The following is a 57,671-nucleotide window of genomic DNA, read 5'->3' on the forward strand; positions in this document are numbered from 1 at the left end:
GCTGGCCTTCCGCTTCGACGTGACGGAGGCGGCGGACGTGGGCACGGAGGTGTGCGCGTACGGGACCGCGGTGGTCGTGGCCCGGGAGTGACCCGACCGTGGTGAGGCCGGACCGCCCGGGAGTGAACGGCTCACTCCCGGGCGGCGGCGTCACGAGGTGTGCCGGGAGGCGTTCGCCGCGATCGCGTCCCGCAGATGCTCGGCCAGGCCCGGGCGCATGGTGTCGTAGAACGCCTTGAAGCGCTCGTCCGAGACGTACATCTCGCCCAGGCCCCGGTGCATGTCGTACGGGCACTCGTAGAACCATGTGCAGATGTGCTGCCGGTGCTCCTCGGCCATGCTCATGGCGGCCTCGCCGTCGGGCCGCCCGCCCGCGGCCATCAGGGCGTCGTAGCGCTCGCCCCAGTCGGCCACCTCGGCCCGCATGCGCTTCCAGTCCTCCTTGGTGTAGCGCGCGGTGCGGCGCTGCGACTCGGCGTAGGCCTCGGTGCCGCCCCAGCGCTGCTCCGCCTCCTCGGCGTACTGCTCGGGGTCCTTGTCGCCGAACACCTCGAACCTCTCCTCGGGCGTGAGACTGATCCCCATCGTGCGTGCCTCCATGGCGTGCTCCACGGCCGCCGCCATCCTGCGCAGCTTCTCGATCCGGGCGGTCAGCAGCTCGTGCTGCCGGCGCAGATGTGCGCGCGGGTCCGCGTCCGGGTCGTCGAGCAGGGCGGCGACCTCGTCGAGGGGGAAGCCGAGCTCCCGGTAGAACAGGATCTGCTGAAGCCGCTCGAGGTCGCCGTCGGTGTAGCGCCGGTGACCGGCGTGACTGCGCTCGCCCGGGGCGAGCAGGCCGATGGCGTCGTAGTGGTGCAGCGTGCGCACCGTGACCCCGGCGAAGTCGGCGACCTGTCCCACGGAGTAGCTCACCTTCCGCTCCTTTCTCGGTACGCCCTCCACGGTCGGGCCTCACGCGACGTGAGGTGCAAGACGGATTCTGCCGCTGGTCGGTGCCGGGCGTCGCGACGCGCGGAGATCCGTCAGAAGGGCCCTAGGTCCTGTCGTCGGACTCCCGTCGTCGCCCGGAGGGCGGCCCCGCGGCGTCAGGTGCGTGCTCTGGGGGTCCCCCTCCGGGGGAGTGCCGGGTGCAAGCCCTCGTACCGGACGTACTCGGGCTGGTGCCCGGTGCGGCGAGTGGGGGCACCTCCCACGAAGTGGGGGAGCGTGCACGGCGTCGCGGGGCAGGCGGGAGTTCTACGACAGGGCCTAGCGGCTCAGCCGCCCGAACCGCCTCACCGCCAGCGGGAAGAACACCGCCAGCAGGCCGAGCGGCCAGGCCACGGCCGACCACACGTCGGCCGTGTCGACCGGGTCGGCGGCGAAGAGGTCGCGTACGGCGGTGGCCGTGTGGGACAGGGGGTTCCAGTCGACGACCGTGCCCAGCCAGTCCGGCATGGAGGCCGGGGTGGCCAGGGCGTTGGAGAGGAAGCCGACGGGCCAGACAAGGATCTGGACCGCCTGGACCATCTCGGGGCGGCCGGCCACCAGGGCCAGGTGGATGCCGATCCAGAGCATGGCGAAGCGGAAGAGCAGGAGCAGGCCCATCGCGGCGAGGAAGGCGGCCGGGCCGCCGTGGGTCCGCCAGCCGAGGGCGAGGCCCACGCCCGTGAGGGCGGCGAGCACCAGCACCGACTGGAGCATGTCGGCGACGGACCGGCCGACCAGCACCGCCCCGTCGGCCATCGGCATGGAGCGGAAGCGGTCGACGACGCCCTTGGTGAGGTCCTGGGTGACGGCGATCATGGTGCCCTCCAGGCCGAAGGCCATGGTGAGGGCGAGCATGCCGGGGATCAGGTAGTCGAGGTACTCCCCCTGGACGCCGCGCCCGCCTCCGATGAGGTAGCCGAACATCAGCATCAGCATCACGGGGAAGACCAGGGCGACCACGACCTGCACCGGCTGTCGTGCCCAGTGGGCCAGCTCGCGGCGGGTCATGGTCCAGGAGTCGGTCAGCGCGTAGGTGGTCACACGGTCTCCTTCACTCGGTGCCCGTCGCCCGTCAGGTGCAGGAACACCTCGTCCAGGGTGGGCCGCCGCAGGGCGATGTCCTGGGCCTCGATCCCGGCCTCCCGCAGCGCCTGTACGACCTCGGCGAGCGCGGTCATGCGGTCGGTGACCGGGGCGCTGAGCAGCCGCCGGTCGGGGTCGACGGAGACGGTGTCCCTGGGCAGCGGCAGCAGGGCCACGGCCGCGCCGAGCTGGCCGGCGTCGCGCAGCACGACCTCGACGCGGTCGCCGCCGAGCGCGGACTTGAGCTCGTCCGGGCTCCCCTCGGCGACGATCCGGCCGGAGTCGACCACCGAGATCCGGTCGGCGAGCTGGTCGGCCTCCTCCAGGTACTGGGTGGTGAGCAGGACCGTCGTGCCGCCGCCGACCAGGGAGCGGACCGCGTCCCACACCTCGGCGCGGCCGCGCGGGTCGAGGCCCGTGGTGGGCTCGTCCAGGAAGAGCACCTCCGGGTCGGTGATCAGGGACGCGGCGAGGTCGAGGCGGCGCCGCATGCCGCCGCTGTACTGCCTGACGGCCTTGCGGCCGGTGTCGGCCAGGCCGAAGCGTTCCAGGAGCTCGTCGGCGCGCGCGCCCGCGCGGCGGGCCCCCAGGTGGTACAGGCGGCCGAACATCTCCAGGTTCTGGCGGCCGCCCAGTTCCTCGTCCAGGGCCGCGTGCTGACCGAGCAGGCCGATGCGCAGGCGGACCTCACGGGCCCGGGTGAGGACGTCATGCCCTGCCACCTCGACGCGGCCCGCGTCCGGCCGCAGCAGGGTGGACAGGATCCGCACCAGGGTCGTCTTCCCGGCGCCGTTGGGGCCCAGCACGCCCTGGACCGTGCCGCTCGGGACGGTCAGGTCGAGTCCGTCCAGGGCGTTCTTGTCTCCGTATGTCTTGCGTGCGCCTTCCACGGCGATCGCCGTACCGGTCACGAGCCACCCGCTCCCCTCGCTAGTCAAACTTGACTACAGACTCACGGTAATACCCGGGAGGCTGGTGGTCAAACTTGATTAGCTCAGATGCGTGTCAGCGGGCGTCGCCCGGGTGCCGCTCCCCCGTCGCCCAGGGGTTCTCCTGGCCCTCGGCGAGGACGCCGACGAACGGGTCGCCCTCGCCCGCGAAGACGTACGCCCCGCCCTCGACGCGCTCGATGAGGCCCCGGGTCCACTCGGCCTCGGCGTCGGCCGTGTGGATCCAGAGGTTCATGATCTCGCCGATGTGGCCGAGCTGGCCGGGGCCCTGCTCGGGCACGTAGTGCTCGGTGACGGCCCCGCGCCATTCCTCGATGCGGCGGATGCGCTCCTTGAGCAGCGCCACCGCCTCGGCCCGCGGCAGATCGACCATGAAGCCGATCGCCGCGGACTTCATGTCCGTCTTCTGGTCGTAGTTGGTCAGCGCCTCGCGGACCAGGCCGAGGTACTCGGCCGTGCCCAGGTCGGTGATCTCGTACTCGGTGCGGGGCGGGCCGCCGGCCGTGGAGGGCGCGATCTCGTGCGCGTGCAGCAGGCCCTGCTTCGCCATCTGCTTCAGGGCGTGATAGATCGAGCCGGGCTTGGCGTTGGACCACTCGTGCGCGCCCCAGTACTCCAGGTCGTTGCGCACCTGGTAGCCGTGGGCCCGCCCGTGCTGGCGCACGGCACCGAGCACGAGGAGACGGATCGCTGACATGGGGCCAGCGTAGAGCCCCGCCTCCGCGCCCCGTTCACCCCCAGGAGCCGCCCTGCTCCTCGGCGACGAGCTCGAAGGCGGTCCTGCCGTCCAGGGACTCGCGGACGATGTCGGCGTGACCGGCGTGCCGGGCGGTCTCGCGGATCAGGTGCAGCACCAGCCAGCGCATGGAGACACGCTCGTCCGGCGGGAACCAGGGCTCGTCCGGCAGCGCGAAGGTGTCGTCCATGCTGGGCACCGACCGGACGAACGCCTCCGTCTCGGCGGCGACCTTCTCCCACAGGTCCAGCTGCCCCTGGAGCGTCTCGTCGCCGGTCAGACGGAAGTTCTCGTGCCAGTTGGTCTCGTCCCGCCGTACGGCCGGCTGCTCGCCCTTGGCGCGCGCCACCCAGCCCTGCTCGACCTCGGCGACATGCTTGACCAGCCCCGCCAGGCTCAGTTCGCTCGCGCTCGGCCGCGAGGACGCCTGCTCGTCGGTCAGCCCGAGCACCGAGCGCCGGATGCCGCCGCGCTGCTCGGCGAGGAAGGAGAGCAGCGCTCCCCGCTCGTCGCCCGGCTGCTCCGCTCGCACATGAGTGACCATTCCCGTCGCCTTTCGCCGTGTTCGCCGTCGTTCTCTCCGACACCGGGAAAACTACAGGCCCTTGCGGTCAGGTTCTGTCCGCAAGGGCCCGGGTGGCGAAAGTGGCGCGGGAAAAACGGGTTCTCCGCGGGGCGTCGCCCAGAAGGAGAACCGGCTCCGCGGGGCGGCCGGTCAGAAGGGGAAGCGGCTCCGGCCGTGCTGTACGGAGATCCACTTCATGGTGGTGAAGGCGTCGAGGGTGCTCTCGCCGTTGAGGCGGCCGACGCCGGAGTTCTTCTCGCCGCCGAAGGGGACGAGCGGCTCGTCGTGCGTCGTGCCGTCGTTGACGTGGAACATCCCGGTGTCGATGCGCTGGGCGAACCGCACGCCGCGCTCGACGTCCGCCGTGTGCACGGCCCCGCTCAGGCCGTACGGCGTGTCGTTGACGAGGGTCACGGCCTCCTCCTCACCGTCGAACGGGACGAGGAAGGCGACCGGGCCGAACACCTCCTGCCGCAGCAGGGGGGAGCCGGCCGGGACGTCGGTGAGGACGGTCGGCTCGACGAGGTTGTCGCGGGTGGCGCCGCGCACCAGGGCGGTGGCGCCTTCGGCGACGGCCTGCTCGACGATGCCCGAGACGGCCTCCGCCTGGGAGGAGTTGATCAGCGGGCCGATCACGGTCTCGGGGTCACGCGGGTCGCCCGCCTTCAGGGACTTCACCTTGGCGACGAACTTCTCGGTGAACTCCTCGGCCACCGAGCGGTCCACCAGCACCCGGTTGGCGGCCATGCAGACCTGGCCCTGGTGGACGTAGCGGCTGAAGACCGCGGCGTCGACGGCGTAGTCGAGGTCGGCGTCGTCCAGCACCACCAGGGCGCTGTTGCCGCCCAGTTCGAGGATGGTGCGCTTGAAGTGCGCGGCGCAGACGGTGGCCACGTGGCGGCCGACCTTGTCGGAGCCGGTGAACGAGATGACCTTGGGCACCGGGTGCTCGATGAAGGCGTCGCCTATCTCGGCGATGTCCGTGACGACGACGTTGAGCAGACCGGCCGGCAGGCCCGCGTCCTCGAAGATCTTGGCGATCAGGGTGCCGCCGACGACCGGGGTGTCCTGGTGCGGCTTGAGGACGACGCCGTTGCCGAGCGCGAGCGCCGGGGCGACCGACTTCAGCGACAGCAGGAAGGGGAAGTTGAAGGGGCTGATCACGCCGACCACGCCCACGGGGACGCGGTAGAGGCGGTTCTCCTTGTTCTCGTCCGGCGAGGCGATGATCCGGCCCTCGGGCCGGGTGGCCATGCCGATCGCCTCGCGCAGGAACTCCTTGGCCAGGTGCAGCTCGAAGGCGGCCTTCATCCGGGTGCCGCCCAGCTCGGCGACGATCGCCTCACCGATCTCCGGCTCGCGCTCCTCGACCAGCCGCAGCGCCTTGTCCAGCACCGCGCGGCGGGCGAAGGCGCCCGTCTCGGCCCACTGACGCTGCACCCGCGCGGAGGCGCGGTAGGCCTCGTCGATCTCCTCGGCGGTGGCGATGGTGATCGAGGCCAGCTTCTCGCCGTCGTACGGGTTGAAGTCGATGATGTCCCAGGAACCGGAGCCCGGACGCCACTCGCCGTCGATGTACTGCTGTGCCAGGTCGGTGAAGTAGGACGACATTCGCTCCCTCAATCCCCTGCCGGAGAAGCAGACGAAGCGGTCGAGCGGTCACGGCGGGAAGTACCGGCCCCCGAACGGCTTCACGGTCCGATCAAGCGTCATCGTACTTGTGTTTCAAGACAGTTGAAGGAGACCTCGGAGAAGATCCCGGCTCTCGTCGGGTCCCGGGCTGTCGTTCTGGAGCTCCTTCAGGGCGGCCTCGTACTGCGTGACGTCCTCGGTCTTGTCGAGGTACAGCGCGCTGGTCAGCTGTTCCAGGTAGACGACGTCCGACAGGTCGGACTCGGGGAAGCTGAGGATGGTGAACGCGCCGCTCTCCCCGGAGTGCCCGCCGAAGCCGAACGGCATCACCTGGAGGCGGACGTTGGGCCGCTCGGAGATGTCGATCAGATGCTGGAGCTGGCCGCGCATCACCTCGCGGTCGCCGTAGGGGCGGCGCAGGGACGCCTCGTCCAGGACGATGTGGAAGTCCGGGGCGTTCTCGTCGACGAGGTGCTTCTGCCGCTCCAGGCGCAGCGCCACCCGCCGCTCGACGTCGGCCTCGCTCGCGCCCTTCATACCGCGCCGCACGACCGCGCGGGCGTAGCCCTCGGTCTGGAGCAGGCCGTGCACGAACTGGACCTCGTACGCACGGATCAGGGAGGCTGCGCCCTCCAATCCGACGTAGGTGGGGAACCAGTTGGGCAGCACGTCGGAGTAACTGTGCCACCAGCCCGCCACGTTGGCCTCCCGGGCGAGGGAGACCAGTGCGTTGCGCTCCGTCTCGTCGGTCACGCCGTACAGCGTCAGCAGATCCTCGACGTCTCTCGTCTTGAAGCTCACCCGGCCCAGCTCCATCCGGCTGATCTTCGACTCGGAGGCACGGATGGAGTACCCGGCCGCCTCACGGGTGATCCCGCGCGCCTCGCGCAGTCGCCTGAGTTGCGAGCCGAGCAGCATGCGCCGCACCACCGATCCGGGCTCTCCCGCGCTCACGTTCGCCAGCCTCCCCAAGTCTTCAGGGCCCGCAGTCTGCCACTAAAACACTTCGAGCAGTACTCGCCCGATTACAGAGACGGAAAGTAGCCAAAGATTCAACAGAGAACCAGTGCGGCGGCAGACCGGTCGGGGGGTCGAAGATGGCAGAAAAAATGGCTAAGAAGCGGTACGGGAGCGACCAATTCGGTCACGTGCACGTGCATCTGCCCTTGCATCTGCTCTACGCATCCGAAACCATGGTGCCGCGCCACCGCTGCATCGCAACGACCGCGAATTCCCGGGAGTGCCTCGCATGGGGACGAATGGATCGACCATGCTCAAGCCGTTACGGCAGGGCCTTCCGCCGCTCGACCCCGCGGCCGTGTCCAGCGCCGCCTCCTGCGCCCTCCCCGCTCGCTACGAAGCCGTCCGCGACGCACGGCAGTTCACCCGCAGAACCCTTGAGCAGTGGGACCTCGACGAGCGGTTCGACGACGTCGGCCTCGTGGTGTCGGAACTGGTGACCAACGCGCTGCGGCACGCGCTGCCGGAGGGCGGGGCGGCCGGGGTGCGGGTGCCGCAGCAGGAGCCGTCCGTACGGCTTCACCTGATGCGGTGGACCGAGCGGCTGATGTGCGCGGTGCGCGATCCCAGCAACGACAGTCCCGTCGCGCGCGATTCCGACGACTTCTCCGCGGAATCGGGACGGGGTCTGTTCCTGGTGGACTCCTTCAGCGACAGCTGGGGATGGCATCCGCTGGCCGGCACGCTCAGCGGAAAGGTCGTCTGGGCGCTGTTCCGGCTTCCGTCGGACGGGTGACGGAACGCGGCACGTCCCGTCGCCCGGACTCTACGCGCGTCACACGGTAACGCGGGCCGTTCCGCCGCCCGTTGGCTCGTGCCACCGCGGTCAGCCCGCTATCAGATGGTCGAACTCCCCGTCCTTGATGCCCAGGAGCATCGCCTCGATCTCGGCGCGCGTGTAGACCAGCGCCGGGCCGTCGGGAAAATTCGAGTTGCGCACGGCTACGCGGCCGCCCGGAAGACGGGCGAATTCCACGCAAGAACCCTGCGAGTTGCTGTGGCGGCTCTTCTGCCAGGCCACGTCCCGCAGCTTCGTCGCGGCCATGCCGTTGTACACGTCGTGGTCCACAGGTCGCTCCCCGGTGGTGCACTGGCTGGTGTGGCCATTGATGCATTGGTCAACTGTGCCGGATCATAACGTTGTTCATGTGCAGATGCATGGGTAGATGCACGTGCACGCGGGGTGGTCCTGTGGTTACAGCCGCGCATACGCCCTGGTAGGCGGGCTGCCAAGGACTACCGCGGCGATCACCTGACACACGACCGCCTGCCCCTGTTCATGATCTTCCCTGCCGTACGCCGTGTCGTGCGGTTTTACCGCGCCGGGCGCCGCCCCGCCGATCGTCCGGATCAGTTCCTCCGTACACCAGGTATGGACGCTCCGAAGGGCGATCCTGTTCCACCCCCGGGCCGGGCGGGAGGGGAATCCCGGCCTCCTGATTGTCCGGATCCCGGCCTTCCGTATAGCGCTTCTTCCTGCGTTCGCGTTTCCCGGTTCACGGATTTCCGCATCGGGTGCCGGGTTTCCCGTACGGGGCGGGCGACTCGTCCCCGCGGGGGTGCCGGATCTCACAGGCTCCGGCGGGGTTACGGGCTGGTAGCGTCCGAGCGTTTCGTCCGGCAGTACAGATCCGTCACACCCTGGGGGCTCGCAGTGCATTCGGCGACGTACGCGCGCTTGGCGCGCAGGCGGCTGCGGGGCGCGGCGGTGGCCGCGGGGCTGACGGGCGTGCTCGTCCTGAGCGGCTGCACCGACGACGGCCAGGGGAACGGCGAACCGACGCCCGGCGCCACGTCGCCCTCCGCGAGCGCGACCCCGGACGGCGGCGCCACGCCGGCGGCCGGCGACACGCTGGAGGGCACCTGGCTCACCACCTCCGAGGGCAGCGCCGTCGGCCTGGTCGTCACGGGGGAGCAGGCCGCGCTGTTCGGCTCCAAGGGCATGGTGTGCAGCGGCAGCGCGAGCGCCGGGTCGATCCGGCTGACCTGCACCACCGGCGGCGACGACCGGGCCCTGGGCACCGTGGACTCCGTCGACGGCACGACCCTGAAGGTCACCTGGGAAGGGCGGCTCGGGCAGGAGACGTACCAGCGCGCCGAGGGCGGGAAGCTGCCCTCCGGGTTCCCGACGGGCGGGCTGGGCTGACCGGTCCGCGCCGGCTGCCCGGGCGGGCTGTGGGCGCGCGCCGAACCGGCCGGCGCTCGGCGGGGCGCCGGATTCCGCGGACCGTTCGGTGCGCGGGCCGCCTGGAAAGCGCGGAACGCCGAACTCGCCGCCGCCTCCGGGCCCAGCGTCCACAGACACAGCCCGATGGTGATCCCGAGCCCTGCGGCCGCGCGCAACGCGATCAGCGGCTCCAGGTGCCTGCGCTCCACCGCCAGGCCCGAACGCGAGGTCTCCTTCAGCGCCCGGAACCAGGTCTTTTTGTCAATGTACGGGACCTTTCGACGGGGTCCTCGGCGAGGGCGGGGCGGCTCCGGGGCCTCCCGTACGGCCGGGGCGGTGCGGGGGGTGGTCGCGGACGTCGGGGCCGGCGAGCGGTGGATGGTCGCGTGCCCGGCAGCCGGTGAACGGCGGTCGGTCGCGGGCGTCGGGGCCGGTGAGTGGTGGGGGTCGCGGGCGGCGGGCAGTCGCGGACGTCGGGGCCGGCGAGCGGTGGATGGTCACATGCCTGGCAGCCGGTGAACGGCGGTCGGTCGCGGGCGTCGGGGCCGGCGAGTAATGAGGGTCGCGGGCGGCGGGCAGTCGCGGACGTCGGGGCCGGCGAGCGGTGGATGGTCGCGGGCGCCGGAGTCGGCGGGCCGCGGGCGGTCGCGTAGGCCGAGGCCGGTGGACGGTCGGGCCGCGGGGTCGGCGCGCGGTGGGCGGCCGGGTGCGGCATGATCCTTGGGCATCCACCCGAGCCACCGAGGACCAGCCCATGCGTGCCGTTCGCATCACCGTCGCCGCCCTTGCCGCGAGTCTCGCGCTGACCGCCTGTGGCGGCGGGGGCTCGGACGACTCCGACCCCAAGCCGCGGGCCGGCGGCGCCTGCGCGGTCGGGAACGTGAAGGTGGAGGCCGGGCCCGCCAACGCCGCGCCCGCCGCCGGGGACACCGGGAACCTGCCCGTCACGGTCACCAACAACGGCCCCGAGTGCACCCTGAAGGGCTTCCCCGGGATCGAACTGCGCACGGCCGACACCGCCGCGGCCGTCGCGCCGGACCCGGCCGCGAACGCCACCACCCTGACCCTCGCGGAGGGCGCGTCCACCTCCGTCACCCTGACCTACGTCAGGGGGGAGGCGGGCACCGGCTCCCTGGACGTGCAGACCCTGCGGTTCACCCTGCCGGGAGCCTCCGAGAGCCAGGACTTCCCGTGGTCGTACGGCCCGGTGGCCGGGACGGCGGACGCTCCGGAGGCGTCGGTCACCCCGTTCCAGCAGACGGGCGACTGACCGAGGCGGTGGCATCGCACGCCGGGCCGGGGCTAACCGAGGCGGTGGCGGGAGCGGACCTCCGCGTGGTCGGCGGCCCGGGAGCCCTCCGTCCAGCCCGCCTCGTCGCTGACCCCGCGCAGCCGGCTCGTGGTCGTCTCCGGGAAGAGACGGTCGGTCGCGGTGGTAACCGCGACCTGGCGGGAGGCGAGGACCGGCAGCAGGTCGTCGGTCACCTGGGTCTCCGCGGCGGCCTCGAGCCGGGTGCCGACGCGATGCGCGTACGCGGCCAGGAACGACTGCCGGAAGGTCTTGGTCCGCTTGCGGCCGCCGGCCCGCTGGGCGGCCTCCGCCCGGGTCATGGCCGTGGTGGCCTGCACCAGCAGTGAGGCGTAGAGGAGTTCGACGGCCTCCAGGTCGGCCTCGAAGCCGACGACCGTGGAGAAGGCGAGGGGCTCGTTCCACACGGCCCGGCAGTGGTTGGCGGTGGCGACGGCGTCCAGCAGGACCGCCTTGGCCTGCTCGTACGGCGGTTCGACGCCGATCCGGCAGGCCCCGGGCGCGTCCGGGGCCGGCGCCCGCGCGGCGATCAGCGCCTCGTCCACACTGTGCCGCGCCATCAGCTCCTGCGCCTTGGCGCTGAGCGCCTCCGCCTCCTCCGGGTAGCCCGTCGCCTCGGCCTTGGCGAGCAGCGCGCGGATCCGGGTGAGCATCTTGGACTCGCCGCGCGGCGCGCCGCCCGCCCGGCCGGCCCCGGGGCGGTCCAGGGGCTCCAGCGACGGCAGCCGCAGCAGCAGGCGGTACAGCTCCAGCACGGACGTGGCGTGCGTGAAGCGGTCCGTCCGCCGCGGCGGGTCCGCGGGCAGTTCGGCGAGCTGGGCGTTCCAGCGCGGCCCACGCGGGCCGTCGTCCGGCACCTGCGCCCGGACCAGGGCCGCCAGCAGCCGTACGTGGACGTCGTCCAGGTCCCGCCGCACCAGTCGTACGACGTCGGCGGGCTGCCAGCCGCGGCGCCAGGCCGTCTCCACGAACTCCCGGCCTCGCCGCTCCAGTTCGGGGTCCGCCGCGGGGTCGGCGGCGAGCAGGGAGGCGGCGGTGTCGAGGGCGTGTCCGGGCGTGTCGCCGTACAGCGCGACCTCGAAGGCACGTTCGACGGTGGTGGAGGTGCTCACCGGTCGATGGTCTCACCCGGCGGTTCGGGGACCCTGCGCGGAGGCGGCCCGGACGAGACCCGGGCAAGTGTCAACCACCGGTTGACAGTGCCCTGAGGCGCAACCTACGGTTGACACATGACGAAGAACTCCGCCATCACCACCTCCGTACGCCTCGACGACCTCATCGCGGCCATCAAGAAGGTCCACGCGGAACCGCTCGAGCAGCTCCAGGACGCCGTGCTCGCCGGAGAGCACCTGGGCGACGTGGCAGACCACCTGATCGGCCACTTCGTCGACCAGGCAAGGCGCTCGGGCGCCTCCTGGACCGACATCGGCAAGAGCATGGGCGTCACCCGGCAGGCCGCCCAGAAGCGGTTCGTGCCGAAGGAGTCGGCCGACCTCGACCCCAGTCAGGGCTTCAGCCGCTACACCCCGCGCGCGCGGAACACCATCGCCGCCGCGCACAACGAGGCCGTCGCCGCGCGCAACGCCGAGGGGCGGCCCGAGCATCTGGTCCTCGGCCTGCTCGCCGAGCCGGAGGGCCTCGCCGCGAAGGCGGTCACCTCCCAGGGCGTCCTGCTCGACACCGTCCGCCAGGCGGCGCAGGCCGCGCTGCCGCCGGCCGTCGAGGACGCGCCCGAGCTGGTTCCCTACGGGCCCGACGCCAAGAAGGTCCTGGAGCTCACCTTCCGCGAGGCCCTGCGCCTGGGACACAACTACATCGGCACCGAGCACATCCTGCTGGCCCTGCTGGAGTTCGAGAACGGTGAGGGCCTGCTGAACGGGCTGGGCATCACCAAGGCGGCCGTGGAGCAGTGGCTGTCGGAGGCGCTGGCACTGCTGGTCGCCGCCCAGCAGCCCGAGGCCTCGGAAGCGGACACGGACTGAACGGGCCGGACACGGACCGCGGGCCGGACACGGACTGAACCGGCCGGATGCGCTCCGCGCAGGCGCAGACCGCGCGTACAAGCTGCGCCGACCAGACCCGGCCCACACGGTGAATCAGCTGGTCAGGGCCGTTGTCAGACCCCGGTGTCACACTCGGGGCATGGCCGACCGCTGGGCACTCGCTCCGGCCGAGGACGGTGGCGTGGAGGTCGCCGCCCTCGGTCCCGACGGGCTGCCCGCGGGGCCGGTGACCTGGGAGCCCGACCTCGCCGGGGCCGTGCGCGGACGGCCCGGGGTCGTGCGGTGGGTGTGGCGCTCCACCGCCGAGGTCTATCCGCGTCTGCTCGCCGCGGGGGTGCGAGTGGAGCGGTGCTACGACATCGAGGACGCCGAGATACTGCTCCTCGGCCACGAGGGCCGGTACGGCGAGCCGCGCTCGGCGGCCGCGGCCCTCGCCCGGCTGCGCGGCGGCCCCGTGCCGGCCGACCCGCGCCAGCGCGCCGCCGAACCGGGCGCGCAGTCCCCGCTGTTCGAGCCGCAGGGAACGCACGTACCCCTGCGGGACCTGATCGACGTGTACGCCGAGCAGCAGCGCCGGCACGACGCGACCGCGCACCCGGACCGGATGCGGCTGCTCACCGCCGCCGAGTCGGCGGGCCTGCTGGTGGCCGCCGAGATGAACGCGGCGGGACTGCCGTGGAGCGCGGAGGTGCACCGCAGCGTCCTGCACGAACTGCTCGGCGAGCGGTACGCGGGCGGGGGCGAGCCGCGCCGACTGGCCGAGCTGGCCGACGAGGTCTCCGCCGCCTTCGGCCACCGGGTGCGGCCCGATCTGCCCGCCGATGTGATCAAGGCCTTCGGCCGGGCCGGGGTCAAGGTGACCTCGACCCGCCGCTGGGAGATCGAGAGCGTGGACCACCCGGCGGTGAAGCCGCTGCTGGAGTACAAGAAGCTGTACCGCATCTGGGTCGCCCACGGCTGGTCCTGGCTCCAGGACTGGGTGCGCGAGGGCCGGTTCCGCCCGGAGTTCGTCGCCGGGGGCACCGTCACCGGGCGCTGGGTGACCAATGGCGGGGGCGCCCTTCAGATCCCCCGGGTCATCCGGCGGGCCGCCGTCGCCGACCCCGGCTGGCGGCTGGTCGTCGCCGACGCCGACCAGATGGAACCCCGTGTGCTCGCCGCGATCTCCCGCGACCCCGGGCTGATGGAGGTGGCGGGCCGCGAGAGCGACCTCTACCAGTCGGTGTCCGACCGGGCCTTCTCCGGCGACCGCGCACAGGCCAAACTCGCCGTCCTGGGCGCGGTGTACGGCCAGACCTCCGGGGACGGCCTGAAGAACCTCGCCGCGCTGCGCCGCCGCTTCCCCAGGGCGGTCGCCTACGTCGACGACGCCGCCCGCGCGGGCGAGGAGGGCCGGCTGGTGCGGACCTGGCTCGGTCGGACCTGCCCGCCCGCGGTGGGCGCGGCCGACTCCGCCGAGGAGGCCGGGCTCCCCCAGGACGAGGGGTCCGAGGAGACCCCGGGCCAGGAGTGGGTACCGGGCTACGCCTCCACCAACGCCCGTGCCCGCGGCCGTTTCGCCCGCAACTTCGTCGTCCAGGGCAGCGCCGCCGACTGGGCCCTGCTGCTGCTCGCCGCCCTGCGCCGCGCCTGCGCGGACCTCTCCGCCGAGCTGGTCTTCTTCCAGCACGACGAGGTGATCGTGCACTGCCCGGCCGAGGAGGCCGACACCGTCGTCCGGGCCATCAGGGCGGCGGCGGAGCTGGCGGGACGGCTGACCTTCGGGGAGACACCGGTCAGGTTTCCGTTCACCACGGCGGTGGTGGAGTGCTACGCGGACGCCAAGTGAGGTGCCAGGCGGAGGCCCCACGGCCGGGCGGACGACCCCACGGCCGCGCGGACGACCCGCTGCCGCGCGCGGCGGGCCCCCGCCGGCCCGCCCCCGGTCAGCCCGCCGCGCCCAGCAGTTCCCGCAGCTCCGCCACGACCGCCTTCTCGTCGGTGCCGTCCAGCGCGGTGAGCGCGGCGCGCCACTCCGCGTGGGCCTCCTCCGTACGGCCGCGCTCGCGCAGCAGGTGTCCTCGCTGATGGCGGGCGAGGGCGCGGGTGTAGCCGTCGGCGCGGGCGTCGGCCCGCCCGATCAGCTCGGCGCACTCCCGCCCGGCCCGGCAGGCGCGCCCGAGCAGACGCAGGGCACGCACCAGGCCCAGCCGCGTCTGGGACTCGCCGTGCCAGTCGCCATGGCCGCCCAGGATGCGCAGGCTCTCCTCGAAGTGCGGTACGGCCGCGTCCGGTTCGCCGAGGGTGAGATGGGCGTACCCGATGTTGCAGTGCGCCGAGTGCTGCACGATCACCGCGCCGATCTCGACCCCGATCGCGAGGGATCGGCGGTGCTGCTCGATGGCGGCGCGCGGGTCGGTGTGCTCGTAGAGGTTGCCGAGGTGGCTGTAGGTGACGGCCTCGCCCTGCGGGTCGTTCAACTGCCGCGAGTACGCGAGGCTCTGGCGCAGCGCGTCCCCCGACTCGGCGTGCCGGCCCAGCCCTTCGAGCAGCAGGCCGCGGTTGTTGAGGCAGCGGCGGATGCGGGTGACCTCGTCCAGCCGCCGCCAGATCTCCAGCGACCGGTCGTTGAGGGCGAGCGCCTCCGTCTGGCGGCCGGTGAGGAAGTGCAGCCCCGCGAGGTCCCCCAGCGCGTACGCCTCGGCCGCCGCGTCCCCGAGCCGCCGCGCCACGGTGAGGGCGGCCCGCCCGAGCACCTCCATCTCGGCGACCCGGCCGCTGCGGTGCAGACAGGGGAACAGCAGACGCAGCAGCGTGGAGAGCCGGGCGTCGGTGGCCCGCCCGGCCCCGGCGCGGCGCTCCGCCAGCGCCACGATGTTCGCCAGTTCCCCGTCGGCCCAGGCGAACGCCTCCTCCGGGCTGCCGAACGGCGGTACGGCGGTGACGTCCGCAGCGTGTCCGGGCGGCTGCGCGACGGTCGGACGGCGGCGGTCGTCCAGGTCGAGGCCGGGTTCGAGGATCGCGGTGAGGATGCGTTCGGCGACGGCCGCGTACCAGCGCAGGGCGGCCTCGGCGGTCTTGTCGTCCCGCCCCGCGGCGGTGTCGCGGCCCGGCCCGGTGGCGGCCGGCTCGCCGTCCTGCGCGCAGTGGGCGAGTTCGCGGGCGAAGTCGCGGACGAGGTCGTGCGGGGTGTAGCGGCCGTACGCCGTCTCCTCCAGCAGGGCCACGTCGACGAGCCGGTCGAGGGCGGCCTCGGCGCGCCGTTCGCCGGTGCCGAGAAGCCGGGCGAGCAGCGGGACGCCGTACGCGGGCAGGTCGAGTGCGCCGATCCGGCCGAGGGCGGCGGCCGCGTCCCGGTCGGCCTCGCGGTCGGAGGCGGCGAGCGCCTCGTGCGCGACGGCGAGGGAGCGGCGCACGCTCAGGTCGTCGTACTCCAGGTGGTGCAGCCGCCCTTCCGTGGCGGCCAGTTGACCGGCCAGCACCTCCGGGGTGAGCGCCCTGCGGGCGGCCAGCCGGGCGGCCACGACGCGCAGGGCGAGCGGGAGCCTGCCCGCGAGGCCGATCAGCGGATGACCGGGGTCCAGTCCGTCACGTCCGGAGACCGCGCGCAGCAGGGCGGCGCTGTCCTCGTCGCTGAGCGGCGAGAGCGGGAAGCGGACGGCTCCGTCGAGCGCGGTCAGGGGTGAGCGGCTGGTGACGATCACCGCGCAGCCGGGGCCGGCCGGCAGCAGCGGCCGTACCTGCGCGGCGTTCGCGGCGTCGTCCAGGACCATCAGGGTGCGGGCCGGGGCGAGCAGGGAGCGCAGCAACGCGGCCGCCGCGTCGGGGTGTTCGGGGATGCGGCGAGGTTCGGTGCCGAGGTCGCGCAGCAGGGCGGCGAGGGCCTGGCCGGGGGTGAGCGGGGTCATGCCCGGGGTGGCGCCGTGCAGGTTCACGTACAGCTGCCCGTCGGGGAAGCGTTCCCGCAGCCCGTGCGCCACGTGCAGGGCGAGCGCGCTCTTGCCGACCCCGGCCATCCCGCTGACGACGGCCACGGCCGTGGGGCGGGCCAGGGTGCGGAGGAGGTCGTCGCGGACACCGGTGCGGCCGGTGAAGTGGGCCGGGGGCGGAGGGAGTTGGGCGGGGCGGAGGGAGGCGGTGCGGCGCGGGGATGCGGCCTGGGCGGTTCGCCCGGAGGAGTCGGCGGTCCGCGCCTCGGGCTCCTGGGCGGTGTCCTGGGCCTGGCCGGCGCCCTGGCCGTGGGCCGCGGGCGGCTTCGTCGCGGCGGAGGCGCCGGAGGGCTCCCCGTCCTGGCCGCGCAGCACCTCCAGATGCGCCTCACGCATCGCGGGGCCCGGTTCGACGCCGAGGTCCTCGACGAGACGGGCCCGCAGGTCGCGGTGGACGGCGAGGGCCTCGGCCTGGCGTCCGGTGGCGTTCAGGGCGAGCATCAGCTGCCGGTGGAAGGTCTCGCGCAGCGGATGCTCGGCGGCGAGGGCCGCGAGGTCCGGTACGAGGGAGCCCGGCCGGCCGCCGGGAACGGCCAGCTCGGCGTCGTAGCGCCATTCGAGCAGCAGCAGGCGCGCCTCGGCCAGGCGCTGCACGAAGGCATGTCCGCCGAGCTCGGACGAGAGTCCGCCGAGCGGCGTACCGCGCCAGAGCGCCAGAGCGGCGGCGCACTCGCGCAGGGTCCGCCGCCAGTCCCCGCCGGCGTGCGCGGCACGGGCCGCGGCGACGTGCGCGTCGAAGACGTCGACGTCCAGTTCGCCCCGCTCGACGCGCAGCAGATAGCCGGGCGGTACGGCACGCAGGCGCTCGGGGTCGTCGAGGAGGCGGCGCAGCCGGGTGACGTGGTTGTGCAGCGAGGCGTGCGCGGACGCGGGGGGCTCGTTGCCCCACAGCGCGTCCTTCAGCGAGTCGACCGGCACCACACGGCCGGCCTCCATCAGCAGGGCGGCCAGCAGGGAACGCACCTTGCCGCTGCGTACCGTGCGCACGGAGGGAACGCCGTACGCACGGTCGCCGAAGTGGCCGGAGTCGCCGACGCGGCCGGACTCGCGGCCATGGCCGGACTCACGCTCAGGGCTGGGCTCACGGTCACCGCCGCTGTCACGGTCTCGGTCGTAGAGGGCTGGCGGTCCGAGCAGCCCGAACCGCAGCTCCTGCCGTGGCCGGCGCCGCTCCCCCGGGCTCCCGGCTCCGCTCGCGCAGGGAGGTGCCCCCATCCCGCCCCACTGCCTTTCCGCGCGGCCGAGCGGTCGCGCACCCTGCGGGAACGGCCGTACCCGGCCGGTTTCCCACTGCTCCACGGCGGTCTCCCGCCCTCTGTCCCCGGCCGCCCCGGACGGCGGCGCCGGGCGGTCGACGAAATCCGGCGAAGAAGCGACGGAATCCGTCGTGATCCACTACCGTTACCGCGGTTTGCCAGGATGCCCAGGCATGGTTCCGCCGTCTGCTGCGTCGCGGCCCGGCCGCCCGCCCGCCTCCGCCCGCCGGCTTCGCACCGGAGGGCCGACGGCGACGCCGGGAACCGTTGGCCACATGTTAGCGATCCGTTGGTGCGACCTGATGTGATCACTTCATCGGATCTGGCCCGACGGTGCGCGCGTGATGACGCGAGCTCGGGGGAGTGTCGCCGCCGCGGCCGGATCCGGGGGCCGCGGGGGTCCCGGTCGGCAGAGGTGAGCGACCGGGATCCTCGTTCATCCCACGCCCCCCACCCAGCCGCCGGTCGCCCTGGTCGCCACCCGCCGCTCCCCTCGCCGACGCGGACGTCAGCCCCGGCCTGTCACGGCCTCGAACCCGCTTCCACTCCGTCGGCCCGGCGACGGTCCCCCACCCAGCACGAGCGGAAGCTGCAAAGCCCGCGCGTGCTGTTCGCAAACCATCGCCAGGGTCTCTCCGCGGCGGAAATCCCAACTCGCCTGTCAGTCGTGCGTGTTACAGTCCCACGGCTCGATGCCCAGGAGGTTGGCATCGAAAACGGAGCGAAGAAAGCGAATCGAAAGCTGGCTGTCGGTGTGCTCGCGACCGGGCTCTTCCTGACAGGCATGGGGACAGCGTTCGCAGGCGCGAGCGGGGGAAGCAGCGAGATCCAGGCGCGCGCCGCCTGGAAGGGCATTCCCAAGCTGACGAGCGGAGGGGTGGAGTTCTACCAGGGGCAGTACAAGTTCGAGCCCTCGCACACGAACCACGGCGCCTTCCACTGGAAGGGCAAGCTCAAGGACGCCGGCCCCGACGACGGGCACAACGTCTACATGCGGGTCAAGGTCGAGGGCTACGACTGGAACCGCTTCAACGGCAAGCAGAAGAAGACCGTCCCGCTGGACAAGCTGGTCTGGGACGGTGCCGCGCTGCACACCGATGACGCCTGGATACGGGCCTGCCGTGACCGAGGCCCGCTGCGCCCCGACAACTGCTCGGAGACCAAGCACTACAAGCGCTGAGCCAGACCGACGGATCGCATCCGTCGGTCAGGACACACCTCTGGGCCCCGGTCTGACCAACCGGGGCCCTCCGGCTCCCCGGGGGACACGATCAGTACCAGTACGTCAGACACGTCACACATCCTCTCCGCGAGCGGAGTGGAGTTCTCCTACGGCTCCACCCCGGCCGTGCGCGACGCCCATCTCGCGCTCGCGCGGGGCGAGGTCGCGGCGATCACCGGGGCGAGCGGTTCCGGCAAGTCCTCGCTGCTCTACTGCCTGGCGGGAGTGCTGCCTCCGTCCCGCGGCAGGATCAGTTTCGAGGGGCGGGCCTACGCCGACCTGGACGACGAGGAGATCAGCGCCCTGCGCCGGGAGCGGTTCGGATTCGTCTTCCAGTACGGCGAGTTGCTGCCCGAGCTCACCGTCGAGGAGAACACCGCCCTGCCGCTGCGCCTCGCCGGTCAGCGCAAGCGCCCCGCGCTCAGGGCCGCCGCCGAGGTCCTCGACCGGCTCGGCATCGGCGAGCTGCGCGAACGACGGCCGTCCCAGGTGTCCGGCGGGCAGAGCCAGCGCGTGGCCGTCGCCCGGGCCCTGGTGCACAAGCCGGCCGTGGTCTTCGCCGACGAACCGACCGGCGCCCTCGACAGCGCCAACGCCGGCGCCGTCCTGAAGGAGTTCCTGGACCTGGCCCGCTCGCAGGGCACCGCCGTGCTCCTGGTCACCCACGACCGGACGGTGGCCGCGCAGGCCGACAGCCGCTACACGATGGCCGACGGGACCCTCGCCCCCGTGGGAGCGGCGGGATGAGGGAGTTCCTGCTCGGACTGCGGCTGCTGTTCGGCTCCGGCCGGGGCACCCGCGTCCGCTTCCTGCTGATGACCCTGGGCGGGTCGCTCGGTGTGTGCTGTCTCGCCCTCGTCCTCACCATCCCGGCGATCCTCGACGCCCACGACGGCCGGGCCGCCGCCCGCGAGCCCACGGTCTTCCAGGGCGAACGGTCCGGTCGGCCCACGCTCGTCCTCGAACGGTCCGACGCACACGGCTCGAAGATGTTCGGCCGGGTCTTCCTCGCCACCGGCACCACGGACACACCGAAGCCGCCCCCGGGCCTGAGCAGGATGCCCGAGCCGGGCGAGGTCTACGTCTCCCCCGCACTGCGCGACCAGCTCCGGCGCGAGCCCGGCCTCAAGGGACTGCTGCCGGGCCGGGAGAAGGGTCTGATCGGACCGGCCGGTCTGACCGACCCCAACGAGCTGTACGCCTACATCGGCACCACACGCGACCGCATCGGGGCCGAGGCCCGGGCGTTGAAGGGCTTCGGAGCGCCCTACGCGCCCACCACGGCGGTCGAGCCCTCGACCCTGGAGATCCTCCGCTTCACCCTGGCCACTCTCGTCCTTCTGCCGCTCGGCGTCTTCCTGTCGGTGTGCGCCAAACTGTCGGCCGCCAGTCGCAACCGCCGGCTCGCGGCCCTGCGTCTGCTCGGCCTGAGCGCGAAGGGCACCCAGCGGGTCAACGCCGCCGAGACGGTGGTCGCCTCGCTGCTCGGCGCACTGCTCGGGCTGGGCGAGTTCGCGCTGCTCAACCGGGTCATGTCCGCCACCGGGCTGCCCGGGCTCAAGTGGTATCCGGGTGACGGCGCCCTCTCCGGAGAGACGGTCGCCATCTGCCTGCTCGGCTGCCCGGCGCTGGCCTGGTTCGTGGGTCGCATGAGCGCCCGCGCCGCGGCCCGCAACCCGCTGAGCACACGCCGTTCCGCGGCACCCCGGGCACCGCGCGTGTGGACGATCCTCGTGCTCGTCTCCGGCCTGGGCCTCGTCATCGGCTACAGCGCCATCGGGCTCACCGCCCACCCCGCCCAGAGCCAGGGGATACACGCCGTCCTGGTGGTGGCGGGGGCGCTGCTGACCGGCCTCGGCCTCGTCCTGACGCTGCCGCTGCTGTCGTACGCCCTGGCCAGGCGCCTCGCCCGGTCCGGCAACCTCGCTCTCAACCTGGCCATGCGCCGCAACGAGGTCGAGCCCGGCAGCGCGATGCGTGTGGTCACCGGTCTGGTCCTGCTGGTGTTCTCCGCGTCCCTCGCCCAGGGCGTCCTGGTCGAGTTGAGCCAGGTGTCCCGCAACACGTCGCCCGCACAGCAGTACAGCCTCTCGCTGGACCCGCTCACCCAGGAGCAGCAACGGCGACTGCGCGATATCCCGGACGTCGAGGCGAGCGCCGTCGTCATGGACAACGTCGACCTCGGCAGCGACATCTCCAGCGCCGTGATCGCCACCTGCGCGCAGGTGGCCGAGATGGTGCGGGAGGCCAAGGGCTGTGTCGACGGCAGGGCGTTGCGCCTGCTGAACGTGGACGGGGCCCCGGTCTCCGCGAGTCCGTCCAGTTACGTCGTGCGCAAGGACGGCAAGCGCGGCACCTTCCGTGTTCCTGGGCCGAAGGAGACGGTGGTGTACCTGTCCAGCACCGCGACGGGTCTCGGCGGCGACATCCTGCTCCCGCCCTCGGCACTCCCCACCGGTGCCGTTCCCGTGGGTGCCTACCTGATCCTCTCCTCCGGCTCCGACCCGTCGACCGTACGCACCGTCCTCGACCGGATCGGCGCCATCGCGCCCACCGCGGAGGTCGATCTGGAGGGCGTCAACGTCGAGGCGCTGCAGCAGATCACCGTCATCGAGACGTTGCTGTTCCTGGGCATGATGATGGGTCTGGTCATCGGCGTCGCCGCCTTCCTCGTCTCCGTCACGGACCGGGCCGTCGAACGCCGCGCCCAGGTGACCGCCCTCGCCCTCATCGGCGCGCGGCCGCGCACCCTGCGGGCCGTGCAGTGCCTCCAGGTGGTCCTGCCGCTCACCGTCGGCCTCGTGCTGGCCCTGGTCTGCGGAAAGCTCGCGGAGTCCGCCTATCTGGTCACCGGTGGCGGCGCGATCTTCTGGGACGGCGCGGGCGTACCACCGCTGCTGGCGGCCGCCCTCGGCGTCCTCGCCATCGCGATCGTCGGCACCCTCCCCCTGGCCGGCCGCCGCATCGACCCGGAACTGATCCGCCGCGACTGACCCCGGCGACCCGCACGCCGGTACGTCCCCACGGACGGGGATCCCGTCCGTGGGGACGCCGCAGGGCGGGAGCTCACCGGTGGCGTCGCCACAAGATCGAACAAAAAAGAAAACCACAGGTCAAAGGCTTGACCTGTGGTTTCGGTGGAGCCGCCTTCGGGATTCGAACCCGAGACCTACGCATTACGAGTGCGTTGCTCTGGCCATCTGAGCTAAGGCGGCGCGCTGCCGACACCATGGTGCGATCGGCAACGTCGGTAAGTCTACACAGTTTCCGAGGGTGCTCCGCACCAGCCCCGGAGGACGGCCTCCGGAGCCGGTCGCAGGGCTACGAGCAGCGCTTTCCGTCGGCCGGCGGGGTGCCGCGCAGAAGGAAGGCGTTGATCGTCGAGTCGATGCAGTCGCTGCCGCGGCCATACGCCGTATGGCCGTCGCCCACATAGGTGAGCAGTCGGCCGGAGGAGAGCTGACCGGCCAGCGCCCGCGCCCAGCGGTAGGGGGTCGCCGGGTCGCGGGTGGTGCCGACCACGACGATGGGCGCCGCGCCCTCCGCCTCGATGCGGTGCGGCTCACCGGTCGGCGCGACCGGCCAGTACGCACAGTTCAGCGAGGCCCACGCGAGACTCCTGCCGAAGACCGGCGACGCCTTCTCGAAGGCGGGCAGCGACTCGCGCACTTGGTCGGGGCTGTCGAAGGCGGGCGGCAGGTCGAGGCAGTTCACGGCGGCGTTGGCGAACATCAGGTTCGAGTACTCGCCGCCCGCCTCCCGCTCGTAGTAGGCGTCCGAGAGCATCAGCAGCCCCGCGCCGTCGTTCTCCCGCATCGCCGAGGTCAGCGCCTCGCGCACCTGCGTCCAGGACGCCTCGTCGTACATCCCCGCCAGCACACCCATGGTGCCCAGGGACTCGCTGAGCCTGCGGCCGTCGATGTCGCCGGTCGGGATCGGCCGCGCGTCCAGCTTCCCGAAGAACGCCGTGAGGGTGCGTCCGGCCTGCTCGGGCGTGGTGCGCGGACCGCCGAGCGGGCAGTCCGGCTGCCGGACGCAGTCCCTCGCGAACGCCCGGAACGCCGTCTCGAAGCCCGCCGTCTGCTCCAGGTTCAGCCTGCGCGCGGGCAGCGAGGGGTCCATCGCACCGTCCAGCACCAGCCGCCCGGCCCGCTCCGGGAACAACCCGGCGTAGGTCGCCCCGAGGAACGTCCCGTACGACGCCCCCACGTACGTCAGCTTCTCGTCGCCCAGCACCTCCCGCAGGATGTCCATGTCGCGGGCCGCCTCGACGGTGGAGACGTGCCGCAGCAGCTTCGGCGTGTCCGCCCCGCAGCCCTCGGCGAACTTCTTGAACTCGCCGACCAGGTCGTCCACCTCCCCGGCGTCGTCCGGCGTGGTGTCCGTCTTCGTGTACGCGTCCATGTCGGGGCCGTCCAGGCACTCGACGGGCTCGCTGCGGGCGACGCCGCGCGGGTCGACGGCCACCATGTCGTAGCGGGCGCGCACCTCCTGCGGATAGCCGATCCCCGCGTACGCCTGGAGGTAGCCGATCGCCGAGCCGCCCGGCCCGCCCGGGTTCACCAGCAGCGAGCCGAGCCGCTCGCCCGGCCCGGTCGCCTTCCTGCGGGCGACCGCGAGCCGTACGTCGCCCCGGCCGGGGTCGGCGTAGTCCAGCGGCGCCTTCAGAGTGGCGCACTCGAAGCCGGGCACTCCGCAGCTCCGCCAGACCAGCCGCTGCGCGTAGTACGGGGCCAGCGCGGTCGGCGTCGCCCGGGGCAGCGCCGCCAGCCCCGCGTGCGCCGCCGAGGCCGACGAACCCGACGCGCTGCCCGAGGAACAGGCGGAGACGAGCAGCGCGGCGGCGGCGAAGAGGGCGGCGGCCGTACGGGGTCTGCGGGGGATGCGCCTTGTGTCCATTCCGCGAGGGTAACTCTGCGCGACCGTGCGGAAGCCCTGCGTGAGCGCTGTGCCCCGGACGGGGTACGGCGTCAATCCGTGGGGACCGCCCCGGGGACCAGGCCGGGGGCCGCCCCGGCCTGAGAGCCGTCGCCCGGGGTCAGCCGGATCTGAGAGCCATGGTCATCGCCTCCACCGCCAGCAACGGCGCCACGTTGCGGTCCAGCGCGTCACGGCACGCGCCGATCGCCTCGATGCGGCGCAGGGTCGACTCCGGGGTGCCGGAGCGGGCCATGCGATCCAGGGCGTCCTCGGCGTCGATGTTGGCGAGGGCCACCCTCGAGCCCAGCTGGAGGGCCAGGACGTCCCGGTAGAAGCCGGTGAGGTCGGTCAGGGCCAGGTCGAGGCTGTCGCGCTGGGTGCGGGTCCTGCGGCGCTTCTGCTTGTCCTCCAGGTCCTTGATCACACCGGCCGTGCCGCGCGGCATGCGCCCGCCCTGGGCCGCGCCCAGAGCCGCCTTCAGCTCCTCGGTCTCCTTGGCGTCGAGCTCCTCGGCGAGCTGCTTGGCGTCCTCGGCGGCGGCGTCGACCAGTTCCTGGGCTCCCCTGAGCGCGCCGCCGACGTCCTCTACCCGCAGCGGCAGCTTGAGCACCGCGGCGCGGCGCTCCCGCGCGGCCGGGTCCGTGGCCAGGCGGCGGGCCCGGTCGACGTGCCCCTGGGTGGCCCGGGCCGCCGCGGCTGCGACCGCGGGCTCGATGCCGTCGCGCCGCACGAGCATGTCGGCCACCGCGTCCACCGAGGGCGTACGCAGGTTCAGGTGGCGGCAGCGGGAGCGGATGGTGGGCAGCACGTCCTCCAGGGAGGGCGCGCACAGCAGCCACACCGTGCGCGGGGCGGGCTCCTCGACGGCCTTCAGCACGGCGTTCGCCGACTTCTCGTTCAGCCGCTCGGCGTCCTCGACGAGGATGACCTGCCAGCGGCCGTTCGCCGGCGACGTGAACGACTTGCGGACGGTGTCGCGCATGTCGTCGGCGAGGATCTGCGTGCCGACGGCGGCGACCGTGCTGACGTCCGCGTGCGTACCGATCAGGGCGGTGTGGCAGCCGTCGCAGAACCCGCAGCCCGGGGCCCCGCCGAGGGCGCGGTCGGGGCTCACGCACTGAAGGGCGGCGGCGAACGCACGCGCGGTCTGCGTACGGCCCGCTCCCGGCGGTCCGGTGAACAGCCACGCGTGCGTCATCTTCGACGCCTCCGGCGGCGGAGTGCCGGTCGTGGCCGCGGTGACCAACGCGTCGGCGTCCCGGGCAGCGGCGGCGAGCTGCTCGCTCACCTTCTCCTGCCCGACCAGGTCGTCCCACACGGTCATGGGTCAGCCCGCCTTCCGTCACGCTCGGTGTTGCCGCATCCATTGTGCGGGCACCCACTGACAACCGTGCGGGCGCCCACTGACAACGCGGACCGCACGGCCACCGGGCCGCCCCGTCTCGTCTCGGCGCGGGGACGGCCGCCCGCCACGCCGTTCACCCGTCAGCCGCGACGTCCCCGGCCACGCCGGCCCCGGCCGGGGCCGTCGTCCCGGTTCTCGTCCTCGCGCGGGCCGAGCAGTTCGTCGGCCAGGCTGGGCAGGTCGTCCAGCGGCGTCTCCTCCGCCCAGTCGGAGCGCGGACGGCGGCGCGGGGCGCCCTTCTCGTCGACCTGGGGCAGCTCGCGCGTGCGGTCCTGGGCGCCGGCCGGCCCGGCCTCCGGCCGCTCGTCGCGGAAGAAGCCCGGCGGCACACGGTCCGCCGGATCCGCGCCCGGCACCTGCGGCAGCACGGCGGTCTCGTCCGCCGCACCCGGCGTCACGGGCGGCAGGACCGCCGTCTCGTCCGCCGCGCCCGAGGGCATCTGCGGCAGCACGGCGGTCTCATCGGCCGCCGACGGCGGTACGGGCGGCTGCGGAAGCTCCGCGGTCACCTCCGCGTCGGAGGCGCGGCCGGAAGCACGGGAGGCGCGGGAGCCGTCGGAGGCGTCCGACGCTCCGGACCGCCCCGATGCCCTGCCGTCTGTGCGGGTCTCCTGGTCGGCGGCGGCCGCCCGGCCGTCACCGTCGGCGTCCCGCACCGGGCGCAGCACAGCCGTCTCCTCGGCGTCCCGGACCGGACGCAGGACAGCCGTCTCCTCGGCCGCGCGTACCGGCCGGGCGGACGTGTCCGCCGCGCCGCGGGACGCCTCGCGGGCCTCCTGCGGGGAGACCACGGGCGTCGGCACGGTAGCCGCCTCCGGCGTGCCCGTGGGCGGCGCGGGCGGCGTCGGCGGCTTGGGGCCCGCCGCCGCGGCGGCCGCAGCCTGCTCGGCGGCGCGGCGCGCCTGCTCGGCCCGCAGCAGGGCCTCCTCGGCCTTGCGCTGCTTCTCCAGCCGCCGTTCCTCGGCCTCGGCGCGCAGCCGGGCCTCCTCCTCGGCCCGGCGTCGGCGCTCCTCCTCCTCGGCCCGGCGTCGGGCCTCGGCCTCGGCGCGGGCCTTCTCCTCGGCGAGCAGCCGCTGACGTTCCTCCTCGGCGCGCTTGGCGGCCTCCTCGGCGCGCCTGCGGGCCTCCTCCGCCTGGCGCTCCGCCTCGCGGCGCTGCGCCTCCTCCAGCTCGCGCCGCTTGCGCTCCTCCTCCTCGGCGCGCAGCTTGGCGAGCTGCTCCTGGCGCTCGCGCTCCAGGCGCTCCTCCTCTGCCTTGCGCGCGGCCTCCTCCTCCGCCTTGCGCCGGGCCTCCTCCTCGGCCTTGCGGCGCGCCTCTTCGCGTGCCTCGATCTCGGCCTCGGACAGCGGCAGCACGGTGTCCAGACGGTGCCGGATCACGGTGGTGACGGACTCGGGCTCCTGCCCGGCGTCGACCACCAGGTAGCGGCCGGGGTCGGCGGCGGCCAGCGTCAGGAATCCGGAGCGCACGCGCGTGTGGAACTCCAGCGGCTCCGACTCCAGCCGGTCCGGCGCCTCGGTGAACCGCTCACGGGCGGCCTCCGGCGACACGTCCAGGAGCACGGTGAGGTGCGGGACGAGTCCATGGGTCGCCCAGCGGTTGATCCGGGCGACCTCGACCGGGGAGAGATCGCGGCCCGCGCCCTGGTAGGCCACCGAGGAGTCGATGTACCGGTCGCTGATCACCACCGCGCCGCGCTCCAGGGCGGGCCGTACGACGGTGTCGACGTGCTCGGCGCGGTCCGCCGCGTACAGCAGCGCCTCCGCGCGGTGCGACAGGCCGGCGGACGACACGTCGAGCAGGATCGAGCGCAGCCGCTTGCCGACCGGAGTGGCGCCCGGCTCACGGGTGAGGACGACCTCGTGGCCCTTGCCCCGGATCCACTCGGCGAGCGCCTCGGCCTGGGTGGACTTCCCGGCCCCGTCGCCGCCCTCCAGGGCGATGAAGAAGCCCGTCCCCGCGGGCACCTGCACGGGGTCGTCGCCGCCGAGCAACGCGTCGCGCAGGTCGTGCCGCAGCGGTACGCCGGAGCGGTCGTCGAGCTTGGCCAGCACCAGCGCGGCCACCGGGAGCAGCAGCGCGCCGACGAGCATCAGGGTGAAGGCGGCGCCACCGTGGGCGAAGACGAACCGGCCGTTCTCCAGGCGGTGCGGGCCGATCAGCCCCGCGATCACGGGGGCGATCAGCACGCCGAGCGCCACGAGGACGCGGACCACGGCGTGCAGGTGCTCGGTGGTGCGGGCGCGGCGGAAGTCCTCGACCTCCTGGTCGAGCAGCGCGTGCCCGATGTTCGCGGCCGCGCCCGCGCCGATGCCCGCCAGGGCGAGGATCAGCAGCACGGTGGTGACGTCCGGGACGAGGCCCGCGGCCAGCAGCGCCAGGCCGGTGAAGGCGGTGACCAGCGCCAGCAGGCGGCGCCGCGAGAGCGACACCAGCGCCCTGGGCGCCGTACGGATGCCGACGACGACACCGCCGGTGAGCGCCAGCACGAGCAGCCCGTAGAGCACCGGGCCGCCGCCCAGGTCCTTGGCGTGCAGTACGGCGACGGCGACGGCGGCCGCCACCGCGCCCGCCACGGCGGCGCAGGTGAGGACGAGCAGGGAGATGGCGCCGGTGCGACCCTTGTCGGCGCCCGTGCCGGTGCGCGGGCGGCGCAGCCCCTCCAGCGGCGACCGGGCGCGCGGGGTGCGTGTGCCGGGCAGCTCCAGGAAGGTCACCACGGACAGGGACGCGGCGAACAGACCGGCCGCGACGTAGGAGCCGAGTGCCGCCTGGTGCTGGGCGAACCACTCGATGCCCGAGCCCAGCAGGTTGTTCAGCAGGGCCGCGGCGACGAGCGCGGCGGCGGCCAGCGGGATCGCCACGAAGCTCGTGCGCAGCGCGAGCCGACGCAGGGCGTCCATGTGGTCGGGCAGCGGCCGTACGGTCGCGCCCTCCAGCGGCGGGGCGGGCAGCAGGGCGGGCGCCGCGCTCTCCCGGCTCACCGTCCAGAAGCGCTCGGCGACGCCGGACACGAACACGGTGACCAGCAGGGCCGCCAGAGCGTTCTCCGGTGTCCAGTCGATCCACAGCGGCGCGACGATCAGCAGGGCCACCCGCACACCGTCGGCGCCGACCATGGTCCAGCGGCGGTCGAGCGGGCCCTCCTGGGCGGTGAGGGAGGTCAGCGGTCCGAGCAGGACCGCGCCGAACAGCAGCGTCGCGAGGACACGTGCCCCGAAGACGGTCGCCACCGCGAACGCCGCTCCGCGGTAGCCGCCGCCGAAGGAGCCCTCGGTGATCGCCGCCTGGAGCGCGAGGAGCACCAGCACCAGCAGGGCGAGGGTGTCGCCGACACCCCCCACCAGCTGTGCGCTCCACAGCCGCTTCAGCTGCGGGGTGCGCAACAGGGCACGGACCGCGCGCTCGCGGGAGTCCGCGACCAGGGCGTCGTCGGGGGCGGGTCGGGGGGCCGTCGGCTGCTCGGCTCGCGTCATGCGTTCAGCCTATCGGGACCGGCCGACACTCAGCGGCGCCACCCGAACACGCGAACGTCCCGGCGCCTCACAGGCACCGGGACGTTCGCCGGGCGAACGCTCAGGGCTCGTGGAACGCCCTGATCGGAAGTCCGGCGGAATCAGTCCTCGACGGACGCGGAGGATGCCGCGGTCTTCTTGGCGGCCGTCTTCTTGGCGGCCGTCTTCTTGGCCGTCGTCGTCTTCTTCGCGGCCGCGGTCTTCTTCGCCGTGGTCGTCTTCTTGGCGGCGGTCTTCTTGGCCGTCGTCGTCTTCTTCGCCGGGGCCTTCTTCGCCGTCTTCTTGGCGGGACCCTTCGCGCGCTTCTCGGCGAGCAGCTCGTAGCCGCGCTCCGGGGTGATGTCCTCGACGCTGTCGCCGGAGCGCAGGGTCGCGTTGGTCTCCCCGTCGGTGACGTACGGGCCGAAGCGGCCGTCCTTGACCACGACCGGCTTCTCGCTGACCGGGTCGGTGCCCAGTTCCTTCAGCGGCGGCTTGGCGGCCGCGCGACCGCGCTGCTTGGGCTGGGCGTAGATCGCCAGCGCCTCTTCCAGCGTGATCGTGAACAGCTGGTCCTCGGTCTGCAGCGACCGCGAGTCCGTGCCCTTCTTCAGGTACGGGCCGTAGCGGCCGTTCTGGGCGGTGATCTCCTGGCCCTCGGCGTCCGCGCCGACGACACGCGGCAGCGACATCAGCCGGAGGGCGTCGTCCAGGGTGACCGTGTCCAGCGCCATCGACTTGAACAGCGAGGCCGTCCGCGGCTTCACGGCGTTCTTGCCGGTCTTGGGGGTGCCCTCGGGGAGCACCTCGGTGACGTACGGGCCGTAGCGGCCGTCCTTGGCGACGATCGTGTGGCCGCTGACCGGGTCGGTGCCCAGTTCGTAGTCGCCGCTCGGCTTGGCGAGGAGTTCCTCGGCCATCTCGACGGACAGCTCGTCGGGCGCCAGGTCCTCGGGGATGTCGGCGCGCTGGTGGCCCTCGGCGTCCTTCTCACCGCGCTCGATGTACGGGCCGTAGCGCCCGACGCGCAGCACGATGTCGTTGCCGACGGGGAACGACGACACCTCGCGGGCGTCGATCGCGCCCAGGTCGGTCACCAGTTCCTTGAGGCCGCCGAGGTGGTCCCCGTCGCCGTTGCCGGCGTCGGCCGCGCTGCCGTCGTGGGTGCCCTCGCCGAAGTAGAAGCGCTTCAGCCACGGCACGGACTGGGCCTCGCCGCGGGCGATGCGGTCGAGGTCGTCCTCCATCTTCGCGGTGAAGTCGTAGTCGACGAGCCGCCCGAAGTGCTTCTCCAGGAGGTTGACCACGGCGAAGGAGAGGAAGGACGGCACCAGGGCCGTGCCCTTCTTGAAGACGTAGCCGCGGTCGAGGATCGTGCCGATGATCGACGCGTACGTCGACGGTCGGCCGATCTCGCGTTCCTCGAGCTCCTTGACCAGGCTGGCCTCGGTGTAGCGGGCCGGCGGCTTGGTGGCGTGGCCGTCGACGGTGATCTCCTCGGCCGAGAGGGCGTCGCCCTCCGTGACCTGCGGCAGCCTGCGCTCGCGGTCGTCCAGCTCGGCGTTCGGGTCGTCGGCGCCCTCGACGTAGGCCTTCAGGAAGCCGTGGAAGGTGATCGTCTTGCCGGACGCGCTGAACTCGACGTCCCGGCCGTCGGCGGCGGTGCCGCCGATCTTCACGGTCACGCTGTTGCCGGTCGCGTCCTTCATCTGGGAGGCGACGGTCCGCTTCCAGATCAGCTCGTAGAGCTTGAACTGGTCGCCGGTCAGGCCGGTCTCGGCGGGCGTGCGGAAACGATCACCCGACGGGCGGATCGCCTCGTGCGCCTCCTGCGCGTTCTTGACCTTCCCGGCGTACGTGCGCGGCTGCGCCGGCAGGTAGTCGGCGCCGTACAGCTGCGTGACCTGGGCACGGGCGGCGGAGACCGCGGTGTCCGACAGCGTCGTGGAGTCCGTACGCATGTAGGTGATGAAGCCGTTCTCGTACAGCTTCTGGGCGACCTGCATGGTCGCCTTGGCGCCGAAGCCGAGCTTCCTCGACGCCTCCTGCTGCATCGTCGTCGTACGGAACGGGGCGTACGGCGAGCGGCGGTACGGCTTGGACTCGACGGACCGCACGGAGAACCGGGTGTTCTCCAGGGCGGCGGCGAGCGCGTGGGCGTTCGCCTCGTCGAGGTGGAGGGTGTTCGCGCTCTTGATCTGTCCCAGGGAGTCGAAGTCGCGGCCCTGCGCGACCCGCCTGCCGTCGACGGTCTGCAGGCGCGCGACCAGCGACGACGGGTCCGAGGAGTCCCCCGCACGGCCGGTGGCGAAGGTGCCCGTCAGGTCCCAGTACTCAGCAGAACGAAACGCGATGCGCTCGCGTTCCCGCTCGACCACCAGGCGTGTCGCGACGGACTGCACGCGGCCCGCCGACAGCTTCGGCATGACCTTCTTCCACAGGACCGGCGAGACCTCGTAGCCGTAGAGGCGGTCGAGGATGCGGCGGGTCTCCTGGGCGTCGACGAGCTTCTGGTTGAGCTGGCGCGGGTTGGCCACGGCGGCCTGGATCGCGGACTTGGTGATCTCGTGGAAGACCATCCGCTTGACCGGGACCTTGGGCTTGAGCACCTCCTGGAGGTGCCAGGCGATGGCCTCGCCCTCGCGGTCCTCATCGGTGGCGAGGTAGAGCTCGTCGGATTCCTTCAGCAGGTCCTTGAGCTTCTTGACCTGGGCCCGCTTGTCGGCGTTGACCACATAGATCGGCTCGAAGTCGTGTTCGACGTCCACACCGAGGCGGCGGACTTCGCCGGTGTACTTCTCCGGCACCTCCGCGGCGCCGTTCGGAAGGTCGCGGATGTGCCCGACGCTCGCCTCGACGATGTAGCCGGGGCCGAGGTAGCTCTTGATCGTCTTCGCCTTGGCAGGCGACTCGACGATCACGAGTCGGCGGCCGCCATTCGCGGTCTCGCTGGTCGGGGACAACTTCGCTCTTCTCTCCGGTCGACGCTGGGGCCTCCCCAGGCCTTGCTTCCCGGGGTCGGGTGGTGACGCTGCGGAGTGTGACGGTACATCCCGCCCACGTGTCAAACGGGAAAAGCCCGCAACGGCCACTCGAACGGTAACCCGACTACCGCCCTTCCTGCCGCCCGGAGTGTCCAGCGGTTCGTTCCGGTCTATCCGGAGTGTGCCCTCCCTATTACTGCGGAGCCCGCGCTTCCGGGCCGCCCGCCCGACACTTCCCGGCCATGTTCCGGAGGCCTCGGCGACGCCCCCGCCCGCGGCCTGTCGCGCCCGGACCTGCGTCTACGTCCGACACGGCCGAATCTGCGATCATCCGTGGCAGGAGCGCCGGCGCGGTGCGCCCGCGGCCTCGGCGCGGCGGCCCGGGAACCCGCCCGCGGCTCAGATCTGAGTGAAGCACCACACGCCGACGGCGAGTGCGGTCACGGCGACGACGCCGGAGGCACCGGCCGACAGGAACTGCCGCACTCCGTCCGCGACGGGTTCCCGGTGCCGCACGCGGACCGCTGTCCACACCAGCAGGGCGCCTCCGAACAGGGCGAACACCCCTCCCGCGAAGATCGCCGGTCCGCTCTCCATGGCCGCCCGTCCCTTGTCTCACGTCCCGCGTACCGAGCCGACGTGAGGTTGACACGCGCGGGCTGCGTGGAGGCGAACCCCAGGTGAACGGGCGGCCGACGGGACGGTGCGGACGTCTTCCGGCGCACCCGGCCATGGCGGACGCGGGCCATGGCGGACGCGGCGGGACTGTACGCCGCCCGCCGCCGTGGGCAGCCCCGGGCCCGCCGTGGTGCGCGACCACCACCGCGGCGGGTCGCGCAGATCGACGCGATCTCGCCGGTGCGGCGGAGGTGGTCGGGCGCGGTTCGCAGTCAGGGGTCAGCGGTCCGCAGTCCGTGGTCAGCGGTCCTCGGTCCGCAGTCCGCGGTCAGCCGCGCGTCAGGCCCCCGGCTCCAGGAAGCCCTGCTCCACCAGCACACGGATCTGCGCGGGTGTGCGGTCGCGCAGCAGGACCGGGTCCTCGCCGATCAGCTGGGCGATGGCGTCCAGGATGCGGCCGGCGCTCAGCGAGCCGTCGCACACCCCGGCGAAGCCCGCGCCGACCGTGTCGACCTTGGTGGCCCGGCGCATACCGCGGTTCTGACGCAGCACCACGTGTTCCGGGTCCTCGGCGCCGGGCAGCCCGACCTGCTCCTGCACGACCTCCGCGGCCAGCCTGAACCGGTCCTCCAGCAGGGCCGCGTCGTCGCGTCCGCGCAGATAGTCCAGACGCTCGAAGTGGGCGCGCACCGTGTCACCGAGCGGCTGCTCGACAGGGTGCGGCCACTCCTCGACCGTGAGAGAGGGCTCGGCGGCGTCCGTCCGGCGCAGGGTGATCCAGCCGAACCCGACGGCCTTCACCTTGCGCGCCTCGAACTCGTCCAGCCATGCGTCGTACCGCGACTGGTACTCGGCCTGGTCGCCGCGGTGGTCACCGGCGTCCCGGAGCCACAGCTCGGCGTACTGAGTGATGTCCTGCACCTCGCGCTGCACGATCCAGGCATCGCACCCGCGCGGCACCCACGACCTGAGTCTGTCCTGCCAGTCCTCCCCTTCCACGTGCTGCCAGTTGGCGAGGAACTGCGCGAACCCGCCCACGTTCAGCCGTTCCCCCGCTCCCTGAACGAGCGAGCGGCACAGATCGTCCCCGGACATGCCGCCGTCGCGGTAGGTCAGGCGGGCGCCGGGCGAGATGACGAAGGGCGGGTTGGAGACGATCAGGTCGTACGTGTCGCCGTCGGGCAGCGGTTCGAAGAGCGAGCCCTCGCGCAGATCCGCGGCAGGGGCGCCGGACAGCGCCAGCGTGAGCGCGGTGATGTGCAGCGCGCGCGGGTTGAGGTCGGTCGCCGTGACACGCGTGGCGTGCTGCGCGGCGTGCAGCGCCTGGATGCCGGAGCCGGTGCCCAGGTCCAGCGCGGAGGCTACGGGCGTGCGGACGGTGATGCCGGCCAAGGTCGTGGAGGCGCCGCCGACCCCGAGCACGACGGCCGTGTCCGTCTGACGGCCCCGGCCCGCGATGCCCCCGGCCCCGCCGACGGCGCAGCCCAGGTCGGACACGATGAACCAGTCCTCGCCGTCGAGCCCGCCGTACGGCCGTACGTCGACGGTCGCGGCCACCTCGTCGCCGGCCGGCACCAGCCAGCCGCCGTCCAGGCACTCGGCGACGGGGAGCACGTCCGCGGCCCGTGCGCGCGGGACCGGCTCCTGGAGCAGGAACAGCCGCGTCAGCACTTCCAGGGGCGTGTCCCCTCGCGTCGCCCGCAGGGCCGGCACGGTCTCGCTGCGGGCGAGGGCGGCGTAGGCGGGGGCGCCGAGGAGGTCGAGCAGTCCGTCGGCGGTGAAGTCCGCGGCGAGCAGGGCCTCGCGCAGCCGGGTGGCCACGTCGGGGCGGTCGGCGGAGGGCAGGGGGGACGGGGTGGCGTTACTCACGCCCCCCATTGTGACGGCCCTCCGCCGAACACTCAGCTCTTCCGGCCCCTCCCAGGAGGGGCCGGGCGGCGAGGATCAGCCGTTCGTCGCCGGGGCCGAGGCCGGGGCAGAGGTGCGCTTGCAGCTCTCCTGCTTGCTCATCGCCTGGCCGACCTCGCCCTCCTCCAGGGTCGTCAGGGCGTCGCTGCCGCTCTTGCTGAGCTTGTCCAGCTCGGTGGCGATGTCCTTCAGACCGTCGGCGAACTTCGCCTGGTCCTTGGTGTTCAGCGCGTCGACCTGCTTCTTCAGCGAGGCGTACGACGCGGAGATGGTGTTGAGCTCCTTGACCGCGTCCTGCTGCTTCTTCTCGCCGTTCTCGACGTTCGGGGGCCCGGCCTTGCCGACGGCCGTGCCGATCGCCTTGTAGGCGTCGGACATGTCCTGGAAGGCCTGCGAGTCGGCCTTCTGGACCTCGGCCGGCGTGCTGTTGTCCGAGGCCTCCTTCTTGATGGCCTCGTTGGCGGCCTCGATCTTCTTCGCCTGGGGCTGCACGGCGTCGCAGACCTGCTTGGCCCAGGCGTCCAGTTCCTCGTTGCCGTCGTCACTGCTGCATCCCGACAGCGCCAGTACCAGTACCGCACCGCCGGACAGTGCGGCCGCGAGCTTCTTGTTCACCGGATTGGTCCCTTTCCATGGCTCTCGGCCCCGGAACATACACGCCAAACGGGCTACACCCGCAGAACAAGCGTCCGCTCTGTCTGGTTTTGACGCCATTTGCACCACGGGAGAGAAGGCTCACGAGAGAACCGTCCGGCAGGACCGCACACGAACGGGGCGGGCGGACGGCGCGTCAGCACGCGCCGCCCGCCCGCCCCTTGGAGCGGCCGCCGTACGACGGACTACGAAACCACCGCGGGATCGGCCGACTTGGACGCGGTCCCGGAATCGTCCTCGTCCCCCACGGCGATACCGCGCCGCTTGGAGACGTACACCGCGCCCACGATCACCGCGAACGCCAGCACCGACACCAGGATGCGCACGCCCACGCTCTTGTCGGCGCCGTAGGAGAACTTGATGATCGCCGGCGCGATGAGCAGCGACACCAGGTTCATCACCTTCAGCAGGGGGTTGATGGCGGGGCCCGCGGTGTCCTTGAAGGGGTCGCCGACGGTGTCGCCGATCACCGTCGCCGCGTGCGCCTCGCTGCCCTTGCCGCCGTGGTGCCCGTCCTCGACGAGTTTCTTGGCGTTGTCCCACGCGCCACCGGAGTTGGCGAGGAAGACCGCCATCAGCGTGCCCGCGCCGATCGCGCCCGCGAGGTACGCGCCGAGCGCGCCGACGCCGAGCGTGAAGCCGACGAAGATGGGCGCCATCACGGCGAGCAGACCGGGCGTGGCCAGCTCCCTGAGCGCGTCCCTGGTGCAGATGTCGACGACCTTGCCGTACTCCGGTTCCTCGCTGTAGTCCATGATCCCGGGCCGTTCCCGGAACTGCCGGCGCACCTCGAAGACCACCGAACCCGCCGACCGCGAAACGGCGTTGATCGCCAGCCCCGAGAAGAGGAAGACGACCGCGGCGCCCGCGATCAGGCCGACGAGGTTGTTGGGCTGGGAGATGTCCATCGACAGGGTCATCGCAGAGCCCTCGCCGCCGAGTTTCTCGCCGACGTCCCGGGCGCCGGTGATGATCGCGTCCCGGTACGACCCGAAGAGCGCCGCCGCGGCCAGGACGGCGGTGGCGATGGCGATGCCCTTGGTGATGGCCTTCGTGGTGTTGCCGACGGCGTCGAGGTTGGTGAGCACCTGCGCGCCCGCGCCCTCGACGTCGCCGGACATCTCGGCGATGCCCTGGGCGTTGTCGGAGACCGGCCCGAAGGTGTCCATGGCGACGATGACACCGACCGTGGTGAGCAGGCCGGTGCCGGCCAGGGCCACCGCGAACAGCGCCAGCATGATCGACGTACCGCCGAGCAGGAAGGCGCCGTAGACGCTCAGTCCGATCAGCAGGGCGGTGTAGACGGCCGATTCGAGCCCGATGGAGATACCGGCGAGGACGACCGTGGCCGGGCCGGTGAGGGAGGTCTTGCCGATGTCCCTCACCGGGCGGCGGGTGGTCTCGGTGAAGTAGCCGGTCAGCTGCTGGATGACGGCGGCCAGCAGGATGCCGATGCCCACCGCGACGAGGGCGAGGATCCGCGGGTCGCCGCCCTTGGCCTGGATGGCCGCGTCGGTCACCCCGTCGAGCTCGGCGTACGAGCCCGGGAGGTAGAGGAAGACCGCCGCCGCGACGAGGACGAGGGAGATCACCGCCGAGACGAAGAAGCCGCGGTTGATCGCCGTCATACCGCTGCGGTCGGACCGGCGCGGGGCCACCGCGAAGATGCCGATCATGGCCGTGACCACGCCGATCGCGGGCACCAGCAGCGGGAACGCCAGCCCGGAGTCGCCGAAGGCCACCTTGCCCAGGATCAGCGCGGCCACCAGGGTCACGGCGTACGACTCGAAGAGGTCGGCCGCCATGCCCGCGCAGTCGCCGACGTTGTCGCCCACGTTGTCGGCGATGGTCGCGGCATTGCGCGGATCGTCCTCCGGAATGCCCTGCTCGACCTTGCCGACCAGGTCGGCGCCGACGTCGGCGGCCTTGGTGAAGATGCCGCCGCCGACACGCATGAACATGGCGATCAGCGCGGCACCGAGACCGAAGCCCTCCAGCACCTTCGGCGCGTCGGCCGCGTACACCAGCACCACGCACGAGGCGCCCAGCAGGCCGAGCCCCACCGTGAACATGCCGACGACGCCGCCCGTACGAAAAGCGATCTTCATCGCCTTGTGCGAGACCTCGGTGAGATCCTTTTCCGGTTGGCCTTCCGCCGGAGTCGCTTCCCGAGCGGCCGCGGCGACGCGCACATTGCTGCGCACGGCGAGCCACATGCCGATATAGCCGGTGGCCGCCGAGAAGGCGGCACCGATCAAGAAGAACACCGACCTTCCGGCGCGCTGATTCCAGTCGTCCGCGGGCAGCAGCATGAGCAGGAAGAACACGACGACGGCGAATACGCCGACCGTGCGAAGCTGCCGGGTCAGGTAGGCGTTGGCGCCTTCCTGGACGGCTGCCGCGATCTTCTTCATGCTGTCGGTGCCCTCGCCCGCCGCGAGCACCTGGCGCAACAACATCCCCGCGACCACCAGGGCGGCCAGGGCGACGACCGCGACGACCACCACGAGGACGCGGTTGCCGTCGGTCAGGACTGCGGCTGCGAAGGTCGTGGGGTGATCAAGCTGATGAGTGGTAGAAAGCCCCGCCATTCGTCCTCCTTGACGCTTGGGCTGAGCTCAAGATGTGGACGGATTCTAGGTACCGGAACCTGATCAAAACAGTGCGCCGTAAATGGAATTTGCAATCCAGCAGTAATGCCCTGAAGGCATTGACCGGTGATCCATTGAATGGATCATCCAGCGAGTACCCAGATCGTGAAGCAATTCACGAAATGCATCGCCGGGAACAGTACGGATCGGTAGGAACTCCTGCCGCAACCACTGTAGGCGGGGGCACTGACAGCCGCACACGCAGAAAGGCCCTGCCTGCGGCAGGGCCCTTCGGGTGAACGGGGGGTCAGGCGAGCGGCACCGCCACCGGCGGAGTGGTGGGCCAGGTCATCCGGATCTGCCCGCCGTGCTCCCCGGCGGTGACCTCCACGTCGTCGACGAGGCCGCTGATGACCGCGAGGCCCATCTCGTCCTCCTCGGCGTCCGCGTCCTCACCGGCCGCGCCGGGCGCCCGGTCACCGGGGGCGGAGCGGGGCGCCTCGTCGCCGACCTCGATGGAGAACTGCTTCTCCTCCTCGATCAGCAGCACCTTCACCGGCGTGGTGATCCCGGCGCTCTGGTGCAGCCCCACCGCGCGCGTGCACGCCTCGCCGACGGCGAGCCGGACCTCGTCGAGGACCGCCTCGTCCACTCCGGCCCTGCGTGCCACCGCGGCCGCCACCAACCGGGCGGTCCGCACATGCTCGGGCAGCGCGCTGAAGCGGAGTTCGACGGTGGCCATGCATCCCCCTCAAAGCTATGGGCGTGCTGTCGGGGTCCGGCCGCAGTGCGCCCGGACCCCCGGTTGAACCGTGCCGAGCCGGGCCGCAGGGGCCCGGCATCGGTGATCAGTCGGTGGCCTCCACCGCTTCCGCGACCGAGGTGTGAATGGGGAACACCTTGGTCAGACCGGTGATGCGGAAGATCTTGAGAATGCGCTCCTGGTTGCAGACCAGACGCAGGGAGCCCTCATGGGCACGTACCCGCTTCAGGCCGCCGACCAGTACGCCGAGACCGGTGGAGTCGAGGAAGTCCACGCCCTCCATGTCGACGACGAGGTGGAAATTCCCGTCGTTCACCAGCTCGACCAGCTGCTCACGCAGCTTGGGCGCGGTATATACGTCGATTTCGCCACCGACCTTGACGATCGTGCGATCGCCGACGGTCTCGGTCGACAGGGACAGGTCCACGGATCCTCCAGCACCTTGCTATCGAGCGGTCACCCTTGGGCACCTCGGCGGAGCCCCCGGGAGGTTCGCCAGCCGCGATGGCATTCAATCACTTACCGGCAGGCGTGCACGACGCCTTGAGCCCATTGTCCGTCACGCCGGTGACACACTCGGTGCCGATGGCCAAGAATCACCGATCCGATCGACACCCGACGGACTCCGCGCTCCGCCCGGCCCCGGGCACGGTCCTGGACCGTCTCGCCTCGGGCCCGAGCCGGGCCTCGCGCATCACTCATACGGAGCACTTGCCCCCGCGCGAGGGCCGCCATGCCGTCTGGCCCGACCGGATCTCCGCGCAGGTCGTGGCCGCCGTGCAGGCCGCGGGCGTCGAGCACCCGTGGGAGCACCAGGTACGAGCCGCCGAGCACGCCCTGGACGGCGAGTCCGTCGTCGTCGCCACCGGCACCGCCTCCGGCAAGTCGCTGGCCTATCTGGTACCCGTGCTCTCCACTCTTCTGGAGGGTTCCAGGGCTCCGAACGGCCGTGGCGCCACCGCCCTGTACCTCGCCCCCACCAAGGCCCTGGCCGCCGACCAGTGCCGCTCCGTGCGCGCCCTGGCCCAGCCACTGGGCAACGCGGTGCGCGCGGCCGTGTACGACGGCGACACGCCCTTCGAGGAACGCGAGTGGATCCGCCAGTACGGCAACTACGTCCTCACCAACCCCGACATGCTGCACCGCGGGATACTCCCGTCCCACCCGCGCTGGTCCTCCTTCCTGAAGGCCCTGAAGTACGTCGTCGTCGACGAGTGCCACACCTACCGCGGCGTCTTCGGCTCGCACGTCGCCCAGGTACTGCGCCGACTGCGCCGTCTGTGCGCCCGCTACGGCTCCTCCCCCGTGTTCCTGCTGGCCTCGGCCACCGCCGCCGACCCGTCGGTGGCCGCCCGCCGGCTCACCGGGCTGCCGGTGGTCGAGGTCGCCGACGACGCCTCCCCCAGAGGGGAACTGGTGTTCGCCCTCTGGGAGCCCCCGCTCACCGAGATGCAGGGCGAGAAGGGCGCGCCGGTCCGCCGCACGGCCACCGCCGAGACCGCCGACCTGCTCACCGACCTCACGCTCCAGGGCGTCCGCAGCGTCGCCTTCGTCCGCTCCCGGCGCGGCGCCGAGCTGATCTCGGTCATCACCCAGGAGAGACTGGCCGAGATCGACCGCTCCCTCACCCGGCGCGTGGCCGCCTACCGCGGCGGCTATCTGCCCGAGGAACGCCGCGCCCTCGAAAAGGCCCTCCACTCCGGTGAACTCCTCGGCCTCGCGGCCACCACCGCCCTCGAACTCGGCATCGACGTCTCCGGTCTGGACGCCGTCCTCATCGCCGGCTACCCCGGCACCCGCGCGTCCCTGTGGCAGCAGGCCGGCCGCGCGGGCCGCTCCGGCCAGGGCGCCCTCGCCGTCCTCGTCGCCCGCGACGACCCGCTGGACACCTATCTGGTCCACCATCCGGAGGCCCTGTTCGACCGTCCGGTGGAATCGACCGTCCTCGACCCGGACAACCCCTACGTCCTCGCCCCGCACCTGTGCGCCGCCGCCGCGGAGGTCCCGCTCACGGAGGAGGACCTGGAGCTGTTCGGGCCCACCTGCGCGGATCTGCTGCCGCAGCTGGAGACCGCGAAACTGCTGCGCCGCCGCACCAAGGCCTGGCACTGGACCCGCCGGGAGCGGGCAGCCGACCTCACCGACATCCGCGGCGGGGGCGGCAGCCCCGTGCAGATCGTCGAGTCCGGCACCGGGCGTCTGCTCGGCACGGTCGACGCCGGCTCCGCCCACACGACCGTCCACGAAGGCGCCGTCCACCTCCACCAGGGCCGCACCTACCTCGTCCGCTCCCTCGACCTGGACGACTCCGTCGCCCTGGTCGAGGAGGCCGTTCCGCCCTACTCGACCGTCGCCCGCGACACCACCTCCATCTCCGTCCTCGAGACCGACACCGAGATCCCCTGGGGCGACGGCCGTCTGTGCTACGGCTCCGTCGAAGTCACCAACCAGGTCGTCTCCTTCCTGCGCCGCCGCCTCATCACCGGTGAGGTGCTCGGCGAGACCAAGCTCGACCTCCCGCCCCGCACCCTGCGCACCCGCGCGGTGTGGTGGACCGTCACCGAGGACCAGCTGGACGCCGCCCGGATCGACCCGGAGATCCTCGGCGGCGCCCTGCACGCCGCCGAGCACGCGTCGATCGGCATGCTGCCCCTCTTCGCGACCTGCGACCGCTGGGACATCGGCGGCGTGTCGGTCCCGCTCCACCCCGACACGCTCCTGCCCACGGTCTTCGTCTACGACGGCCATCCGGGCGGCGCGGGCTTCGCCGAACGCGCCTTCCACACCGCCCGCGCCTGGCTCACGGCCACCCGCGAGGCCATCGCCTCCTGCGAGTGCGACAGCGGGTGCCCGTCCTGCATCCAGTCCCCCAAGTGCGGGAACGGCAACGACCCGTTGCACAAGCGGGGGGCCGTGCGGCTGCTCACGGAGCTGCTTCGCGGGGCGCCTGCGGAGGGTCCGCCCACGCAGTGATACCGCGAGGGTCCGCCCCTGTACTGATTCCGCGAGGGGCCGCCGCCGTACTGGCTCCGCGAGGGGCCGCGCCTGTACTGATTCCGACCGGGTCCGTCCCCGCACTGATTCCGCGAGGGGCCGCGCCCGTTTCAATTCCATGCGGGGCCGGCGCCGTTATGATTCCGCGTCGGCCCATCCCCTCACGGACCCCTGGGCCGTCCGTCCCCGCGCCGGCCCCCAGGCGGTCGGCCTCCGCGTCGAGCCCCGGAGGGCTCAGCCCCGTGCCCGGCCCCTGGGGGTCCGTCCCCGCGGGGCCCGCCCGTGCTCTCGCCTCCGCCGTGAACGGCCCCCTTGCGGAGGCCGCCGTCACATCCGAGATCTCCCCGCTCAGCACGCACCGCACCAGCCGCACGCCCTGCGCTCCCGCCACCCGTGCGGCGTGCTCGCAGGCCGCCGCACCGCCCTCCGGCCAGCGGTCCGCCGCGGCCAGCGCCGCCATGTCGGCACCGCGCGCGGCATGGTGGCGCACCACCACGGCCTGACCCAGGGCGAGCACGACACCGAACACGACACACAGCACGGCGATCGCGCCGACGCTCCACACGGTGGCCGAACCCCGGTCGGAGCCGTACGGCCGTCCGGGTGCCGACAAGCCGGCGGCAACCCGGTGCCCCCTGCCCGCAGCCCCTCTCACGACCCCACCCCCACCGTCTCCTCCGCCGCGGCCACGGCTTCCTCCCGCACCTCGAAGGGCAGGCCGGTCAGCGCGGCCGGCTCGGCCACCACGGTCACCCGGACGAGGTCACCCTCCCGGGTGACGGTCACCCGGGCACCGGGGGGCGCCACCTCGCGGGTCACCTTCACGACGGCGTCCTCGGGGTCCTGCCGCGCCGCCGCACGGGCACCGGTCCTGGCCGCGTCCATGCACTGGATCTGCGCGGCCACGGCGAGCAGGCCCCACACGAGCGCCATCGCGAACATCACCAGCACCGGCAGCACCACCGCCGACTCGGCCGTCACGAAGCCACGGTCGCCCCGCCCCCGCTCATTTCCCCGCATCGAGGGCCCGCTTCACGATCGCCTGAAGTTCGGCGCTGACCTGCCCGCTGGTGACGACCTTGTAGAGCACCACCGCGAACGCGGCCGCCGCGACGATGCCGAGGGCGTACTCCGAGGTCACCATCCCCGCGTCCCGTCGCCGCGACCGGCACCAGCCGCGCATCCCGCACACCAGGGCGCCCAGCCGCGCCCGTACCACTCCGTACATCTCAACCTCCGTTATTTCTCGTTCCGTTCGGTTCTCTTCGACTGCCACCGGCTCCGATTCGCCGGCTCCGACTCCCTGACTCCAACTCGCTGGCTCCGTCCACCACCTCCGCCGCCGCACCCGCCGACCCGTCGCCGCCCCTCCGCTACCGCCCCGATCCACCACCCCCGTGCCGCGCCGCAGTCACCGGCCGACCTCCGCCACCCACCGTCACCGGCCCCCTCCCAGCACCTCGCCGGCCAGCCCGATCACGACGGGCAGCACGCCCACCGCGATGAACGCGGGCAGGAAGCACAGCCCCACGGGTGCCGTGACCAGGACGGCCGCGCGTCTCGCGCGGGCCGTCGCGGTGCGGGTCCAGTCGGCGCGGGCGTCCGCCGCGAGCCGGGAGACGGGCCCGGCCGCCGGAAGCCCGGAGACGTCGGCGCGCTCCAGCAGCCGCGCCAGGCCCTGCGCGCCCGGCACCGCGGCGAGTCCGCGCCAGGCCCCGGCCGGTTCACCGCCAAGTCGCACCTCGGCGGCCCCTCGCGCGAGCGCTTCTCCGACGGGACCGCCCAGCGCCTCCCCGACCGCCTGAGCGGCCGCCACCGGGCCCGCTCCGGCGGCGATGCAGGCGGCCAGCAGATCCGCTGCGAGGGGGAGTTGACGGGCACCCTGGGCCGCTCGCACGGCATCGAGCGCCCGCGCGGTGCCCTCCGCGGCCGCACGGCCGCGCCGCCATCGGCACAGGGCTCCCGCCCCGGCCAGACCGGCCAGGACCCCGGTGAACCCGCCGACCAGCACCCACCCGGCGCACACCACGCCGACCGGTTCCGACCAGGTCCGCAGTGTGGGGAGGACGCGTGGGGGCGAGCCGCGGCCCGCCGCCTCCACGGCGAGCAGCGCGGCCAGCCGTCGCCGGACCAGGCGCTCGCGCCGCAGCACTGCCAGCCGGTGGGCCACCCAGACCACGGCGGCGCCCGTCACCAGAACCAACCACAGCCTGTGGACAACCTCCTGACTCATGCCGCCTCCGCTCCCCGGACGATCCGCAGCGCCCACCACAGGCCGACGCCCTCCAGCAGCACGCCGGCCAGCAGACAGCCCAGCCCGGCCCCGGTGTGCAGCAGCACCCGCAGCGGGTCCGCGCCGAGGGCGGTGCCGAGCAGCAGGCCGAGGGCCGGAAGCCCGGCGAGCATCACCGCGGTGGAGCGGGCGCCCGCCAACTGGGCCCGTAGATCGGCCCGCTGTTCGCGCTGCGCCCGCAGCGCCCCTTCGAGCCGGTCGAGTCCGGCGGCCAGACCCGCTCCCTGGTCCACGGCCACCCGCCAGCACGCGGCCAGTCCCAGCAGCCCTCCCGCCCCTGGGCGCCGGGCCGCCGTCGCGAGCGCCCCGGGCACGTCCCCACCGAACCGGGCCGCCGCCAGCACCGCGGGCTGCGCCTCACCGAGGCCGCCGGACTCCTGCGCGGCCCGCAGCAGCGCCTCACCGGGCTGCCGACCGGCCCGCACCTCCCCGGCGAGCACCCCGCACAGCGCGATGACCGCGTCCCTCCGCCGTTCCCGCGCCAGCCCGGCCTCCCTGGCCAGCCGCACCCGCCGCAGCACCGGCAGCCCGGCAGCTCCCACGACGGCCGGGAGCACCGAGGCACCCAGCGCGGCCAGCACCAGGCCCACGGCGAACGACCACCACTCGGGCCGCACCCGCTCCCGCACGCGCCGCAGGCAGCCGGCCGGCCACGGCCACCTGGGCGGCGGCCCCGTGCCCACCGCTCCGCCGCCCGCCAGCAGCAACCGCGCGCGCCGGGAGCCGGACTGCCGCTCAGCGGCCAGCCAGGCGGCCACGGCCGCACCCACCAGGGCCACCGCGATCCCCATCTCGCTCATCACGCTCACGCGCCCTCACCCCTTCCGTCTACCGGCGGCGGCCCACCGGCCTCCACCGCGCCGCAGTCGTCCCGGAGCAGCTCCCGCAGCCGCTCCCACCCCCGCTCGCGCACGAACGCCCTAGCGCCCCACCGCAGCGCGGGCACCGTGCGCACCAGCCCGGCCGCGTCCCGCTCCAGCACATGGACCTCGGCGATCCGCCGCCTCCCGGCCCGGTCGCGCGCCAGATGCAGCACCACCGACAGGGCGGCGGCCAACTGGCTGTGCAGTGCGGCACGATCGAGCCCGGCAGCCGTACCAAGGGCCTCCAGGCGGGCGGGGACATCGGCCGCCGTGTTCGCGTGCACCGTGCCGCCGCCGTCGTGGCCGGTGTTCAACGCCGCGAGCAGGTGCACCACTTCGGGGCCGCGCACCTCGCCCACGACCAGCCGGTCCGGCCGCATCCGCAGGGCCTGGCGGACCAGGTCCTCGAGGGTGACCAGGCCGGCGCCCTCCTGGTTGGCGGGTCTGGTCTCCAGGCGTACGACGTGCGGATGGTCGGGCCGCAGCTCCGCCGAGTCCTCGGCCAGCACGATCCGCTCGCCCGGCCCGACGAGCCCGAGCAAGGCGCTGAGCAGGGTCGTCTTGCCGCTGCCGGTGCCTCCGCTGATCAGGAAGGACAGCCGCTCCCGCAGCAGGGCTCGCAGTACGCGGTCCCCGCCCGGCGGCACCGTGCCCGCCGCCATGAGCTCGTCGAGCGTGAACGCCCGCGGCCGCACCACACGCAGGGCCAGACAGGTGCAGCCGACGGCGACCGGGGGCAGTACCGCGTGCAGCCGGGTGCCGTCGGGCAGCCGGGCGTCGGCCCAGGGCCGGGCATCGTCGAGACGTCGCCCGGCCACCGCGGCCAGCCGCTGCGCGAGCCGGCGTACCGCCGCGGCGTCGGCGAAGGCGACCCGGGTCAGTTCCAGGCCACCGCCGCGGTCGACCCAGACCCGGTCGGGAGCCGACACCAGTACGTCGGTCACCGAGGGATCGGCGAGCAGCGGCTCCAGCGGCCCGCTCCCGATCAGCTCCGACCGCAACTGCTCGGCCGCTCCCAGCACTTCGGCATCGCCGAGCACCCGTCCCTGCTCCCGCAGAGCCTGGGCGACCCGGGCGGGCGTCGGCTCCGCCCCGCTCTCGGCCAGCCGCCGCCGCACTCCCTCCAGCAGTTCGGGCGTCAGCCCGCCACCTGCTCCCGGCCGTACCGCAGCCAGTTCGGGCGTCAGCCCGCCACCCACACCCGGCCGCCGTACGCCCGGCCGCACCGCGGCACCCGTTCCGTCGCCGCTCCCACCGGGCCGCCCCGCGCTCCCCGGCGGCACGGCCCGCTCCCCGGCACCGCCGTAGGCCGCGCCCCGCCTCGCGGCGGGCGGTCCGAGTCCGGACATCGCGTTCATGCCGCACCCGCCTCGATCAGCGCCCGCTCCCAGAACTCCTTGCAGAAGCGGGCCAGCGGTCCGCGCCCGCCCGCGCCCGGCGGGGATTTCCGGCCGTGCGGCCGCAGCAGAGCGGACTCGACCGGGACCTCCCCGATGAGCGGCAGCCCGAGAAGTCGCGCGACCTCCCGTTCGTCGAGGCCTGGTGCATAGGGGCCTCGGACCGCGACCCGCAGATCGCGCAGGACCATGCCGAACGCGGCGGCCACACGGCCCGCCGCGGCGACGGCACGCAGTTCGGCGGGGACGACGAGGATGCCGACGTCGAGCTGGGACAGGGCTTCGGCGACGCTCTCGTCGAAGCGGCGGGGCAGGTCGACGACGACCGTGCCGCCCCGGCGCCGGGCGGCCGCGAGCACCGCGCGCACGGCCTGCGGCGGGACGGCGACGCGGTCGCCGCGGTCCCAGCTGAGCACCCGCAGGGAGTGCAGCTCGGGCAGCGACTCCTCCAGGGCCCCGCTGCCGACCCGTCCGTGTGATCCGGCGAACGCGGGCCAGCGCAGCCCGGCGGTGGTCTCGCCGCCGAGCAGCACGTCGAGTCCGCCGCCGAGCGGGTCGGCGTCCACGAGCAGGGTCCGTACCCCGTCGCGCGCGGAGGTGACGGCGAGAGCGCAGGCGAGCGTGGAGGCTCCGGCGCCACCGCGGCCGCCGATCACGCCGACGGTGAGCGCGGGCCGGCCGACGCCTTCAGCGACATCGGCGATACGGTCGACGAGCCACTGTTCGCCGTCGGGGAGCATCAGGACGTGGTCGGCGCCGATCTCCACGGCCCGCCGCCAGACCCCGGAGTCGTCCTGGTCACGCCCCACCAGCACGACTCCACGCCTGCGGGCGGCCCCGCGCACCCGGCGGGCGGCGTCGTCACCGACCAGCACGAGCGGTGCGGCCTCCCAGCCACCCCGGCGGGCGGGCACGGCGGGATGGACCTCGGGCGTGGCGCCCGCGGCGGCGCACAGCCGCAGCAGATCGTCCAGAAGCCCGGCGTCCTCGGTGACGATGAGCGGTCTGCCCTGCCGACCCCCGGCCGCGGGCGATGGTTCGTGAGTGATGACGTCGGCCATGGCGCGACTTCCCCCTTCGCTGCGTGTCCCGCGCGGCCTCTTCGGCCCCGCGTTTCCCATCCGTGTGAAGAACCGGGAGACCGGCCTCCATTTGAGCGGCCGACAGAAACCGGCCAAACGCCCCCGACAAACGAGAAGTGGTCACGAACTCGTCGCGTTCGGAGCGCGCTGGAATCACGGTGCAGCGATCCCGGAAATGGTGTGGATCTTGGTCAATTACTGTGGACGGCCAGGTGGCTGTGAATATCGCCGTCACCCATACCGGTGACCCCTGCACCGCCTCCTGGACGACTCCCGCAGAGGAGTCCGACGACTACTCAGGGTGACGAACCGTGGGCGTGACGAAGGGGCGGCCGCAGCCGCCCCGAAGCGGCTCAGCGCCGCGCGAAGAAGAAGAAAACCCACCCGGACATGCGACGACCCCCGCCGGGGGGGAGAGCGGGGGTCGTCCCCACGGCCGACTCGGGGGGGGAGGAGCCGGACCGGGTTAGCACGGTCGCGAACGATCCGTGACTTCCATGGTGTACCCGAGAGCCTTCTCAGGCAAACCCACACGCCCCACCTTACGCCGAATGGGCTGCGCCTATGCTCTGGGTCGTGGAAAACCACTCGATGCCCCGCACAGCCGCCTTCTTTGACCTGGACAAGACGGTCATTGCGAAGTCGAGCACACTCACGTTCAGCAAGTCGTTCTACCAAGGCGGTCTGATCAACCGCCGGGCCGCCTTGCGTACCGCATACGCACAGTTCGTCTTCCTCGTGGGCGGCATGGACCACGATCAGATGGAACGCACCCGCGACTACCTCTCCCAGATGGTGCGCGGCTGGAACGTCCAGCAGGTCAAGGAGATCGTCGCCGAGACACTGCACGACATCGTGGACCCGATCATCTACGACGAGGCCGCCTCGCTGATCGAGGAGCACCACACCGCCGGCCGGGACGTGGTGATCGTCTCCACCTCGGGCGCGGAGGTCGTCGAGCCCATCGGCGAGCTGCTCGGCGCGGACCGCGTCGTCGCCACCCGGATGGTCGTCGGGGACGACGGCTGCTTCACCGGGGAGGTGGAGTACTACGCGTACGGCCCCACCAAGGCGGAGGCGATCAGGGAGCTGGCGGAGTCGGAGGGGTACGACCTTTCGAGGTGTTACGCCTACAGCGACTCGGCGACCGACCTGCCGATGCTGCAGACCGTGGGCCGTCCGCACGCCGTGAACCCGGACCGGGCACTGCGCCGCGAGGCGATCGCGCGCGGGTGGCCGGTTCTCGACTTCCACCGGCCCGTGCGGCTCAAGCAGCGGCTGCCCGCCTTCTCCGTACCGCCGCGCCCGGCGCTCGTCGCCGCCGCCGCGATCGGCGCCGCGGCGGCCACCGCGGGGCTCGTCTGGTACGCCAGCCGACGCCGGGCGACAACGGCCTGACCTGCGGCGGGCGTTGCCCGCACCGGACGCTCGACGGGACCGCGGCCTGTTTACGTCCTGTTTGAACCTAAAAGTAAAGAAGTATGGCCAGGACTACCGCTTGCTCCCGACCTGGAGTACAAAGGAGTCAACGGCCCGCGAGACCAAGGACATCCGCGAGGATCACCTTCACTACGCATTTGGCCCCACGGACCGCGCATGAACATCGGGCACCCACGCGACGTCGACCCGTCGATTACGGGCCAGCCGCACCAGGTGACGGGCAAAGACCCCGGCCTGATGGGCAACATATCGAGGACGCTTGGTAACCCGGTGAACATGCCAGCGGCGGTACGAGGACTCGTACCGCCGCAACTCTTTTCAGCCCCCGCGACAGGCCCTGCCACAGCCCCCGCGACAGGCCCTTCGGCAGGGAGGACGGCCTACGCCGCGCCGCGCTGGAGCGCCTCGCACACCGCCGTCGACTCGCGCGCGCCCAGCTCGATCGCCCTGCCGCAGTGCGCGATCCAGGCGGCCATCCCCTCGGCCGTGCCGGAGACATAGCCGTCCAGCGCCGCCAGATAGGCCGCTCGGCCCAGTTCGGCGTGGCCGACCTCGGCAGGGCAGACGGACTTGGGGTCGAGACCGCTGCCGACCAGGACGATCCGCTCGGCCGCGCGCGCGACGAGGCCGTTGTGCGAGCCGAACGGGCGCAGCGCCATCAGCTCACCGTGTACGACGGCCGCGCTGACCAGCGCCGGAGCCGAGCTGCCCGCCACGATCAGCCCGGACAGGCCCTCCAGCCGTGCGGAGACCTCGTCCGCGTCCGGCAGCGGCAGCTCCACCAGCGGCTCGTCCACGGGCTCGCCCGCCAGGCGCGGGCGCCCCGAACGCTCGGTGTCGTCCGCGGCGGCCACCAGGTGCAGCCTGGCCAGCACCCGTAGCGGCGACTGCCGCCAGATGGACAGCAGCTGGCCCGCCTCGGCGGTCAGCCGCAGCGCGCCGCCCATCAGACGCGCCTCGTCGTCACCGCTGAAGTCGGTGCGCCGGCGCACCTCCTCCAGGGCCCAGTCCGCGCCGGACAACGCCGCCGAACCCCGGGCGCCGCGCAGCGCCGCCTCGGAGGTGATCTCGTTGCTGCGGCGGCGCATGACGCGGTGCCCGTAGACCCGGTCCACGGCCTTGCGCACGGATTCGACGGAGTCGGCGACGCCGGGCAGTGCGCCCAGGGCCGCGAGCGGATCGGCGGTCGCGCCTGTCGTACTCATGGGTACGACAGTACGCAACCGGCGCCCACACCCCACGAAGGAGTGGTCTTCTTCACGTCCGGCCCGTCGGGCCGCACCCCGCGCCACTACGCTTTATGAACATGAAAATTGCTTTCGTCGGGAAGGGCGGCAGCGGCAAGACCACCCTGTCCTCCCTGTTCATCCGCCATCTCGTGGCCACCGGAGCGCCGGTCGTCGCGGTCGACGCCGACATCAACCAGCACCTCGGCGCCGCACTGGGCCTCGACGACTCTGAGGCCGCCGCCCTGCCCGCGATGGGCGACCGGCTGCCGCTGATCAAGGACTACCTGCGCGGCGCCAACCCGCGCATCGTCTCCGCCCAGACGATGATCAAGACCACTCCGCCCGGCGAGGGCTCAAGGCTGCTGCGGGTCCGCGAGGACAACCCGGTCTACGACGCCTGCGCCCGGCCGGTGGAACTCGACGGCGGTGCCGCCCGTTTGATGGTCACCGGCCCTTTCACCGACGCCGACCTGGGGGTCGCCTGCTACCACTCCAAGACCGGAGCGGTGGAGCTGTGCCTGAACCACCTGGTCGACGGGCCCGGCGAGTACGTGGTCGTCGACATGACGGCGGGCTCCGACTCCTTCGCCTCCGGCATGTTCACCCGCTTCGACATCACGTTCCTCGTCGCCGAGCCGACCCGGAAGGGGGTCTCCGTCTATCGCCAGTACAAGGAGTACGCCCGCGACTTCGGCGTCGAGCTGAGGGTCGTCGGCAACAAGGTGCAGGGCCAGGACGACCTCGACTTCCTGCGCGACGAGGTCGGCGACGACCTGCTCGTCACGGTGGGGCACTCCGACTGGGTGCGCGCCATGGAGAAGGGCCGGCCGCCCCGCTTCGAGCTCCTGGAGGACGACAACGCCCGTGCCCTGCAGGCGTTGCGGACCGCGGCCGACGCGACGTACGAGGGGCGTGACTGGGAGCGCTACACGCGCCAGATGGTCCACTTCCATCTGAAGAACGCCCAGTCGTGGGGCAACGAGCGCACCGGGGCCGACCTGGCGGCGCAGGTCGACCCCGGTTTCGTGCTGAGCGAGAGCGTCCTGAGCGAGAGCGTCACACAGCCTGCGTGACGCTCCCGGATCCGGGTCCGCCGGGTTCCGGGTCTGGGCGGGTTCCCGGTCCGCCGGGTCCGCGGTCCGCCGGGTCCTCGGTCCGCCGGGTCCGCGGTCCGCCGGGTCCCGGGTCCGTGAGGCACCGGGTCCGGCGACGGGCGTGCGCACACTCCCTAGGACACCGCGCCCCGGGACACCGCGGTCGCGCCCGCGCGGCCGATGCTGCTCCTACTGCCGCGCGGCGGGTGCTCCCGGTACGCCCTTCGGGGCCGGGGCCGGGGCGGCCGCCAGGAAGGACTCCCAGCCCTGCCGGGGAGCCTCGCCGACGTTCAGCGTGCGCAGCTTGGCCAGGGTCTCCGGGTCCTGGGCGTCCAGCCAGTCGGCGAGCTGCCGGAAGGAGACACACCGCACCTCGGACCTGGTGCACACCCGCTCGATGACCTCCTGGATGGCCCGCATGTAGGTGCCGCCGTTCCAGGACTCGAAGTGGTTGCCGATGATCAGGGGCGCCCGGTTGCCGTCGTAGGCGCGCTGGAACCCGGCGAGCAGGCCGTCGCGCATCTGGTCGCCCCAGAACGTGAACTTGGCCGGGTCGCCCTGGGTCTTGGTGCCCGACTGGTTGACCATGAAGTTGTAGTCCATGGTGAGCTGCTCGAAGGTGCGGCCGGGGAAGGGCACGAGCTGCATGGACAGGTCCCACACCCCTTCCTTCTTGCCGGGCCAGACCTGGTTGTTGACGCCGCTGGTGTCATAGCGGAAGCCCAGTTCGCGGGCGGCCTTGCGGAAGTTGCTCTGTCCTTCCAGGCAGGGCGTGCGGGCGCCGATGAGCTCCTTGTCGTAGTCGAAGGGCAACGGGGCCGCCTCGGTCATCCCGGTGTTGGACTTCCAGGACTTCACGAAGCCCTTGGCCTGGGCGATCTCGTCCTTCCACTCCTCGACCGACCACTCGCCGACACCGCCGCCCTTGCCGCAGAAGTGGCCGTTGAAGTGGGTGCCGACCTCGTTGCCCTCCATCCACGCCAGGCGCAGCTGCTTCACGGTGTCGGCGATGCCCTGCTGGTCGTTGAAGCCGATGTCCGAGCGGCCCGGGGAGTGCTGCGGGGGCCGGTAGAGGTCGCGCTTCTCCTCGGGCAGCAGGTACACACCGCTGAGGAAGTAGGTCATGGTCGCGTTGTTGTCCTTGGCGACCTTGCGGAAGTGGGAGAACAGTCTCTGGCTGTCCTCGCCCGCGCCGTCCCAGGAGAACACCACGAACTGCGGCGGCTTCTGACCGGGCTTCAGCCGCTCGGGCCTCGGCAGATGCGGCTGGGCCCCGGTGTAGGCGGTGGAGCCGTCGCCGATGAGGCGGGTCACGCTCTTGGGCGCCGGAGCCGCCGGCTTCGCCTTCTGCGGGCCCGGCACTCCCTGCCCCGAACCGGGGGCGCCCGTCGTGCAACCGGCCAGCGACGCGGCACAGGCCGCGACGGCCACAGCGCCCGCGGCGATCCTCTGGGTGGCGGCCATCTCCGCCCACCTTCTTCCTTCTCTCAGGCCAACGCTGATGACGGCGTGTGCGAGGTGATGTGCCGGGCGAGCCGACAGCGCCGCAAACCTCGCACGGGACCGAGAGGGAATAAGTACGACAAGCCGATCGAAAGAGGGCTTCACTCATCGGAGTGGCACATTGACCCATTTGCGTCGAAAATTCAGGCGGACCCTTTACTCTGAATTACGATCTGTTTACCGAGCGTTGATTCATCCCGCCGCTGCACGCCGTGACCCACGGCCGCGACCCGACCCCGCCGCCCCGGCGGGGACCACCTGTTCCGCGACCGCGCCGCCCCGGAGGAGACGGGAACATGCCCGCCAGCGTCCCCACGCACGCCCAGTCCGCCACCCACCCCCAGCCCCTCGGCCCCGCGCCGACCGACGGGTCCGCGTCCGCCGGCTCCCCCCGCACCGGTCGCAGCCACCGGCCGCACAGCCCTCCGGCGGAACCGCGCCGCCGCCGACCGCGCCTTGCGGGCGCCGACGTGTCCGCCTCGATCGCGGTCTTCCTGATCGCCCTGCCCCTCTCGCTCGGTATCGCCCTGGCCACCGACGCCCCGCTGCAGGCCGGCCTCGTCGCCGCCGCCGTGGGCGGCGTGGTCGCCGGGCTGATCGGCGGCTCCCCGCTCCAGGTCAGCGGGCCCGCCGCCGGTCTGACGGTCGTCACCGCCGACCTCATCCACCGGTATGGCTGGCGCACCACCTGCGCGATCACCGTCCTCGCCGGAGTGACCCAACTGCTCCTCGGCAGACTGCGCGTGGCCCGCACCGCGCTCGCCGTCAGCCCCGCGATCGTCCACGGCATGCTCGCCGGAATCGGCGTCACCATCGCCGTCGCCCAGCTGCACATCGTCCTCGGCGGCACCCCGCAGAGCTCGGTACTCGCCAATCTCGGCGCGCTTCCGGCCCAGTTGGCGCGTCTGCACCCCGCCGCCGTGTCGATGAGCGTCCTGACGCTCGCCCTGCTTCTGCTCTGGCCCAGACTTCCCGGCCGGGCGGGCAGGCTGCTGCGGATCGTCCCGGCCCCGCTCGTCGCCGTCGCCGCGGCCACCGTGACCGCCTCGCTCACCGCGCTCAGCCTGCCGAAGGTGGGGCTGCCGTCCTGGAGCAGTCACGCCCTGGTGGGCCTGCCCGAGGGGCCGGTGACCGGGATCGCCGCGGCCGTGCTCACCATCACCCTGGTCTGCAGCGTGCAGTCGCTGCTCGGCGCGGTCGCCGTGGACAAGCTGGTCGCCTCCCAGCAGGCCGCCGTCGCGAAGCCGGGGGCCGAGCCCGGCTCGACCCCGCCCGGTACGGCCGCCCCCGGCAGCTCCGCGCCCCGCACCCCCCTCCGCCCCACCCGCTCCGATCTAGACCGCGAGCTGCTGGGCCAGGGCGCCGCCAACATCGTCTCCGGAGCCCTCGGCGGCCTGCCCGTGGCGGGTGTCGCCGTACGAAGTTCCGCGAATGTGCGCGCGGGTGCGATCAGCCGGAACTCCACGATGCTGCACGGCGTTCTCGTAGTAGTCGCCGCGCTGCTGATGGTCCCGATCCTGGAGCTCATCCCGCTCGCCTCGCTCGCCGCCCTGGTGATGGCCGTCGGTATCCAGATGGTCTCCCTGCACCACATCCGCACGGTGACCCGCCACCGAGAAGCGCTGGTCTACGCCGTCACCATCACCGGCGTGGTGCTGTTCGGGGTCCTGGAAGGCGTGGCGCTCGGCATCGCCGTGGCCGTCGCCGTCGCCATGAACCGCCTCGCCCGCACCCGCATCACGCACGACGAGAAGGAGGGAGTCCATCACGTACGTGTAAGAGGCCAGTTGACGTTCCTGGCGGTGCCCCGGCTCAGTCGTGCCCTGCATCTCGTACCCCAAGGCGCCCAGGTCGTCGTGGAGTTGGACGGCTCGTTCATGGACCACGCGGCCTACGAGACGCTGCACGACTGGCAGATCACCCACACCGCCCAGGGAGGCACGGTCGAGCTGACCGGACGCCGTGCCGGAGTCCGCATCGCCGAGCCCTCGGATCTCGCCGACTTCCGCGAGAGCCTGGGCGGGGGGACCGGGGACGCCCCGGCCGACACCTCCCACTGCCGGTGCCGCCCCTGGACACCCTGGCGCAACCACCAGTGCACGGGTCCGGAGAGCGGTGCGACGGTCCTCGGCAGCGGAGGCCCAGGCACGCGCCGTGAGGCTCCCGCATCCAGCGGGATGCCCTCGCTGAGCGGAGGAGCGCCCTCACCGGATGAAGCGCTTTCGTCGAGCGGAGCGCTTTCGCTGAGCGGAGGAATGTCCTCGCCGGACGGGGCGCCTTCGTGGGGCGGGACGCTCTCGCCGAACGCGACGCCCTCGCGGGATGGGGTGACTTCGCCGGACGGGGTGACTTCGCCGAGTGGGACACGCTCACCGGACGGGACACCTGAACCCGGGGGAACGCACTCGCCGCGCAGGACAGCCCTGCCCGACGAGGCCACCGCGCCGGAGAGCCCGCTCCTGCCCGAAGGCGCGCCCGCGGCCGGGGACACCCCGCGCCCCGGAGACTCACGCCTGCCCGGAAGCCCCTCCCTGTCCGCAGGGCCCCAGGCACCCGCCGGAGCCCTCACCCCCGACGGCACTCCCCCTCCACCCGTCGCTACAACGGGGCACGGCGGCCCGCCCGCGCTCCAGCCCGACGACCGGGAGCCGGGCGAGGATCAGCTGGTGCGCGGTATCAGCGCGTTCCAGCGCAACACCGCTCCCCTGGTGCGGGGCGAGCTGGCGCGGCTGGCGCGGGAGGGGCAGCGCCCGTCGCAGCTGTTCCTGACGTGCGCCGACTCGCGCGTGGTGACCTCGATGATCACCTCCAGTGGTCCGGGAGACCTGTTCGTGGTGCGCAACGTGGGCAACCTCGTGCCGCTGCCCGGTGCGGAGAGCGGGGACGACTCGGTCGCGGCGGCGATCGAGTACGCGGTGGACGTGCTGGAGGTGCGGTCCATCACGGTGTGCGGGCACTCGGGGTGCGGGGCCATGCAGGCGCTGCTCAACTCCGAGCCCGGGGGCGCGCGGACACCGCTGAAGCGCTGGCTGCGGCACGGCCTGCCCAGCCTGGAGCGGATGGCGGACGACAGCCGGCCCGGGGCGCGGCTCGCCGGGCGGCGTCCGGCGGACGCGGTCGAGCAGTTGTGCCTGACCAACGTCGTGCAGCAGCTGGAGCACCTGCTGGCCCACGAGTCGGTGACCCGGGCGCTGCGGCGGGGCGCGCTGGAACTGCACGGCGTGTACTTCCACGTGGGCGAGGCCCAGGCCTATCTGCTCACCGGCGGGGCGGGAGCGGAGCTGTTCGACCATGTGGCGGGGGCGGGGGAGGTACGCAGCCCGGTGTGAGGGGGTGCGCCGCGCCGGGGCGGCGCACCCGTCCGGGCCGGGGCGGCCGACCCGCCCGCCCCGGCCCGGCCACGTGGGCCGCCCGAATCCCGGACGCCCCGGCCACCCCGGCGGACCGATCCCCGGTAGGTCCTGCCGGATACGGAAGCCCGCCCTCGTATGTGAGGGCGGTTACACGCCTGAACCCGATGGCACGGTCGTCCGTGGGAATCCTCGTACGCCCGGGTCACGGGGATCGGCGCAGCGGGCTGGAGGAGACCGGCGGAGACCGCACCTGGAGCTCAAAAGGTCTACACCAATTTTCGGACGACCCTTGTCATCGGGCCCCTGGGTCTGATGAGCTGTGGCCTGGGACACAACGGACACCCTGGGAAAGGGAGATGTCGTGAGCAACGAAAGCCTGGCCAACCTGCTGAAAGAGGAGCGCAGGTTCGCGCCGCCCGCCGACCTGGCCGCGAACGCCAACGTCACCGCGGAGGCGTATGAGCAGGCCAAGGCTGACAGGCTCGGTTTCTGGGCCGCGCAGGCCCGGCGCCTGACCTGGGCCAAGGAACCGACGGAAACCCTCGACTGGTCCAACCCGCCGTTCGCGAAGTGGTTCCAGGACGGCGAGCTGAACGTCGCCCACAACTGCGTCGACCGGCACGTCGAGGCCGGCCACGGCGACCGCGTCGCCATCCACTTCGAGGGCGAGCCCGGCGACAGCCGCTCCCTCACCTACGCCGAACTCAAGGACGAGGTGTCCAGGGCCGCGAACGCCCTGCTGGAACTCGGTGTCGCCAAGGGCGACCGGGTCGCCGTCTACATGCCGATGATCCCCGAGACGGCCGTCGCGATGCTGGCGTGCGCCCGCATCGGCGCCGCGCACTCCGTCGTGTTCGGCGGGTTCTCCGCGGACGCCCTCGCCACCCGCATCCAGGACGCCGACGCCAAGGTCGTCATCACCGCCGACGGCGGCTACCGCCGCGGCAAGCCCTCCGCCCTCAAGCCCGCCGTCGACGAGGCCGTCACCAGGACCGGCAGCGTGGAGCACGTCCTCGTCGTCCGCCGCACCGGCCAGGAGGTCGCCTGGGACGAGGACCGCGACGTGTGGTGGCACGACATCGTGGACAGGCAGTCCACCGAGCACACGGCCGAGGCGTTCGGCGCCGAGCAGCCGCTGTTCATCCTCTACACCTCCGGCACCACCGGCAGGCCCAAGGGCATCCTGCACACCTCCGGCGGCTACCTCACCCAGACCGCATACACCCACCACGCCGTCTTCGACCTCAAGCCGGAGACCGACGTCTACTGGTGCACCGCCGACGTCGGCTGGGTCACCGGCCACTCGTACATCGTCTACGGGCCCCTCGCCAACGGCGCCACCCAGGTCATGTACGAGGGCACCCCGGACACCCCGCACCAGGGCCGGTTCTGGGAGATCATCCAGAAGTACAAGGTGACGATCCTCTACACCGCGCCCACCGCGATCCGCACCTTCATGAAGTGGGGCGACGACATCCCCGCCAAGTTCGACCTCTCCTCCCTGCGGGTCCTGGGCTCGGTCGGCGAGCCGATCAACCCCGAGGCGTGGATCTGGTACCGCAAGCACATCGGCGCCGACACCACCCCGATCGTGGACACCTGGTGGCAGACCGAGACCGGCGCCATGATGATCTCCCCGCTGCCCGGCGTCACCGACACCAAGCCCGGCTCCGCCCAGACCCCGCTGCCCGGCATCAGCGCCACCGTCGTCGACGACGAGGCCAACGAGGTACCGGACGGAGGCGGCGGCTACCTCGTCCTGACCGAGCCCTGGCCGTCCATGCTGCGCACCATCTGGGGCGACGACCAGCGCTTCCTCGACACCTACTGGTCCCGCTTCGAGGGCAGGTACTTCGCCGGCGACGGCGCGAAGAAGGACGACGACGGCGACATCTGGCTCCTCGGCCGCGTCGACGACGTCATGCTCGTCTCCGGCCACAACATCTCCACCACCGAGGTCGAGTCCGCGCTCGTCTCCCACCCCGCCGTCGCCGAGGCCGCCGTCGTCGGCGCCGCAGACGACACCACCGGCCAGGCCATCGTCGCCTTCGTCATCCTGCGCGGCACCGCCGACCCCGACGACGAGGGCCTCGTCGACGCGCTGCGCAACCACGTCGGCGCCACCCTCGGCCCGATCGCCAAACCCAAGCGGATCCTCCCGGTCGGCGAACTCCCCAAGACCCGCTCCGGCAAGATCATGCGCCGC

42 protein-coding genes, 1 tRNA gene and 2 pseudogenes (2 of these 45 running past the window's edge) are annotated in these 57,671 nt (G+C 72.7%); 14 read left to right on the forward strand and 31 right to left on the reverse strand.

Annotated elements, in window-relative coordinates:
* Positions 1–91 carry the end of a YbjQ family protein gene (locus ACFYR0_RS20965; RefSeq protein WP_386384235.1) on the forward strand. The gene continues 275 nt to the left of window position 1, outside the view, so 91 of the gene's 366 nt are visible here — the last part of the coding sequence; the start codon falls outside the window, past its left edge; its stop codon occupies positions 89–91.
* Positions 92–150: 59 nt separating this feature from the next.
* Here the strand turns inward: ACFYR0_RS20965 and ACFYR0_RS20970 are convergent, their stop codons facing one another.
* The 7 genes from ACFYR0_RS20970 to ACFYR0_RS21000 form a co-directional block, all read right to left on the reverse strand.
* Positions 151–912 (reverse strand): MerR family transcriptional regulator, encoded by a 762-nt coding sequence (locus ACFYR0_RS20970; protein ID WP_389329945.1) that lies wholly within the window; start codon positions 910–912, stop codon positions 151–153.
* Between the two features lie 336 nt (positions 913–1,248).
* Positions 1,249–2,010, reverse strand: a complete 762-nt coding sequence (locus ACFYR0_RS20975) for an ABC transporter permease (protein ID WP_389329948.1) — start codon at positions 2,008–2,010, stop codon at positions 1,249–1,251.
* Entirely contained in the window at positions 2,007–2,963 is a 957-nt protein-coding gene (locus ACFYR0_RS20980) for an ATP-binding cassette domain-containing protein (protein ID WP_389329951.1), read from the reverse strand. The genes ACFYR0_RS20975 and ACFYR0_RS20980 overlap by 4 nt, the downstream gene beginning before the upstream one ends.
* Positions 2,964–3,057: 94 nt before the next feature.
* Positions 3,058–3,699: a PadR family transcriptional regulator gene (locus tag ACFYR0_RS20985; RefSeq protein WP_389329954.1), complete on the reverse strand. Its 642-nt coding sequence runs from the start codon at positions 3,697–3,699 to the stop codon at positions 3,058–3,060.
* Positions 3,700–3,733: 34 nt separating this feature from the next.
* Entirely contained in the window at positions 3,734–4,282 is a 549-nt protein-coding gene (locus tag ACFYR0_RS20990; protein WP_389329957.1) for a DinB family protein, read from the reverse strand.
* Between the two features lie 171 nt (positions 4,283–4,453).
* On the reverse strand, positions 4,454–5,914 hold the full coding sequence (locus ACFYR0_RS20995; RefSeq protein ID WP_389329960.1) for an aldehyde dehydrogenase family protein: 1,461 nt from the start codon (positions 5,912–5,914) through the stop codon (positions 4,454–4,456).
* A gap of 114 nt (positions 5,915–6,028) precedes the next feature.
* Positions 6,029–6,853: a helix-turn-helix domain-containing protein gene (locus ACFYR0_RS21000; RefSeq protein ID WP_386384294.1), complete on the reverse strand. Its 825-nt coding sequence runs from the start codon at positions 6,851–6,853 to the stop codon at positions 6,029–6,031.
* Between the two features lie 331 nt (positions 6,854–7,184).
* On the opposite strand from ACFYR0_RS21000, the gene ACFYR0_RS21005 reads away from it, so the two are divergent.
* The gene (locus ACFYR0_RS21005; protein ID WP_386384222.1) at positions 7,185–7,691 is read left to right on the forward strand and encodes an ATP-binding protein; all 507 of its coding nucleotides are present in this window, start codon (positions 7,185–7,187) and stop codon (positions 7,689–7,691) included.
* A gap of 90 nt (positions 7,692–7,781) precedes the next feature.
* Here ACFYR0_RS21005 and ACFYR0_RS21010 read toward each other — a convergent pair whose 3' ends face one another.
* On the reverse strand, positions 7,782–8,000 hold the full coding sequence (locus ACFYR0_RS21010; protein WP_386384292.1) for a DUF397 domain-containing protein: 219 nt from the start codon (positions 7,998–8,000) through the stop codon (positions 7,782–7,784).
* Positions 8,001–8,633: 633 nt separating this feature from the next.
* On the opposite strand from ACFYR0_RS21010, the gene ACFYR0_RS21015 reads away from it, so the two are divergent.
* Positions 8,634–9,101 (forward strand): hypothetical protein, encoded by a 468-nt coding sequence (locus tag ACFYR0_RS21015; protein ID WP_389329963.1) that lies wholly within the window; start codon positions 8,634–8,636, stop codon positions 9,099–9,101.
* 89 nt (positions 9,102–9,190) lie between these two features.
* Here the strand turns inward: ACFYR0_RS21015 and ACFYR0_RS21020 are convergent.
* Positions 9,191–9,388 (reverse strand): annotated as a pseudogene (locus ACFYR0_RS21020) (hypothetical protein); the annotation flags it as partial.
* A 488-nt stretch (positions 9,389–9,876) separates the two neighbouring features.
* Between ACFYR0_RS21020 and ACFYR0_RS21025 the strand changes: the two are divergent.
* Positions 9,877–10,392, forward strand: a complete 516-nt coding sequence (locus tag ACFYR0_RS21025; RefSeq protein ID WP_389329966.1) for a DUF4232 domain-containing protein — start codon at positions 9,877–9,879, stop codon at positions 10,390–10,392.
* 32 nt (positions 10,393–10,424) lie between these two features.
* Here ACFYR0_RS21025 and ACFYR0_RS21030 read toward each other — a convergent pair whose 3' ends face one another.
* Positions 10,425–11,543, reverse strand: coding sequence for a DUF2786 domain-containing protein (locus ACFYR0_RS21030; RefSeq protein ID WP_389329969.1), 1,119 nt, complete (start codon positions 11,541–11,543; stop codon positions 10,425–10,427).
* Between the two features lie 117 nt (positions 11,544–11,660).
* Between ACFYR0_RS21030 and ACFYR0_RS21035 the strand changes: the two genes are divergently transcribed.
* The gene (locus ACFYR0_RS21035; RefSeq protein WP_389329972.1) at positions 11,661–12,413 is read left to right on the forward strand and encodes a Clp protease N-terminal domain-containing protein; all 753 of its coding nucleotides are present in this window, start codon (positions 11,661–11,663) and stop codon (positions 12,411–12,413) included.
* A gap of 160 nt (positions 12,414–12,573) precedes the next feature.
* Positions 12,574–14,262 carry a bifunctional 3'-5' exonuclease/DNA polymerase gene (locus ACFYR0_RS21040; RefSeq protein ID WP_389329975.1) on the forward strand — a complete coding sequence of 563 codons (1,689 nt, stop codon included), beginning with the start codon at positions 12,574–12,576 and terminating at the stop codon, positions 14,260–14,262.
* A 97-nt stretch (positions 14,263–14,359) separates the two neighbouring features.
* Here ACFYR0_RS21040 and ACFYR0_RS21045 read toward each other — a convergent pair whose 3' ends face one another.
* Positions 14,360–17,617: a BTAD domain-containing putative transcriptional regulator gene (locus ACFYR0_RS21045; RefSeq protein WP_389330366.1), complete on the reverse strand. Its 3,258-nt coding sequence runs from the start codon at positions 17,615–17,617 to the stop codon at positions 14,360–14,362.
* Positions 17,618–18,442: 825 nt separating this feature from the next.
* Between ACFYR0_RS21045 and ACFYR0_RS21050 the strand changes: the two genes are divergently transcribed.
* The 3 genes from ACFYR0_RS21050 to ACFYR0_RS21060 all read left to right on the forward strand — a co-directional run bounded on the left by ACFYR0_RS21050 (position 18,443) and on the right by ACFYR0_RS21060 (position 21,873).
* Entirely contained in the window at positions 18,443–18,838 is a 396-nt protein-coding gene (locus tag ACFYR0_RS21050; protein WP_389329978.1) for a hypothetical protein, read from the forward strand.
* A gap of 138 nt (positions 18,839–18,976) precedes the next feature.
* The gene (locus tag ACFYR0_RS21055) at positions 18,977–19,627 is read left to right on the forward strand and encodes an ABC transporter ATP-binding protein (RefSeq protein ID WP_389329981.1); all 651 of its coding nucleotides are present in this window, start codon (positions 18,977–18,979) and stop codon (positions 19,625–19,627) included.
* Positions 19,624–21,873: an ABC transporter permease gene (locus tag ACFYR0_RS21060; RefSeq protein ID WP_389329984.1), complete on the forward strand. Its 2,250-nt coding sequence runs from the start codon at positions 19,624–19,626 to the stop codon at positions 21,871–21,873. Before ACFYR0_RS21055 ends, ACFYR0_RS21060 begins: the two co-directional genes overlap by 4 nt.
* A 145-nt stretch (positions 21,874–22,018) precedes the next feature.
* Here the strand turns inward: ACFYR0_RS21060 and ACFYR0_RS21065 are convergent.
* The 11 genes from ACFYR0_RS21065 to bldG form a co-directional block, all read right to left on the reverse strand.
* Positions 22,019–22,095, reverse strand: a tRNA-Thr gene (locus tag ACFYR0_RS21065).
* Positions 22,096–22,201: 106 nt separating this feature from the next.
* Entirely contained in the window at positions 22,202–23,779 is a 1,578-nt protein-coding gene (locus ACFYR0_RS21070; protein ID WP_389329987.1) for an alpha/beta hydrolase, read from the reverse strand.
* A gap of 139 nt (positions 23,780–23,918) precedes the next feature.
* On the reverse strand, positions 23,919–25,124 hold the full coding sequence (locus tag ACFYR0_RS21075) for a DNA polymerase III subunit delta' (RefSeq protein ID WP_389329990.1): 1,206 nt from the start codon (positions 25,122–25,124) through the stop codon (positions 23,919–23,921).
* Between the two features lie 161 nt (positions 25,125–25,285).
* Positions 25,286–28,681: a dTMP kinase gene (tmk, locus tag ACFYR0_RS21080; protein ID WP_389329993.1), complete on the reverse strand. Its 3,396-nt coding sequence runs from the start codon at positions 28,679–28,681 to the stop codon at positions 25,286–25,288.
* A 140-nt stretch (positions 28,682–28,821) separates the two neighbouring features.
* Positions 28,822–31,662: a type I DNA topoisomerase gene (topA, locus tag ACFYR0_RS21085; protein ID WP_389329996.1), complete on the reverse strand. Its 2,841-nt coding sequence runs from the start codon at positions 31,660–31,662 to the stop codon at positions 28,822–28,824.
* Between the two features lie 420 nt (positions 31,663–32,082).
* On the reverse strand, positions 32,083–32,280 hold the full coding sequence (locus ACFYR0_RS21090; RefSeq protein ID WP_389329999.1) for a hypothetical protein: 198 nt from the start codon (positions 32,278–32,280) through the stop codon (positions 32,083–32,085).
* Positions 32,281–32,640: 360 nt separating this feature from the next.
* Positions 32,641–34,179 (reverse strand): methyltransferase, encoded by a 1,539-nt coding sequence (locus ACFYR0_RS21095; RefSeq protein ID WP_389330002.1) that lies wholly within the window; start codon positions 34,177–34,179, stop codon positions 32,641–32,643.
* A 66-nt stretch (positions 34,180–34,245) separates the two neighbouring features.
* Positions 34,246–34,863 carry a small secreted protein gene (locus ACFYR0_RS21100; protein WP_386384190.1) on the reverse strand — a complete coding sequence of 206 codons (618 nt, stop codon included), beginning with the start codon at positions 34,861–34,863 and terminating at the stop codon, positions 34,246–34,248.
* Positions 34,864–35,048: 185 nt separating this feature from the next.
* The gene (locus ACFYR0_RS21105) at positions 35,049–37,454 is read right to left on the reverse strand and encodes a sodium-translocating pyrophosphatase (protein WP_389330005.1); all 2,406 of its coding nucleotides are present in this window, start codon (positions 37,452–37,454) and stop codon (positions 35,049–35,051) included.
* A 307-nt stretch (positions 37,455–37,761) separates the two neighbouring features.
* On the reverse strand, positions 37,762–38,196 hold the full coding sequence (locus ACFYR0_RS21110) for an ATP-binding protein (RefSeq protein WP_389330008.1): 435 nt from the start codon (positions 38,194–38,196) through the stop codon (positions 37,762–37,764).
* Positions 38,197–38,302: 106 nt separating this feature from the next.
* Positions 38,303–38,644 (reverse strand): anti-sigma factor antagonist BldG, encoded by a 342-nt coding sequence (bldG, locus tag ACFYR0_RS21115; RefSeq protein ID WP_356691665.1) that lies wholly within the window; start codon positions 38,642–38,644, stop codon positions 38,303–38,305.
* A gap of 77 nt (positions 38,645–38,721) precedes the next feature.
* Between bldG and ACFYR0_RS21120 the strand changes: the two genes are divergently transcribed.
* Positions 38,722–41,190: a DEAD/DEAH box helicase gene (locus ACFYR0_RS21120; RefSeq protein ID WP_389330011.1), complete on the forward strand. Its 2,469-nt coding sequence runs from the start codon at positions 38,722–38,724 to the stop codon at positions 41,188–41,190.
* A 259-nt stretch (positions 41,191–41,449) separates the two neighbouring features.
* Here the strand turns inward: ACFYR0_RS21120 and ACFYR0_RS21125 are convergent.
* The 7 genes and pseudogenes from ACFYR0_RS21125 to ssd form a co-directional block, all read right to left on the reverse strand.
* Positions 41,450–41,824, reverse strand: a pseudogene (locus ACFYR0_RS21125) (Rv3654c family TadE-like protein); the annotation flags it as partial.
* A gap of 38 nt (positions 41,825–41,862) precedes the next feature.
* Positions 41,863–42,231, reverse strand: coding sequence for a TadE family type IV pilus minor pilin (locus tag ACFYR0_RS21130; RefSeq protein ID WP_389330014.1), 369 nt, complete (start codon positions 42,229–42,231; stop codon positions 41,863–41,865).
* Complete coding sequence (locus tag ACFYR0_RS21135; RefSeq protein WP_386386701.1) at positions 42,218–42,439, reverse strand: DUF4244 domain-containing protein; 222 nt, start codon at positions 42,437–42,439, stop codon at positions 42,218–42,220. The genes ACFYR0_RS21130 and ACFYR0_RS21135 overlap by 14 nt, the downstream gene beginning before the upstream one ends.
* A gap of 210 nt (positions 42,440–42,649) precedes the next feature.
* Entirely contained in the window at positions 42,650–43,444 is a 795-nt protein-coding gene (locus ACFYR0_RS21140; RefSeq protein WP_389330019.1) for a type II secretion system F family protein, read from the reverse strand.
* Positions 43,441–44,304, reverse strand: a complete 864-nt coding sequence (locus ACFYR0_RS21145; protein ID WP_389330369.1) for a type II secretion system F family protein — start codon at positions 44,302–44,304, stop codon at positions 43,441–43,443. The genes ACFYR0_RS21140 and ACFYR0_RS21145 overlap by 4 nt, the downstream gene beginning before the upstream one ends.
* A 5-nt stretch (positions 44,305–44,309) precedes the next feature.
* Entirely contained in the window at positions 44,310–45,725 is a 1,416-nt protein-coding gene (locus tag ACFYR0_RS21150; RefSeq protein ID WP_389330022.1) for a TadA family conjugal transfer-associated ATPase, read from the reverse strand.
* Positions 45,722–46,825, reverse strand: a complete 1,104-nt coding sequence (ssd, locus tag ACFYR0_RS21155; protein ID WP_386386697.1) for a septum site-determining protein Ssd — start codon at positions 46,823–46,825, stop codon at positions 45,722–45,724. Before ssd ends, ACFYR0_RS21150 begins: the two co-directional genes overlap by 4 nt.
* Positions 46,826–47,410: 585 nt before the next feature.
* Here ssd and ACFYR0_RS21160 point away from each other — a divergent pair.
* On the forward strand, positions 47,411–48,244 hold the full coding sequence (locus ACFYR0_RS21160) for an HAD family hydrolase (RefSeq protein WP_389330025.1): 834 nt from the start codon (positions 47,411–47,413) through the stop codon (positions 48,242–48,244).
* 422 nt (positions 48,245–48,666) lie between these two features.
* On the opposite strand, the gene ACFYR0_RS21165 is transcribed toward ACFYR0_RS21160, so the two are convergent.
* Positions 48,667–49,491, reverse strand: coding sequence for an oxidoreductase (locus tag ACFYR0_RS21165; protein WP_389330028.1), 825 nt, complete (start codon positions 49,489–49,491; stop codon positions 48,667–48,669).
* Positions 49,492–49,592: 101 nt separating this feature from the next.
* On the opposite strand from ACFYR0_RS21165, the gene ACFYR0_RS21170 reads away from it, so the two are divergent.
* Positions 49,593–50,588 carry an ATP-binding protein gene (locus ACFYR0_RS21170; protein WP_389330031.1) on the forward strand — a complete coding sequence of 332 codons (996 nt, stop codon included), beginning with the start codon at positions 49,593–49,595 and terminating at the stop codon, positions 50,586–50,588.
* 210 nt (positions 50,589–50,798) lie between these two features.
* On the opposite strand, the gene ACFYR0_RS21175 is transcribed toward ACFYR0_RS21170, so the two are convergent.
* Positions 50,799–52,073, reverse strand: coding sequence for a hypothetical protein (locus tag ACFYR0_RS21175; protein ID WP_389330034.1), 1,275 nt, complete (start codon positions 52,071–52,073; stop codon positions 50,799–50,801).
* 335 nt (positions 52,074–52,408) lie between these two features.
* Here ACFYR0_RS21175 and ACFYR0_RS21180 point away from each other — a divergent pair, with 335 nt between their 5' ends.
* Both ACFYR0_RS21180 and acs read left to right on the forward strand, forming a co-directional pair.
* A complete protein-coding gene (locus tag ACFYR0_RS21180) occupies positions 52,409–55,441 on the forward strand; it encodes a SulP family inorganic anion transporter (RefSeq protein ID WP_389330037.1) in 3,033 nt (1,010 codons plus the stop codon).
* A gap of 385 nt (positions 55,442–55,826) precedes the next feature.
* Positions 55,827–57,671: the 5' portion of an acetate--CoA ligase gene (gene acs / locus ACFYR0_RS21185; RefSeq protein ID WP_389330040.1), read on the forward strand. The gene runs 114 nt beyond the window's last position; 1,845 of the gene's 1,959 nt are visible here — the first part of the coding sequence; the start codon lies at positions 55,827–55,829; its stop codon lies off the right edge, out of view.

The organism is Streptomyces sp. NPDC005017 (assembly GCF_042873115.1).
Classification (GTDB): domain Bacteria; phylum Actinomycetota; class Actinomycetes; order Streptomycetales; family Streptomycetaceae; genus Streptomyces.

Bases quoted from the DNA above. Each gene is read 5' to 3' on its own strand.
- ACFYR0_RS20985 (WP_389329954.1), bottom strand. From the start codon at position 3,699: ATGTCAGCGATCCGTCTCCTCGTGCTCGGTGCCGTGCGCCAGCACGGG.
- ACFYR0_RS20990 (WP_389329957.1), bottom strand. From the start codon at position 4,282: ATGGTCACTCATGTGCGAGCGGAGCAGCCGGGCGACGAGCGGGGAGCG.
- ACFYR0_RS20995 (WP_389329960.1), bottom strand. From the start codon at position 5,914: ATGTCGTCCTACTTCACCGACCTGGCACAGCAGTACATCGACGGCGAG.
- ACFYR0_RS21000 (WP_386384294.1), bottom strand. From the start codon at position 6,853: ATGCTGCTCGGCTCGCAACTCAGGCGACTGCGCGAGGCGCGCGGGATC.
- ACFYR0_RS21005 (WP_386384222.1), top strand. From the start codon at position 7,185: ATGGGGACGAATGGATCGACCATGCTCAAGCCGTTACGGCAGGGCCTT.
- ACFYR0_RS21010 (WP_386384292.1), bottom strand. From the start codon at position 8,000: ATGGCCGCGACGAAGCTGCGGGACGTGGCCTGGCAGAAGAGCCGCCAC.
- ACFYR0_RS21025 (WP_389329966.1), top strand. From the start codon at position 9,877: ATGCGTGCCGTTCGCATCACCGTCGCCGCCCTTGCCGCGAGTCTCGCG.
- ACFYR0_RS21035 (WP_389329972.1), top strand. From the start codon at position 11,661: ATGACGAAGAACTCCGCCATCACCACCTCCGTACGCCTCGACGACCTC.
- ACFYR0_RS21040 (WP_389329975.1), top strand. From the start codon at position 12,574: ATGGCCGACCGCTGGGCACTCGCTCCGGCCGAGGACGGTGGCGTGGAG.
- ACFYR0_RS21045 (WP_389330366.1), bottom strand. From the start codon at position 17,617: ATGGGGGCACCTCCCTGCGCGAGCGGAGCCGGGAGCCCGGGGGAGCGG.
- ACFYR0_RS21050 (WP_389329978.1), top strand. From the start codon at position 18,443: ATGGGGACAGCGTTCGCAGGCGCGAGCGGGGGAAGCAGCGAGATCCAG.
- ACFYR0_RS21060 (WP_389329984.1), top strand. From the start codon at position 19,624: ATGAGGGAGTTCCTGCTCGGACTGCGGCTGCTGTTCGGCTCCGGCCGG.
- ACFYR0_RS21070 (WP_389329987.1), bottom strand. From the start codon at position 23,779: ATGGACACAAGGCGCATCCCCCGCAGACCCCGTACGGCCGCCGCCCTC.
- ACFYR0_RS21075 (WP_389329990.1), bottom strand. From the start codon at position 25,124: ATGACCGTGTGGGACGACCTGGTCGGGCAGGAGAAGGTGAGCGAGCAG.
- tmk (WP_389329993.1), bottom strand. From the start codon at position 28,681: ATGACGCGAGCCGAGCAGCCGACGGCCCCCCGACCCGCCCCCGACGAC.
- ACFYR0_RS21090 (WP_389329999.1), bottom strand. From the start codon at position 32,280: ATGGAGAGCGGACCGGCGATCTTCGCGGGAGGGGTGTTCGCCCTGTTC.
- ACFYR0_RS21095 (WP_389330002.1), bottom strand. From the start codon at position 34,179: ATGGGGGGCGTGAGTAACGCCACCCCGTCCCCCCTGCCCTCCGCCGAC.
- ACFYR0_RS21100 (WP_386384190.1), bottom strand. From the start codon at position 34,863: ATGTTCCGGGGCCGAGAGCCATGGAAAGGGACCAATCCGGTGAACAAG.
- ACFYR0_RS21105 (WP_389330005.1), bottom strand. From the start codon at position 37,454: ATGGCGGGGCTTTCTACCACTCATCAGCTTGATCACCCCACGACCTTC.
- ACFYR0_RS21110 (WP_389330008.1), bottom strand. From the start codon at position 38,196: ATGGCCACCGTCGAACTCCGCTTCAGCGCGCTGCCCGAGCATGTGCGG.
- ACFYR0_RS21120 (WP_389330011.1), top strand. From the start codon at position 38,722: ATGGCATTCAATCACTTACCGGCAGGCGTGCACGACGCCTTGAGCCCA.
- ACFYR0_RS21130 (WP_389330014.1), bottom strand. From the start codon at position 42,231: ATGCGGGGAAATGAGCGGGGGCGGGGCGACCGTGGCTTCGTGACGGCC.
- ACFYR0_RS21135 (WP_386386701.1), bottom strand. From the start codon at position 42,439: ATGTACGGAGTGGTACGGGCGCGGCTGGGCGCCCTGGTGTGCGGGATG.
- ACFYR0_RS21140 (WP_389330019.1), bottom strand. From the start codon at position 43,444: ATGAGTCAGGAGGTTGTCCACAGGCTGTGGTTGGTTCTGGTGACGGGC.
- ACFYR0_RS21145 (WP_389330369.1), bottom strand. From the start codon at position 44,304: ATGAGCGAGATGGGGATCGCGGTGGCCCTGGTGGGTGCGGCCGTGGCC.
- ACFYR0_RS21150 (WP_389330022.1), bottom strand. From the start codon at position 45,725: ATGAACGCGATGTCCGGACTCGGACCGCCCGCCGCGAGGCGGGGCGCG.
- ssd (WP_386386697.1), bottom strand. From the start codon at position 46,825: ATGGCCGACGTCATCACTCACGAACCATCGCCCGCGGCCGGGGGTCGG.
- ACFYR0_RS21160 (WP_389330025.1), top strand. From the start codon at position 47,411: ATGCTCTGGGTCGTGGAAAACCACTCGATGCCCCGCACAGCCGCCTTC.
- ACFYR0_RS21165 (WP_389330028.1), bottom strand. From the start codon at position 49,491: ATGAGTACGACAGGCGCGACCGCCGATCCGCTCGCGGCCCTGGGCGCA.
- ACFYR0_RS21170 (WP_389330031.1), top strand. From the start codon at position 49,593: ATGAAAATTGCTTTCGTCGGGAAGGGCGGCAGCGGCAAGACCACCCTG.
- ACFYR0_RS21175 (WP_389330034.1), bottom strand. From the start codon at position 52,073: ATGGCCGCCACCCAGAGGATCGCCGCGGGCGCTGTGGCCGTCGCGGCC.
- ACFYR0_RS21180 (WP_389330037.1), top strand. From the start codon at position 52,409: ATGCCCGCCAGCGTCCCCACGCACGCCCAGTCCGCCACCCACCCCCAG.